Annotated in this window: 51 protein-coding genes (2 of these 51 running past the window's edge); 32 read left to right on the top strand and 19 right to left on the bottom strand. The window is 64.0% G+C overall.

Annotated elements, in window-relative coordinates; genetic code table 11:
• From efp to CRO48_RS05990, 3 genes are all read right to left on the bottom strand, one after another.
• Window positions 1–198 carry the beginning of an elongation factor P gene (gene efp / locus CRO48_RS06000; RefSeq protein ID WP_097137267.1) on the bottom strand. The gene continues 366 nt to the left of window position 1, outside the view, so 198 of the gene's 564 nt are visible here — the first part of the coding sequence; it begins with the start codon at window positions 196–198; its stop codon lies off the left edge, out of view.
• Between the two features lie 155 nt (window positions 199–353).
• Window positions 354–1691, bottom strand: coding sequence for a tetratricopeptide repeat protein (locus tag CRO48_RS05995; protein ID WP_245423438.1), 1338 nt, complete (start codon window positions 1689–1691; stop codon window positions 354–356).
• A gap of 10 nt (window positions 1692–1701) precedes the next feature.
• Window positions 1702–2355 carry a thiamine phosphate synthase gene (locus CRO48_RS05990; protein WP_097137265.1) on the bottom strand — a complete coding sequence of 218 codons (654 nt, stop codon included), beginning with the start codon at window positions 2353–2355 and terminating at the stop codon, window positions 1702–1704.
• Window positions 2356–2458: 103 nt separating this feature from the next.
• Here CRO48_RS05990 and CRO48_RS05985 point away from each other — a divergent pair, with 103 nt between their 5' ends.
• Together CRO48_RS05985 and CRO48_RS05980 are read left to right on the top strand one after the other, a co-directional pair.
• Window positions 2459–3229: a sulfite exporter TauE/SafE family protein gene (locus tag CRO48_RS05985; RefSeq protein WP_097137263.1), complete on the top strand. Its 771-nt coding sequence runs from the start codon at window positions 2459–2461 to the stop codon at window positions 3227–3229.
• 127 nt (window positions 3230–3356) lie between these two features.
• Window positions 3357–3617 carry an ArsR/SmtB family transcription factor gene (locus CRO48_RS05980; protein ID WP_097137262.1) on the top strand — a complete coding sequence of 87 codons (261 nt, stop codon included), beginning with the start codon at window positions 3357–3359 and terminating at the stop codon, window positions 3615–3617.
• A 168-nt stretch (window positions 3618–3785) separates the two neighbouring features.
• On the opposite strand, the gene CRO48_RS05975 is transcribed toward CRO48_RS05980, so the two are convergent.
• A complete protein-coding gene (locus CRO48_RS05975; RefSeq protein WP_097137260.1) occupies window positions 3786–3959 on the bottom strand; it encodes a YdcH family protein in 174 nt (57 codons plus the stop codon).
• A gap of 219 nt (window positions 3960–4178) precedes the next feature.
• Here CRO48_RS05975 and CRO48_RS05970 point away from each other — a divergent pair, with 219 nt between their 5' ends.
• The 5 genes from CRO48_RS05970 (at window position 4179) to CRO48_RS05950 (ending at window position 6940) form a co-directional block, all read left to right on the top strand.
• Entirely contained in the window at window positions 4179–4382 is a 204-nt protein-coding gene (locus CRO48_RS05970) for a YdcH family protein (RefSeq protein ID WP_097137258.1), read from the top strand.
• A 50-nt stretch (window positions 4383–4432) separates the two neighbouring features.
• The gene (gene purE, locus CRO48_RS05965; RefSeq protein WP_097137256.1) at window positions 4433–4900 is read left to right on the top strand and encodes a 5-(carboxyamino)imidazole ribonucleotide mutase; all 468 of its coding nucleotides are present in this window, start codon (window positions 4433–4435) and stop codon (window positions 4898–4900) included.
• Window positions 4897–5952 carry a 5-(carboxyamino)imidazole ribonucleotide synthase gene (locus CRO48_RS05960; protein WP_097137254.1) on the top strand — a complete coding sequence of 352 codons (1056 nt, stop codon included), beginning with the start codon at window positions 4897–4899 and terminating at the stop codon, window positions 5950–5952. Before purE ends, CRO48_RS05960 begins: the two co-directional genes overlap by 4 nt.
• A gap of 183 nt (window positions 5953–6135) precedes the next feature.
• Window positions 6136–6261 carry a type B 50S ribosomal protein L36 gene (gene ykgO / locus CRO48_RS05955; RefSeq protein ID WP_065998194.1) on the top strand — a complete coding sequence of 42 codons (126 nt, stop codon included), beginning with the start codon at window positions 6136–6138 and terminating at the stop codon, window positions 6259–6261.
• A 67-nt stretch (window positions 6262–6328) separates the two neighbouring features.
• The gene (locus tag CRO48_RS05950; RefSeq protein ID WP_097137252.1) at window positions 6329–6940 is read left to right on the top strand and encodes a tetratricopeptide repeat protein; all 612 of its coding nucleotides are present in this window, start codon (window positions 6329–6331) and stop codon (window positions 6938–6940) included.
• 142 nt (window positions 6941–7082) lie between these two features.
• On the opposite strand, the gene pyk is transcribed toward CRO48_RS05950, so the two are convergent.
• Complete coding sequence (gene pyk / locus CRO48_RS05945) at window positions 7083–8522, bottom strand: pyruvate kinase (protein WP_097137250.1); 1440 nt, start codon at window positions 8520–8522, stop codon at window positions 7083–7085.
• Complete coding sequence (locus CRO48_RS05940) at window positions 8522–8908, bottom strand: DUF1036 domain-containing protein (RefSeq protein WP_097137513.1); 387 nt, start codon at window positions 8906–8908, stop codon at window positions 8522–8524. The genes pyk and CRO48_RS05940 overlap by 1 nt, the downstream gene beginning before the upstream one ends.
• 281 nt (window positions 8909–9189) lie before the next feature.
• On the opposite strand from CRO48_RS05940, the gene CRO48_RS05935 reads away from it, so the two are divergent.
• From CRO48_RS05935 to CRO48_RS05925, 3 genes are all read left to right on the top strand, one after another.
• Complete coding sequence (locus CRO48_RS05935) at window positions 9190–9990, top strand: N-formylglutamate amidohydrolase (RefSeq protein ID WP_097137248.1); 801 nt, start codon at window positions 9190–9192, stop codon at window positions 9988–9990.
• Between the two features lie 70 nt (window positions 9991–10060).
• Complete coding sequence (locus tag CRO48_RS05930) at window positions 10061–10366, top strand: DUF1244 domain-containing protein (RefSeq protein ID WP_097137246.1); 306 nt, start codon at window positions 10061–10063, stop codon at window positions 10364–10366.
• Between the two features lie 194 nt (window positions 10367–10560).
• Window positions 10561–10827: a DUF2312 domain-containing protein gene (locus CRO48_RS05925; RefSeq protein WP_097137244.1), complete on the top strand. Its 267-nt coding sequence runs from the start codon at window positions 10561–10563 to the stop codon at window positions 10825–10827.
• Between the two features lie 150 nt (window positions 10828–10977).
• Here CRO48_RS05925 and CRO48_RS05920 read toward each other — a convergent pair whose 3' ends face one another.
• From CRO48_RS05920 to CRO48_RS05910, 3 genes are all read right to left on the bottom strand, one after another.
• Window positions 10978–11391: an NUDIX hydrolase gene (locus CRO48_RS05920; RefSeq protein ID WP_097137243.1), complete on the bottom strand. Its 414-nt coding sequence runs from the start codon at window positions 11389–11391 to the stop codon at window positions 10978–10980.
• Window positions 11392–11666: 275 nt separating this feature from the next.
• Window positions 11667–13535: a DUF882 domain-containing protein gene (locus tag CRO48_RS05915; protein WP_407071892.1), complete on the bottom strand. Its 1869-nt coding sequence runs from the start codon at window positions 13533–13535 to the stop codon at window positions 11667–11669.
• Window positions 13536–13714: 179 nt separating this feature from the next.
• Window positions 13715–15256 (bottom strand): sigma-54-dependent transcriptional regulator, encoded by a 1542-nt coding sequence (locus CRO48_RS05910; RefSeq protein WP_097137239.1) that lies wholly within the window; start codon window positions 15254–15256, stop codon window positions 13715–13717.
• A gap of 164 nt (window positions 15257–15420) precedes the next feature.
• Between CRO48_RS05910 and CRO48_RS05905 the strand changes: the two genes are divergently transcribed.
• The 11 genes from CRO48_RS05905 (at window position 15421) to CRO48_RS05855 (ending at window position 28012) form a co-directional block, all read left to right on the top strand.
• A complete protein-coding gene (locus CRO48_RS05905) occupies window positions 15421–17274 on the top strand; it encodes a M3 family oligoendopeptidase (protein WP_097137237.1) in 1854 nt (617 codons plus the stop codon).
• A 24-nt stretch (window positions 17275–17298) separates the two neighbouring features.
• Entirely contained in the window at window positions 17299–18456 is a 1158-nt protein-coding gene (locus CRO48_RS05900) for an aminodeoxychorismate synthase component I (protein ID WP_097137236.1), read from the top strand.
• A complete protein-coding gene (locus CRO48_RS05895; RefSeq protein ID WP_097137234.1) occupies window positions 18441–19064 on the top strand; it encodes an aminotransferase class IV family protein in 624 nt (207 codons plus the stop codon). The genes CRO48_RS05900 and CRO48_RS05895 overlap by 16 nt, the downstream gene beginning before the upstream one ends.
• Window positions 19061–19957, top strand: coding sequence for a heme-dependent oxidative N-demethylase family protein (locus tag CRO48_RS05890; RefSeq protein ID WP_097137232.1), 897 nt, complete (start codon window positions 19061–19063; stop codon window positions 19955–19957). The genes CRO48_RS05895 and CRO48_RS05890 overlap by 4 nt, the downstream gene beginning before the upstream one ends.
• A gap of 133 nt (window positions 19958–20090) precedes the next feature.
• Window positions 20091–21542 carry a homospermidine synthase gene (locus CRO48_RS05885; protein ID WP_097137230.1) on the top strand — a complete coding sequence of 484 codons (1452 nt, stop codon included), beginning with the start codon at window positions 20091–20093 and terminating at the stop codon, window positions 21540–21542.
• A gap of 427 nt (window positions 21543–21969) precedes the next feature.
• Window positions 21970–22341, top strand: a complete 372-nt coding sequence (locus CRO48_RS05880) for a hypothetical protein (RefSeq protein WP_097137228.1) — start codon at window positions 21970–21972, stop codon at window positions 22339–22341.
• Between the two features lie 58 nt (window positions 22342–22399).
• Entirely contained in the window at window positions 22400–23230 is an 831-nt protein-coding gene (locus CRO48_RS05875) for a PhzF family phenazine biosynthesis protein (RefSeq protein ID WP_097137226.1), read from the top strand.
• 175 nt (window positions 23231–23405) lie between these two features.
• Window positions 23406–25262: a bifunctional metallophosphatase/5'-nucleotidase gene (locus CRO48_RS05870; RefSeq protein WP_097137224.1), complete on the top strand. Its 1857-nt coding sequence runs from the start codon at window positions 23406–23408 to the stop codon at window positions 25260–25262.
• A gap of 124 nt (window positions 25263–25386) precedes the next feature.
• A complete protein-coding gene (hemH, locus tag CRO48_RS05865) occupies window positions 25387–26418 on the top strand; it encodes a ferrochelatase (RefSeq protein WP_097137511.1) in 1032 nt (343 codons plus the stop codon).
• A gap of 124 nt (window positions 26419–26542) precedes the next feature.
• Window positions 26543–27550: an SPFH domain-containing protein gene (locus tag CRO48_RS05860; RefSeq protein WP_097137509.1), complete on the top strand. Its 1008-nt coding sequence runs from the start codon at window positions 26543–26545 to the stop codon at window positions 27548–27550.
• Window positions 27551–27553: 3 nt separating this feature from the next.
• Entirely contained in the window at window positions 27554–28012 is a 459-nt protein-coding gene (locus CRO48_RS05855; RefSeq protein WP_097137222.1) for an NfeD family protein, read from the top strand.
• Between the two features lie 68 nt (window positions 28013–28080).
• Here the strand turns inward: CRO48_RS05855 and CRO48_RS05850 are convergent, their stop codons facing one another.
• The gene (locus CRO48_RS05850; RefSeq protein WP_097137220.1) at window positions 28081–29076 is read right to left on the bottom strand and encodes a KpsF/GutQ family sugar-phosphate isomerase; all 996 of its coding nucleotides are present in this window, start codon (window positions 29074–29076) and stop codon (window positions 28081–28083) included.
• Between the two features lie 139 nt (window positions 29077–29215).
• Here CRO48_RS05850 and CRO48_RS05845 point away from each other — a divergent pair, with 139 nt between their 5' ends.
• Entirely contained in the window at window positions 29216–30691 is a 1476-nt protein-coding gene (locus tag CRO48_RS05845; protein ID WP_097137218.1) for an outer membrane beta-barrel protein, read from the top strand.
• A 79-nt stretch (window positions 30692–30770) separates the two neighbouring features.
• On the opposite strand, the gene galU is transcribed toward CRO48_RS05845, so the two are convergent.
• Window positions 30771–31658, bottom strand: a complete 888-nt coding sequence (gene galU / locus CRO48_RS05840; RefSeq protein ID WP_097137216.1) for a UTP--glucose-1-phosphate uridylyltransferase GalU — start codon at window positions 31656–31658, stop codon at window positions 30771–30773.
• A 202-nt stretch (window positions 31659–31860) separates the two neighbouring features.
• On the opposite strand from galU, the gene CRO48_RS05835 reads away from it, so the two are divergent.
• The 3 genes from CRO48_RS05835 to CRO48_RS05825 all read left to right on the top strand — a co-directional run bounded on the left by CRO48_RS05835 (window position 31861) and on the right by CRO48_RS05825 (window position 34851).
• Window positions 31861–33081, top strand: a complete 1221-nt coding sequence (locus CRO48_RS05835; protein WP_097137215.1) for a lytic murein transglycosylase — start codon at window positions 31861–31863, stop codon at window positions 33079–33081.
• A gap of 149 nt (window positions 33082–33230) precedes the next feature.
• Window positions 33231–34460: an SGNH/GDSL hydrolase family protein gene (locus CRO48_RS05830; protein ID WP_245423437.1), complete on the top strand. Its 1230-nt coding sequence runs from the start codon at window positions 33231–33233 to the stop codon at window positions 34458–34460.
• On the top strand, window positions 34450–34851 hold the full coding sequence (locus CRO48_RS05825; protein WP_097137211.1) for a VOC family protein: 402 nt from the start codon (window positions 34450–34452) through the stop codon (window positions 34849–34851). Before CRO48_RS05830 ends, CRO48_RS05825 begins: the two co-directional genes overlap by 11 nt.
• 339 nt (window positions 34852–35190) lie before the next feature.
• On the opposite strand, the gene CRO48_RS05820 is transcribed toward CRO48_RS05825, so the two are convergent.
• Genes CRO48_RS05820 through gltB form a run of 3 tightly spaced genes read right to left on the bottom strand, consistent with a single transcriptional unit; the run spans window position 35191 to window position 41553 of the window.
• A complete protein-coding gene (locus CRO48_RS05820) occupies window positions 35191–36648 on the bottom strand; it encodes a glutamate synthase subunit beta (RefSeq protein ID WP_097137209.1) in 1458 nt (485 codons plus the stop codon).
• A 16-nt stretch (window positions 36649–36664) separates the two neighbouring features.
• A complete protein-coding gene (locus CRO48_RS32075; protein WP_176526663.1) occupies window positions 36665–36835 on the bottom strand; it encodes a hypothetical protein in 171 nt (56 codons plus the stop codon).
• Window positions 36832–41553 (bottom strand): glutamate synthase large subunit, encoded by a 4722-nt coding sequence (gene gltB / locus CRO48_RS05815; protein WP_097137207.1) that lies wholly within the window; start codon window positions 41551–41553, stop codon window positions 36832–36834. The genes CRO48_RS32075 and gltB overlap by 4 nt, the downstream gene beginning before the upstream one ends.
• Window positions 41554–42092: 539 nt before the next feature.
• Here gltB and CRO48_RS05810 point away from each other — a divergent pair.
• Window positions 42093–43148: a threonine aldolase family protein gene (locus CRO48_RS05810; RefSeq protein WP_097137205.1), complete on the top strand. Its 1056-nt coding sequence runs from the start codon at window positions 42093–42095 to the stop codon at window positions 43146–43148.
• A 3-nt stretch (window positions 43149–43151) separates the two neighbouring features.
• On the opposite strand, the gene CRO48_RS05805 is transcribed toward CRO48_RS05810, so the two are convergent.
• Entirely contained in the window at window positions 43152–44009 is an 858-nt protein-coding gene (locus tag CRO48_RS05805) for a LysR family transcriptional regulator (protein ID WP_097137203.1), read from the bottom strand.
• 89 nt (window positions 44010–44098) lie between these two features.
• On the opposite strand from CRO48_RS05805, the gene CRO48_RS05800 reads away from it, so the two are divergent.
• Window positions 44099–45094, top strand: a complete 996-nt coding sequence (locus CRO48_RS05800; protein WP_097137201.1) for a bile acid:sodium symporter family protein — start codon at window positions 44099–44101, stop codon at window positions 45092–45094.
• A 75-nt stretch (window positions 45095–45169) separates the two neighbouring features.
• Here the strand turns inward: CRO48_RS05800 and CRO48_RS05795 are convergent, their stop codons facing one another.
• Window positions 45170–45631: an Hsp20 family protein gene (locus CRO48_RS05795; RefSeq protein ID WP_097137199.1), complete on the bottom strand. Its 462-nt coding sequence runs from the start codon at window positions 45629–45631 to the stop codon at window positions 45170–45172.
• Window positions 45632–46054: 423 nt separating this feature from the next.
• On the opposite strand from CRO48_RS05795, the gene CRO48_RS05790 reads away from it, so the two are divergent.
• A complete protein-coding gene (locus CRO48_RS05790; RefSeq protein WP_097137197.1) occupies window positions 46055–47017 on the top strand; it encodes an alpha/beta fold hydrolase in 963 nt (320 codons plus the stop codon).
• Between the two features lie 84 nt (window positions 47018–47101).
• On the opposite strand, the gene hisN is transcribed toward CRO48_RS05790, so the two are convergent.
• A complete protein-coding gene (hisN, locus tag CRO48_RS05785) occupies window positions 47102–47875 on the bottom strand; it encodes a histidinol-phosphatase (RefSeq protein ID WP_097137507.1) in 774 nt (257 codons plus the stop codon).
• Window positions 47876–48213: 338 nt separating this feature from the next.
• Window positions 48214–49095, bottom strand: a complete 882-nt coding sequence (locus CRO48_RS05780) for an N-formylglutamate amidohydrolase (RefSeq protein WP_097137195.1) — start codon at window positions 49093–49095, stop codon at window positions 48214–48216.
• Window positions 49096–49281: 186 nt separating this feature from the next.
• Here CRO48_RS05780 and cpdR1 point away from each other — a divergent pair, with 186 nt between their 5' ends.
• Window positions 49282–49644 carry a response regulator CpdR1 gene (gene cpdR1, locus CRO48_RS05775; RefSeq protein WP_097137193.1) on the top strand — a complete coding sequence of 121 codons (363 nt, stop codon included), beginning with the start codon at window positions 49282–49284 and terminating at the stop codon, window positions 49642–49644.
• A 58-nt stretch (window positions 49645–49702) separates the two neighbouring features.
• Here cpdR1 and CRO48_RS05770 read toward each other — a convergent pair whose 3' ends face one another.
• Window positions 49703–50209 carry a Pycsar system effector family protein gene (locus tag CRO48_RS05770; RefSeq protein ID WP_097137190.1) on the bottom strand — a complete coding sequence of 169 codons (507 nt, stop codon included), beginning with the start codon at window positions 50207–50209 and terminating at the stop codon, window positions 49703–49705.
• A 155-nt stretch (window positions 50210–50364) separates the two neighbouring features.
• On the opposite strand from CRO48_RS05770, the gene CRO48_RS05765 reads away from it, so the two are divergent.
• From CRO48_RS05765 to CRO48_RS05755, 3 genes are all read left to right on the top strand, one after another.
• Window positions 50365–54036 carry a FecR domain-containing protein gene (locus CRO48_RS05765; protein WP_245423436.1) on the top strand — a complete coding sequence of 1224 codons (3672 nt, stop codon included), beginning with the start codon at window positions 50365–50367 and terminating at the stop codon, window positions 54034–54036.
• On the top strand, window positions 54036–56015 hold the full coding sequence (locus CRO48_RS05760) for a CHASE2 domain-containing protein (RefSeq protein ID WP_097137188.1): 1980 nt from the start codon (window positions 54036–54038) through the stop codon (window positions 56013–56015). The genes CRO48_RS05765 and CRO48_RS05760 overlap by 1 nt, the downstream gene beginning before the upstream one ends.
• Window positions 56016–56215: 200 nt before the next feature.
• Window positions 56216–56781, top strand: partial view of an alpha-2-macroglobulin family protein gene (locus CRO48_RS05755; RefSeq protein ID WP_097137186.1) — the start only. It continues 4891 nt past the right edge of the window; the window shows 566 of its 5457 coding nt (coding positions 1–566); it begins with the start codon at window positions 56216–56218; the stop codon falls past the right edge of the window.

The following is a 56781-nucleotide window of genomic DNA, read 5'->3' as shown; positions in this document are numbered from 1 at the left end:
CAGTTCGACGCGCTCGACCGTCTCCGAAGAGCGGAAACGCTCGTTGAGCTTGGTGCCGTCCATCAGGTTCTTCAGTTCGACCTGGTTGAACGCCCCACCCTTGCCCGGCTTGACCGTGTTGCACTTCACCGCCGCCCACAGGCCGCCATTGTGCTCGATAAGGTTGCCCGGCTTGATTTCGCTGCCGCTGATTTTCATGAGAATTCCGTAGAGGTTTTGGCGGTTCCGCGCGGCCGGGGCGGCCGGGAACCAAGTTTGCGGCCTCAAGACCACAATTCCCTTCAAAGTTCAAGTGTCCGCCGCAGGAACGCAGCCATTCGCCGGACGCAGGGCTCCACCGCAAGGCGCCGCCGTCAGCGCACGCGGAACTTGTTGGCCGCCGAGATCGCGGCCTTCTGCTGCTCGTCGGTCAGGCCGAGATAGAAATCCTCCAGCCCGGCATCGTTGAGGCCGGCGCGGCGCGAGAGCACGAACCACTTGGCCGCCTCGACCGGATCGGGCCGGGTTCCCAGCGCATTGATATAGAGATAGGCGAGGCGGTTCTGGGCGACGACGTTGCCACCATCGGCCGCACGTTTCAGCCACCGGAAGCCCGCCTCGTAGTCCCTGTCGCCGGCGACCCCGTTGACGAGCCAGATGCCGAGGTCGAGCTGGGCGGTGTCGTAGCCGGCGCGGGCGGCCCGCAGCAGCCATTCGCGCGCCCGGGCTGTCTTCTCTGGCGGCAGACCCTGCAAGTTGCTGTAAAGCTGCGAAAGCGCGTATTGCGCATCCGCGATCCCCTGCTCTGCCGATTTCTCGTAATAGGGCAGGGCCGCGCGCAGCCCGTTTTCGCCGGGCGTGTCGGCGACGAGCATCTGGCCGTAGTTGAACTGGGCGGAAGAATTTCCGGCGTCGGCCGCCCTCTTCATGTACTCGTCGGCCTTCTTGCGGTCGCGTTCAACCTGGCGGCCATCCATCAAAAGCAGGGCGTACTTGAACATGCCGGCGGGATCCCCGCCCTCGGCCGACTGCTTGTACCAGAAGGCGGCCTGCTTGCGGTCGCGCTTGACGCCGAGCCCCTGCTCGAAGAGTTCGGCGACAAGCGTCTGGGCGGCCGCGTCCCCGCTTTGCGCGCGGGGAAGCGCCAGCTCCATCGCCGTCAGGTAGAAGCCGCGCTGGAACGCGCCATAGGCATCGTCCACCTTTCCGGTGAAGGCCTTTTCAGCCGGCAGATCGGGAAGCGGCGCACCCATCCGGTCGAGCACGCCGAGGCCGGACGACGGCGTCAGCAACTCCTTCTGCTGGCCGCCTGCAGCGGCTGCACCGGAAGGCGCGATCTTGCCGAGCGAATCCCCGGCGTCGGCAGGATCGAGCAGTCGTGACGTGCGCTCGGCCTCAGCCGGCCCGTCGAGCCCGGCATTGTGGTCCTCGGCTTCGCCGGGTTGCTGCGCCTGGCTGCCTTCTGCGGAAGACGGATTGGGCTGTCCGGCGACACCGGGCAGGGCCCCTGCTCCGCCCGCGCCACCCTGGCTAGAGCCCTCTGTTTCAGGGATGGCCGCTTCGGGGACGGGCGCTTCAGGGGCGGTGGCATTCGGCTGGACGGCAGCGGGCTTCTGCGTCTCCTGCGCGCGCGCAAGCGGCATCGCTGCGCCGAGCGCGCAAAGCAAAGCCGTGGTCAGTCGCAGCGACCTGTGATCGAAAGCCCTAGTCATGCGCACGCCTTTAATCTTCGAACCGTGGCGCTTTTTCGTCAAGCAACGCGTTGACGGATGCGACCACCTGCGCGGCATTGGCCGGTTCGTCGAAAACCGCACGGCAAAGCGCCACGAATTCCGCGCCGGTTTCGGCAACGGCGAGTGCGGACTGCGGATCCGCCCCACCCATGACGATGCAAGGCACCTCGATCATCGAAGCCCACCATTCGGCGAGCGCAAGGTTCTTCGGATGCGCCTCCGGCTTGATGTCGCCGTCGAACTTGCCGAAGAAGATATAGTCGGGGGCAAGGTCTCCGATCTCGAGTGCCGCATGCCGTTCCTTGGCGCCGCCTGCGCCGACGATCAGCTTCGGCGAGAATTTCTCGATCGCTTCGCCCAAGGCCTCCAGTCCGCCGGCGATGTGAATGCCGTCGGCCCTGGCACGACCGGCGACGCGCGTATCGCCTGCAATCAGGGCTGCGGCACCCGCCTGCTGGATGACAGGCACGATAGCCTCGGCATGCTTCTGGAACTGGCCATCCTCCAGGCCGTACTGCGGCAGGATCACGGACGCGACGTCGCCGCCGCGCAGCGCATCTTCCACCATGGCCTTGCGGACGTCGATGTCCTCTCCCTCGGGCACGATCAGCACGAGGCGGCAGCGGTTGTCGGTTCCAGTCATCGCAATTCCATTTCTTCCCGTTCCGTCGCGATCGGCAGACTGCCCCTCGCAAAATTCAAACAAAGCCGATAGACGGGTTGCATAAAAGGATCAATCGCCCTCCATGCCCATCGACCCCAGCATCTACCTCGCCGCGATCCCCGCCGTCATGCTGGTCGGACTGACGAAGGGTGGAATGGGCGAGGCCCTGGCGCTGATGGGCGTACCCATCCTTGCCATGGTGGTCCCGCCCGTGCAAGCGGCGGCCATCCTGCTGCCGATCCTCGTCGTCAGCGACATCGTATCGCTGTGGATCTGGCGCCATCACAACGACCGCAGAACGCTGCTCTATCTCCTTCCGGGCGGGCTCTTCGGCGTCGCCCTGGGCTGGGCCACCTCCGCCTATGTCCCGCGCGATGCGCTCCGCCTGATCATCGGCGCCATCACCGTGTTCTTCGCACTTCGCTTCTTCTACAACCAGTGGCGCATCCGTCGCGGCCATGTCATTCCGGCCAAACCGCAGCGGGTCGGGCCGGCCGCGTTCTTTGGCACGCTCTCCGGCTATGGCAGCTTCGTCGCGCACGCCGGTGGCGCGCCCTACCAGGTATATGCGCTGCCGTTGAAGCTGTCGCCGCGCGACTATACTGGCGCCGCCGTGCGCTACTTCGCCACGCTGAACGCGGTCAAGCTCGTGCCGTACTTCGCCCTCGGCCAGCTCGATACCAGGAACCTGACGGTATCGGCCTCCCTCATGCCGCTTGCCATGGCGATGACCGCGCTTGGCGGCTTCCTCGTGAAGCGCATGAAGCCCGACGTTTTCTATCCCTTCATGTACGGCATGGCATTCGTCGCCGGACTCAAGCTCCTCCACGACGGCATCGCCGCCTTTCTCTAGCAGCACAAGATCCGTCGGATCGTCATGCGTTTTCCCGCCCCCCCAGCTGTCGGACATGGCTCAACGGGAGCCTGCGGCAGCGCACAAAACACTTGCCGATTTTGCTGCGATGCCATAGCTTTTTCGCATGGTGACGCCGGATCCCTTTGCCGCAATTGCCGACCCGAACCGCCGGTTTCTGCTGGAGGAACTCCGGCGCGCGCCGAAGACGGTCAACGAGCTGTCGCAGGGCCTTCCCATCAGCCGGCCGGCGGTATCCCAGCACCTCAAGGCGCTTCTGGATTGCAATCTGGTGAGCGTCACGGCCAAGGGTACGCACCGCATCTATGCGATCAATTCCGCCGGCTTCAACAGGCTGAACTTCTGGCTCGACCAGTTCTGGAACTGATCCGGCGCAGAATTCCCGGCTGACCGGCAACGCCCCAAAAAAAGCCCGGCCGATCGAGCAGCCGGGACAAAATATGCTATTTCAAGCACTTAGACTTGCATCACCACTTTTGCTTCGTGGCGGGGAGCAATCTCCCAAAGTCAATTCCTCGTGGAAATACCTGTCCGATCAATTCACGGACGATCGAATCCTCTCGATCTCATCCTTGATGCGCAGCTTCCGCCGCTTGATCTCCGCAATGTTCTCGTCCTCGTAGGATGGGCGGGTCATTGCTTCGTGAAGCTCTTCCTCGAGAGCGAAGTGCTTCTTTTCAAGCGTGGCAAGATGAGCCTCAATCGACATGCGACAGTTCCTTCCCTTTTGTTGACCCCCGAACGCTGCCGCGTGCGGCGGCCAAGGTTGCAACATTCAAAGTCTGCCACGCTATTTTTCATTTGTCGAAGGCGAAATCGTGGCCGAGGATAACTTCCCGAGCGCTGGCCTTTTATGATAGGAGCAGCCTTGCTGAACACGAATGGCAGGCACGGACCGCCATCGGCAAGGGACGGGGAATTGAAGAGAATGGCAGACCAGGAACAGGCGGAATTGCGTTTGGCGATCGCCAGGCTTCGGCAGGAACACGAAGACTATGATGCCGCCATCAATGCCATGATCCAGGTCGGCTGCGATGCCCTGCGGGTGCAACGGATGAAGAAGAAGAAGCTCGTGATCAAGGACAAGATCTCCAAGATCGAAGACCAGATCATTCCCGACATCATCGCCTGAAACGGAAAGCGAAGTTGAACACACCTCAGACGCCACCCGTCGCCATCGTCATGGGCAGTCAGTCCGACTGGGAGACGATGAAGAACGCTGCCGACACCCTTGACGCGCTCGAGGTCGACTATGAGGCGCGCATCGTTTCCGCCCATCGCACGCCCGACAGGCTCTACGAATTTGCCAAGACCGCACGCTCCGAAGGCTTCGAGATCATCATCGCCGGCGCAGGCGGCGCAGCACACCTGCCGGGCATGATCGCAGCCCTCACCTCGCTGCCGGTCTTCGGCGTGCCGGTGCAGTCGAAGGCGCTTTCGGGGCAGGACAGCCTGCTTTCCATCGTCCAGATGCCCGCCGGCATTCCCGTCGGCACGCTGGCGATCGGCAAGGCCGGTGCGGTGAACGCCGCGCTGCTCGCCGCCGCCGTGCTTGCATTGTCCGATCCGGAACTGGCACTGCGGCTCGACGAATGGCGCGAGAACCAGAGCGCATCGGTCGCCGACTATCCGGTGGACGGCCCGCTATGAGCGTTTCCACGATCGGCATCGTCGGCGGCGGCCAGCTCGGCCGGATGCTCGCAATGGCGGCCGCACGCCTGGGCATCCGCACCGTCATTCTCGAGCCGCAGGCCGACTGCCCGGCCGCCCAGGTCGCCAACGCCCAGATCGTCGCTGCCTATGACGATCCCGAAGCGCTGGCCGAACTGGCGAAACGCTGCGACGTCGTCACCTACGAGTTCGAAAACGTCCCCGTTGCCGCCGCTGCACAGCTTGCGCAGTCTGTTGCCGTGTTCCCGCCGCCCAGGGCGCTTGAAGTCTCCCAGGACCGCCTCGTCGAGAAGCGCTTCATCAACGAATGCGGCATTGCTACGGCGCCCTTCGAAGCCATCGACAGCCAGGCCGATCTCGATGCCGCCCTGGAGGCGTTCGGCGGAATAGGCGTGCTGAAGACGCGGCGCCTCGGCTATGACGGCAAGGGCCAGCGCGTGTTCCGCTCCCCCGCCGAAAACCGCGCCGGCGCCTTCGAGGCATTGGGCGCGGTGCCGCAGATCCTCGAAGGGCTGATCGCGTTTGAGCGTGAGATCTCCATCATCGCGGCCCGGGCGGCCGATGGCACGATCGCCTGCTACGACCCAGCCGAAAACGTCCACCGCAACGGCATTCTCCACACCTCGACCGTTCCCGCGGCGATCAGCGAGGCGACGGCCGACCAGGCGCGGCGTGCGGCACGCGCCATTCTCGACAGGCTGGGCTATGTCGGCGTCATCGGCGTCGAGTTCTTCGCCCTCGCCGATGGCCAGTTGCTCGCCAACGAGATGGCGCCGCGCGTTCACAATTCCGGTCACTGGACCGAGGCGGCCTGCATTATCTCGCAGTTCGAGCAGCACATCCGCGCCGTCGCCGGCCTGACGCTGGGCGATCCCCGCCGCCATTCCGACTGCCTGATGCAGAACCTGATCGGCGACGATATCGCCGACGTGCCCGCATGGCTCAACACGCCCGACGTGCTCGTCCATCTCTATGGCAAGACCGACGCACGGCCGGGCCGCAAGATGGGCCACATCACGGAATTGCGCTGACCGGTGGATGCGCGATGAGGTGGAAATCACGCTTCGCGCACCGCAAAACTCCTCCAAACGGTTGACAGCAACCGGATGAACGGATACACGAACGCCAACCTGAGAGCGCGCCCGAAACGGCGCGTTTTTAATTGACAAGATTTTAGGGTGGATAGTTCCTCCCCAGCATCGCGGATCAGAAACATGAAGATCAAGAATTCGCTCAAGTCTCTCAAGACCCGCCACCGCGAAAACCGTCTGGTTCGCCGTAAGGGCCGCGTCTACATCATCAACAAGCAGAACCCGCGCTTCAAAGCCCGCCAGGGCTGAGCGCATCGCTTTCGTACTGCGAAAGTTAACGGTTTGCATTCGAGCGCATGCGGAGTAGCATATCCGCATGCGCTCGAATCTTGTTTATGCTGCCCTCATTGCCATTGCCGCCCTGCCCGGCCCCGCCTTTGCGCAAGGCGCCAATCCCCCGGCCGTGACGGAAAATGCAGCCGGAAATCCGGCCCAGGATACCAGCCCCTCCGAGCGCCTGAACACGCTTTTCAGTCAGCTGAAGCATGAAGGCAATGCCGACAAGGCAAAGGCGATCTCCGAGACGATTCGCCTGCAATGGCGCGATTCGGGCAGCCCCACCGTCAATCTCCTCATGCTGCAGGCCGACAAGGCCGTGGCCGACAACAAGGACATGGTCGCCTTCGACTATCTCGACGAGGTCATCCAGCTCGACCCGGCGTATGTCGAGGGGTGGAACCAGCGGGCGACACTGAACTTCAAGCTCGGCAATTTCAAGAAGTCGATGTCGGACATCAATCGCGTGCTCGCGCTTGAACCGCGCCACTTCGGCGCCATCGCCGGCATGGCGACGATTCTCAGCAACTACGGGCGTGACGAACTCGCCATGGAGGCCTGGCAGCGCTTCCTGGATATCTATCCGGCAGAGCGGCGCGCCCAGAAGGCGCTCGGCGATATCGCCGACAAGCTCGCGGGCAGCCGCACCTGATCCATCTGCACGGCCGCGCCTCGGCGTCATCTCCGTTCATCGCGGCCGCTCGCGCAGCGTCGCCCGACGACACCACCCGAAACGCAAGAAGGCGGGCCGAAGCCCGCCTTGCGAAAGCTGGAACCGTCGTTGACGCGCCGGCTCAGATGCCGCTTGCGCCATCCGACCCGATATAGGCGATGCGCAGCATGTTGGTCGCACCGGGCGTGCCAAGCGGCACGCCGGCCGAAATGATGACCCGGTCACCCGGTTTGCCGAAGCCTTCGCTGACGGTGATACGGCAGGCGCGGTTGACCATGTCGTCGAGATCTTCCGCGTCACCGGTGACGACGCAGTGCAGGCCCCAGACGACCGACAGGCGGCGCGCGGTCTCGATGATCGGCGACAGCGCCAGGACCGGCACGGACGGCCGCTCGCGCGCAGCGCGCAGGCCGGTGGTGCCGGAGGAGGTGTAGCAGACGATCGCCGACAGGTTCAGCGTTTCGGCGATCTGCCGCGCAGCCAGCGAGATCGCATCGGCGCCGGTCGCTTCCGGCGGCGTGCGCTGCGCATTGATGATGCCCGGATAGTTTGGATCGCGCTCGACCTGGCTTGCGACCCTGCCCATGGTGGTAACCGCCTCGACCGGATAGTCGCCGGAGGCTGATTCGGCCGAGAGCATGATCGCATCGGCGCCTTCGAAGACGGCGGTCGCGACGTCGGACACTTCGGCGCGTGTCGGAACCGGTGCGGTGATCATCGACTCCAGCATCTGCGTCGCAACGACCACCGGCTTGCCGGCGCGACGGCAGGCGCGGATCAGCTGCTTCTGCAGGCCCGGCACCGTCTCGAGCGGCATCTCGACGCCCAGATCGCCGCGGGCGACCATCAGCGCGTCGGAAAGCTCGATGATCTCGTCGATTCGCTCGATCGCCTGAGGCTTCTCGATCTTCGACATCAGGCCGACGCGGCCGCGCGCGACCTTGCGGACTTCCGCCAGGTCTTCCGGACGCTGGATGAAGGAAAGGGCGACCCAGTCGACGCTGCCGGTGGCCAGCACGGCGTCGAGATCGGCACGGTCCTTCTCGGTCAGCGCGCCGACGCCCAGAAGCGTATCAGGCAGGCTGACGCCCTTGCGGTCGGAAATCTTCGTCCCGGCGACGACCTTGCAGACGATTTTCTTGCCGTCGCACTTCTCGGCGAGCAGGTGCAGCTTGCCGTCGTCGATCAGCAGGCGGTGACCGGGCTTGACGGCTTCGAGGATTTCCGGGTGTGGCAGGAACACGCGCGAGGCGTCGCCCGGCTCGTCATTGTTGTCGAGGGTGAACGTCTGGCCCGGGGAAAGGTCGGCCTTGCCGTCCTTGAACTTTCCGACGCGGAGCTTCGGCCCCTGCAGGTCGGCGAGAATGCCGATCGGCCGGCCACAGCGCGCCTCCACCGAACGGATCCGGCTGATCAGCGTGCGCATCACGTCATGGCTGGCATGGCTCATGTTGATACGAAAGAGATCGGCCCCCGCTTCGTGCAACTTCTGGATCATCTCTTCCTCGGCGGAAGCCGGGCCGAGGGTTGCAAGGATCTTTACTCTTCTGTTCCGCTTCATCAGTTCTGGCTTTCCTGCGTACCGGGAGTATCGGATAGCTGGACCATCCAGCTGCCCTGACGACCGGTGTCATATTCCTTGAAACCCATGCGCTGGAATCCGCGGGCGAAGCAGTCCTGCACACCTTCGATCTTGAACTCGTTTTCCGCCACGCACATGTTGACGTCGCCGGTCCACCGGCCGCCGCGTGCTGCGTCTTCCGCGTAGAGGTAGTAGTAGCGGGACTGCAGCTCGCCTTCGATCAGCGTGGCGCAAGTGGTCGCCGGGATCTGCCACCAGCCTTCCGTCATCCACCCCTCGGTGGCGCGGTAACCGATGGCAACGCCGACCAGGTTCTGCGTGCCGTTGCAGACACGGAAATCGGCGCGTGCCGAGCCTGGGGACATCAGGGTGAAAAAGGCCGCGGCGGCGCACAATCCCAGAAAGGAAAGGCCGGACGCCGAGCGGAACGGGCGGGAGCGTGAAGGAATTGACACGGTTTCCAATGGAACTCCGTTGATTTGGTCACGCGCTTTCTTGCGACGGCAGACGTCGAATGTCAACGCAACTCTAATCGATTACAGGACGAACTGCCGCGCGGATACACCGAGAAAGCGAAGACATGATGGCGGCTTGCGGTCGGCGCCGCGTCGTGCGATCTAGCGGAGATCGAGCAGCAAGAGTTGGCATGCAAACGGACGTCACCGACGACAGCCCCTTCGAGATCATCGACGGCGATGCGAGCATCGGGCTCGTGCTGCTGGCCGATCACGCCACCAACCGCGTTCCCGCCCGATATGACCGCCTGGGCCTGCCCGCGAGCGCCTTCGAACGACATATCGCCTACGACATCGGCATCGAGGGATTGACGCGGGCGCTGGCGGCGCGTCTTGGCGTTCCCGCCGTCATGAGCCGGTTCTCCCGCCTGCTGATCGACCCCAACCGCGGCGAGGACGACCCGACACTGGTCATGCGCATCTCCGACGGGGCGATCGTGCCCGGCAACCACCCGATCACCGCTAAGGAGTGGCAGCATCGGCTGGTCACCTACCATCGCCCCTATCACGACGCCGTCTCCGAAACCATCGGCAGGGTCGCCAGGACAGGTGGGCGGGCGCCTCTGGTCATTTCGCTGCATTCCTTTACGCCATACTGGAAGGGTGTGCCGCGCCCCTGGCACATCACCGTGCTCTGGGACAGCGACGACCGCGCCGTCCTTCCGCTGCTTTCGGCCCTCGGCGCGCTGCCTGGCGTCACAACCGCCAGCAACGAGCCCTATGACGGGGCACTGCGCGGCGACACGATGTTCCGGCACTGCATGACGGCCGGCATACCGCATGCACTCATCGAGGTGCGACAGGACGAGATCGGCAACGCCGACGGCATCGAGCATTGGGCGAGCAGGCTTGCCCCGATCCTTGAAGACTTGAACGCCATCGATGGCCTTCACACCTATCAGACATTCGCCTCGCGCACGGGGCCTTACTGAGCGGCGGCAGGGCAATCGGGCCGCAGGGATGTCCCCTGCCCCCGCCCCCGCCCTCGACGGAGAACCGAAGATGGACAACCTGACCGACGAACAGCGCATCGCGTTTGAGGCCGCAGCCTTCCGGCGGCTCGTCTCGCATCTGCGGGAACGCAGCGACGTGCAGAACATCGACCTGATGAACCTCGCCGGCTTTTGCCGAAACTGCCTGTCGAACTGGTATCGGGAAGCCGCCAACGAAGCGGGCGTCGCGCTCGACAAGGACCAGTCGCGCGAGATCGTCTACGGCATGCCCTATGAAACCTGGCGCGATCTGCACCAGAAGGAGGCGTCGGCCGAACAGAAGGCCGCCTTCGAGACCAGCCGCCCGCACGAGTGACCCGGCACGGCACGGCGTCTCGTCCGGCCTACGGGTTCGTTGCAATCCGTGAAACCTCCATTCGCGGCGGCGGGCGCCACGGGCACAGGAAGGCGAAAAACGCAGCCTCTCGCCGGATAGGTCTTGATCTCGTCCAAACTTCACGGCAGACCACGCCATCACATTCTTTCATTTCCCCAAACGAGGAGAAGACCATGTCCGATGCTCACGGCGTCGCCCGCGACCAGCTTCGTGCTTTCATCGAGCGGATCGAACGCCTGGAAGAAGAAAAGAAGACCATCGCCGACGACATCAAGGACGTCTATGGCGAGGCCAAGGGCGTCGGCTTCGACACCAAGATCCTGCGCAAGGTCATCCAGATCCGCAAGCAGGATAAGGACGAGCGCATGGAGCAGGAAGCGATCCTCGACACCTATCTCCAGGCGCTCGGCATGATCGAGTTGCCGCCGGATGCCGAGTAGGCACCGCCGACTTGAACGCCTGCCGTTTCTCCCTGTGCCGGTAAGGCAGCCCCGAGAACGGCATCCCGGCCTGGAGCGCCTCCGAACGATCTCAAGCGGCAGTTCGGGCGCGCCTTTCGGCGGAGCGGCAGGCATGCCGCACCGCCGGCCTCATGATCCTCCAGACAACGCCCGATAGAATGGCAAGATGTGGTCCGCGGTCAGCGAGGCCATCGCCACCGGTCCGGGCTCAAACGGCGAGATCCATCTCACCTCGTCGATTTCAGCCGATGGCCGGAAGTCCGTTCGCTGTGTCCTCACAAGGAACACATGTGCATGAACGAGGCGGCCGGACTCGTTCAACGCCTCGGCGGTGAATTCCCCTAGCGCCTCAGAGATCCCGTGTTCGGGGTCGAAGCCGATCTCTTCCTGCAATTCGCGCAACAAGGCGCCGTGCGGCGTTTCGCCCGGATCGATCTTCCCGCCAGGCTGCATAAGGGGATGACCGCCGCGCTTGCGCACCAGCAGCGTCTGCCCGTCCGGCCGCACCAGAAGCGCGGCGGCTATGCGAATGGTATCGGACATTTCCAAACCCGCGTCATGACAAGGCACCGGTCATAAAGCATGCCCCGCAAAAGCGCAGCGGCATGGCTGCACAAAAGCAGAGATCCACAGAGCGACGACAGTGGCAAGAACCCTGTCTGGCACCCGGATGGACCTCCGCCTTGCGTGAGCGCGCCTGGATCTTTTGCGAACCCCGTCGCGAACACACCGGCCACGTGGTCGTTCGATCACGCGAAACGACAAGGCCCGCCGAACGCGTCCAGCGGGCCTTGTCGCACATAGAGATGTGTCGAATGTCAGTTGGTTTCGGAGAACTTCCGCACTTCCATGAAATTCACGGCGCTGCCGCTGAACCGGCCCGGATCGACACCGGCCGTCTGCGGCTGGAACCCGACCTTGTAGACCGTGGTCGGCGCCTCCCGCATCGAACGGCTGACGAAGCGGGGCGCCTTGACCGGCTTGTTCAGCGTTTCGACCCGGCCCTGTGTCAGCGCCCACTGCGAAATGATCTTCTGGTTCAGCTTGGGCTCGGTGCGGATGGCACCGCGCGCGGCCGCATCCGCATCCTGCTTCTTCGGCCGGCTGCCCTTCAGCGGAATTTCGCTCGGAGCGACGTCGAAGGCGGTCAAAGCCTCACGCGAAGCGCTGGAGGGGTGCGGCACGAGCGCTGCGAGTTGCACCGGCTCGTCGCTGGCAAAGTCGTCGCTCGGCGCCGCGAGCGCCACGCGGGTCGCAGCCTCGGCCGACAGTCCGTCTTCACGCGCAGCCTCGGCGACCGCCGCGACCTTCGCCCTGCCATTCTGGTCGGGGATGCCGACATCGGCTTCCGCAACGGCCAGAAGGGCGGCGTCGTCGCCCGGACGCGAGCCGGGAATCGGAACCAGACCAGGATTTTCACCGACAGAGGCCGTCATCAGGCCTTCCTGCGCATCGCCCGCCAGCGGACGCTTGCCAAGCAGTTCGGGCACGGGAACCTTGTAGCCGGCGAGATCGGCGAAGTCGCCCTCCGGCACCGCCGGAACCGGCGTCGTCGGCAAGGCCGCATTGAGAGCGGCAGCGGCATTGTTCGTGGAAGGCGAGACAAGCGCCAGTTCGGAGGCAGCCGGGGCGTTGTCCGCCTCGCGGAAGGCCGGGCGCACCAGCGGCACCGGCGCGTTCAGCTCGGCGACCTCGGTCTCCGTCACGACCGGCTTCGCATCCGGGGCGGCGGTTTGTGTCTGCGGAGCCCCGACGCCCGGAAGCGCCTCGCGCTCGGCGGGAACTGCGGACGCGGCTGCCGGCCTCGTCTGTTCGATCGGCTCGGCGCTGGCGATTGCAGTAGGCTCTTCGTCTTCATCCCCGCCGGCACCGAAGAGGGCTGCGAAGAAGTTCTTGCGCTTTGCCCCGTCCTTCTGATCTGCGGAGCCACCACCGGCGACCTGAACGGCATTGGCGCCCATGCGGCGCTTGTAGTCGGCCACCGCCTGCTCGAAGCCCGGCAGCGGCTTGCCGTCGGACGGCAGGTGCATGGTCTTGCCGTTGGGGAAGAGCGACACCAGTTCCTGGCGGCTCATGCGCGGCCAGGCGCGAACACTGCCGACGTCCATATGGACGAACGGCGAGCCGGACGTCGGATAATAGCCGACGCCGCCCACCTCGAATTTCATCCCGATCTCGCGGAGCTTCTTCAGCTTCACGTCCGGTATATAGAAGTCCATCGCCTTGCCGAGCATGTGCTGGCTCTTTTTGGCGACGCCCTTCGAGCGCGACCGCAGCATCGAGTTGGTGGCCGGCGAACGGTAGGCGGAAACGACGTGGATATAGGCGCGCGAACCGCTCTTCTGGTAGACTTCCCAGACGAGGTCGAAGAGACGCGGGTCCATCTTCGTCGGTTCGTTGCGACGCCAGTCGCGGAGGAATCGGTTGAGCTGCTGAAGGCCCTTTTGATCGTAGCGGCCGTTGCGCTTGAAGACGATCTCGGCCTTCTCATTGGTATGGACGTAATACAGCTTGAGCGAGCGGGTGCCGGAAGCGGCGTCGGTCGCCGATGGAACCAGGGCCGGAACGACGAGCGAAACGGCCATGGCTGCGATGGTCAGAACCTTGGGCGCCTTTTCGAGCGCTGCTTTGCATAAAGCAAGCGCGCTGGCTCCCCGGAGCGTCATCGATCCAATAATGTTTGCCAACTCTATCCCCGTCCTACGGACAAAAGGTGTCCCTGATCAGTTCAGATGACGACCAATTGCGGTAACAGCATGGCAAATCCGCCACAGTCGCCAATACAATCCCCTTATAGTGAACGATCCACTAACAAGCGGTGAACGGCAACCGGAAAATCACGAGGAGCCTGAAAAATCAACTGGAATCAGGCGACTTCCTTCTGCGGATTGTCTGGATCGATGCCATAATCCTTCAGTTTCCTGTAGAGGGTCGAGCGTCCGATGCCTAATTTTCTGGCAACCTGGCTCATCTGGCCATGATAGAATTTCAGGGCAAAACGGATCAATTCCTCTTCCACATCCGCAAGGCGACGCACCTGGCCACCCCGGTCCAGGCTGGAAATGGCGTTGTCGGGCTGGCCGGCATCGGCTGATTCGGCGGCCTCATGCCTGCGGAAATTGGGATATACGGCAGGCAGACCCGTCTCGGACGACGTCGAAGGGACCACCGGCGCGCTGTCCACGTCCCAGGAAACCCGTCCCTCCGGCGAAATGGCGTGTCCCGGCACCTGTGTCGCGATCTGCGGGAAGTCCGACGTGTGCAATTCCGATCCCTGCGCGAGCACAACCGCCCGGAAGATCGCATTTTCGAGCTGGCGGATGTTGCCCGGCCAGTCGAAGGCGGTCAGAAGCGCCATCGCCGCGGAAGACACCGACAGCGGCGTCGCCAGCTTCTGCTCGCCGGCGAAGCGCTCGACGAACGAGCGCACCAGGACGGGAATGTCCTCCTTGCGCCTGCGCAGCGCCGGGATGGTGATCGGAAAGACGTTGAGGCGATAGTAGAGGTCCTCGCGGAACCGGCCTTCCTTGACCTCAGTGATCAGATCCTTGTTGGTCGCCGAGATCAGCCGGACATTGACCTTCTGCGGCGAGCGCGCACCGACCGTCTCGATCTCGCCCTGCTGGACGGCGCGCAGGAGCTTCACCTGCACCTCCAGCGGCAGGTCGCCGATCTCGTCAAGGAAGATCGTGCCGCCGTCGGCCTCGGCGAACTTGCCGATATGGCGTTCGGTCGCACCGGTAAACGCACCCTTTTCGTGACCGAACAGGATGCTTTCGACGAGGTTGTGCGGGATCGCGCCACAGTTGACGGTCACGAACGGCTTGTTTGCCCGGTCGCTTGCCGACTGGATGGCGCGGGCGATCATCTCCTTGCCCACGCCGGATTCGCCTTCGATCACGACGGGGATGTTGGATTGCGCCGCCCGGCGCCCGAGTTCGATCACCCGCAGCATTTCCGGGCTTGCCGAAACGATGTCATCGAACTGGACGGATTCGCCGCGGCCGCGACGCGTGCTGCGACCGCGAGGGTCGCGCTGCTCTAGCTTAAGCGCATTGTCGATCGCGACGCCGAGGCGCTCCGGCGAGACCGGCTTGACGACGAAATCGAATGCGCCGGCGCGCATGGCGTTGACGACCGTTTCCAGCCCGCCCTGCCCGGTCTGGACGACCACCGGAATGGTGATCTCACGCTCCGACAGCGCATCGAGAAAGGCGGTGCCGTTCATTTCCGGCATCATCAGGTCGAGCAGGATGACGCTGATGAGACCACCCTTGCGGTCGAGAACCTCAAGGCCTTGACGGCCGTTTTCGGCCATGTGCGAGACATGGCCGTTGCGTTCGATCATGTTCTTCAGAAGCCTGCGCTGGACAGGATCGTCATCGATGACAAGAATGTGGGCCGTCATTGGTACATCTCCTTGCCCTCTACGCATCATGCGCAGAGTTGGCACAACAATACCGTTCGACCTTGGCACGAAGGGTTGAACATGCCGTTTTGAGAAAGGCTTGCATTTTAACCAATGACGTCGCAAGCAAAGCCGCCCCACAGCATCACGCACGAGGTTACCCGATGTCGCCTTTCAGAACTTCGCCCGCCATCCACCATGCGACGGCTGCAGCCGGCGCAATCACCGGCGATCTCGGCGAGCTGCCGCAATGGAACCTTGCCGATCTCTACCCCTCGCCGTCCGCGCCGGAATTCGCAGCCGACCTCAAGCGCGGTAGCGACGATGCGCTGGCGTTCGAGGCGAAGTGGAAGGGCAAGCTCGATGACGCCGCGGGCAAAACCGGCGCCGAAGGGATCGGCGCAGCCGTCAAGGAATTCGAGGCGCTGGACGACCTTCTCGGCCGCATCTCCTCCTTCGCAGGCCTGACCTATTTCTCCAACACGACCGACCCGGCCAACGGCAAGCTCTATGGCGACGTCCAGGCAAAGATCACCGACATCTCCTCGCATCTTCTGTTTTTCCCCTTGGAACTGAACAGGATAGATGACGCGCGCCTGGCCGGGTGCCTGGAGAACGATGCGCTCGCTGCCCACTACCGCCCGTGGATCGAGGACCTGCGCAAGGAGAAGCCGCACCAGCTCGACGACCGCACCGAACAGCTCTTCCTCGAGAAGTCGATGACCGGTGCCGCCGCCTGGAACCGGCTTTTCGACGAGACAATGGCCTCGCTGCGCTACACGATCGATGGCGAGGAAGTGCCGCTGGAAGTCGCGCTGAACCTGCTGCAGGACGCCGACGGCGAAACCCGCCACAAGGCAGCCATGGCGCTGGCCAAGACCTTCGGCGACAACATCCGCACCTTCACCCTCATCACAAACACGCTGGCCAAGGACAAGGAAATCTCCGACCGCTGGCGCGGCTTCGACGATATCGCCGACAGCCGGCATCTGGCGAACCGGGTGGAGCGGGAGGTGGTCGATGCGCTGGCTGCCGCCGTGCGCGAGGCCTATCCGCGCCTGTCACACCGCTACTATGCGATGAAGGCGAAATGGCTCGGAATGGAACAGCTTGAGTTCTGGGACCGCAATGCGCCGCTGCCGGAGACTCCGAACACGCTGATCCCCTGGAGCGACGCGAAGCAGACGGTGCTTTCGGCCTACGGCGCGTTTGCCCCGGAAATGGCGGCGATCGCCGGCCGCTTCTTCGACGAGGAATGGATCGATGCGCCGGTTCGCCCCGGCAAGGCACCCGGCGCCTTCGCTCATCCCACCGTCCCTTCGGCCCATCCCTATGTGCTCGTCAACTACATGGGCAAGCCGCGCGACGTGATGACGCTCGCCCATGAGCTGGGCCACGGCGTGCATCAGGTGCTCGCCGGCAGCCAGGGCGCGCTGATGGCCTCGACGCCGCTGACGCTCGCCGAGACCGCGTCCGTCTTCGGCGAGATGCTGACCTTCCGATCGCTCCTCGACCAGACGAAGGACAAGCGCGAGCGCAAGGCGATGCTCGCCCAGAAGGTCGAGGACATGATCAACACGGTCGTGCGCCAGATCGCCTTCTACGAATTCGAGCGCAAGGTGCACACCGCCCGCAGGGAGGGTGAGCTGACCGCGGAGCAGATCGGCGAGCTGTGGCTGTCGGTACAGACAGACAGCCTCGGCCCGGCGATCCGGATTTCCGAGGGTTACGAGACCTTCTGGGCCTACATTCCCCATTTCATCCATTCGCCGTTTTACGTTTACGCCTATGCCTTCGGCGACTGCCTGGTGAACTCCCTCTACGCCGTCTACCAGCAGGCGGAAAGCGGCTTCCAGGAGAAGTATTTCGAGATGCTGAAAGCCGGCGGGACGAAGCACCACTCCGACCTGCTGCGCCCGTTCGGGCTCGACGCCGCCGATCCGTCGTTCTGGAGCAAGGGCCTGTCGATGATCGAGGGGCTCATCGACGAACTGGAGGCGCTTGATAAGGGCGCCTGAAACACTGCTTCGAAAGCCAGAGACATGACCGATCCACAGCGCTACGTGCTTCTGCGGGACGACCGCGAGGACCGGACCACGGTCTTCGCCGATCCGCAGCGCATGGTGACTGTGCGCAAGCGGGCGGACTTCGAACAAGCCTTCCGGACGCTGCAGGCCGCCCACGATGACGGCAAATGGATCGCCGGCTTCATGAGCTACGAGGCCGGGCACCTTTTCGAAGCCAAACTCGCCCCCTTCGCAGAGGACGATCGCCCGACGCCGCTGATGAGCTTCGGCATCTTCGACGCGCCGGCATCGGATCACCCGCTTGCAAGCCCGCGGCAGCGCGTTGAGAACGAGCCCTTCCTCACCGAAGCTGCGGCCGGATGGGACCTCGAGGCCTACCGCCGGCGCTTCGACCGGCTGCACCGCCACCTGCGGGAGGGCGATTGCTATCAGGCCAATCTGACGATGCCGATCCGGGCGCGCTGGAACGGAGATCCCGTTGCCGCCTTCTGGTCGCTGATCGAGCGCCAGCCGGTGAAATACGGCGCCCTTGTTTCGCTTGACGGGCCGATCCTGCTGTCACGGTCGCCCGAACTCTTCTTCCGCGTCGACGCCGACGGCTGGATCGAGACGCACCCGATGAAAGGCACGGCGCCGCGCGGCGCGGACGCGGCCGAGGACGCCGAAATCATCGCCGCCATGCTTGCCGATCCAAAGTCGCAGGCGGAAAACCGCATGATCGTCGACCTGCTGCGCAACGACATCTCGCGCGTGACGGAGGTGGGGACGCTGGAGGTCCCGAAGCTCTTTGCGATCGAGACCTATCCGACGGTGCACCAGATGGTCAGCCACGTCCGCGCGAAGCTCGTCCCCGGCACGCCGCTTCGCGATATCTTCGCCGCCCTCTTCCCCTGCGGCTCCGTCACCGGCGCTCCGAAGATGCGGGCGATGGAGATCCTGCACGATCTCGAAGCCGGTCCGCGCGATGCCTATTGCGGCGCGATCGGCGTCATCGCCCCGGATGGGACGATGCAGTTCAACGTGGCCATCCGCACGGTGTCGCTGTTTGCCGATGGCGAGGCCGTCTTCAATGTCGGCGGCGGCATCGTCTTCGATTCGACCGCAGAGGCCGAATACGAGGAGTGTCTGCTCAAGGCGCGCTTTGCGGTGGGGGACCAATGGATATCTCGCTGATCGAGACCTTGCGCTGGGAGCCCGAATCCGGCTTCGTACGGCTCGAGCGGCATCTGGAAAGGCTTGCAGCCTCGGCGAAGGCACTGAACCTCACAAACGCCGATCGCGCGGCGTCCGCGCTCCGCAATGCCGTCTCCCACAATCCGGAGACGCCGCTGCGCGTCCGGCTCGAACTGTTTGTTGATGGACGCATCGAGGTGAAGACCGCCCCGTTCGCACCGCTTCCGACGGGCGCGGTCTGGACGGTGAAGATCAGCCGCACCACGCTCGCCTCCGACGATCCGCTGCTTCGCCACAAGACGTCCCACCGCACCGCCTACGAGGCCGCGCGGGCCGAGTTTGCGGCAGGCGAAGCCGACGAAGTCATCCTTCTGAACGAGCATGGCGAGATCTGCGAGGGCACCATCACCTCGATCTTCCTGGACGATGGTTCCGGCATCCTCCGTACGCCTCCCCTGTCTTGCGGCCTCCTGGCCGGCGTGCTGCGCGCGGAACTGCTGGAGAGCGATCGCGCGCGCGAGGCGCGCATGCGTCCCCAAGACCTGGACGGCCACACCTTCTTCATGGGCAATTCTCTCCGTGGGCTGATACCGGCGGTTCTGGCATGACCCGTCCCGCCTATACGCCGTATGACGGCTCCGCCCGCCTCTTCACCATCGGCCTCGGCCAGCTCGATCCGGAACGCTGGATAGAGCCGGACGACGAACTCGATCGCTATCTCGCCGAGAAGGATCGCGTGCTTGCCGCCCATCGGGACCACGTCTTCGTCGAGGAGCAGGATACGCGGGCAGCGCAGGCGGAGGTGTTGCAGCTCGTCTGCGAATTCGTTACCCGCAGGCACCCCGAGCGTTACCGCAGGCAGGGCGATGCCATCGAGGTGGAGACGCGGCGGATTGCGCTCGGCGGTGCGGGCACGGCGCCGCTTCTGACGGCCGGGGCGCTGGTGCAGGACGATCTCGTGATCATGCGCCGGCGCGAAAGCGGCTGGCATCTCGTCGCCGGCTACGTCTCCTTCCCCTCGTCGTGGTCGCTGCAGGAGAAGTTCGGCCGACGGATGGAAGATATCCACGCCCCTGTCCCGGGCTTCGGCGAGGGAAGCCGCAATGCCGCGCTAATCAACCGCATGTTCGACAACCTGCAGCCCGATCGCCCCGTCCTGCGCTTCAACTGGTCGATCAATCCCGACGCCGACCTTTACTATCCCGCGTCCAAGGCCCACGGGGCGCTTCCCGAGGGGCATCAGTTGTCCCTGGACAGGACCTTCGCCCGCGTTGAGCGGCAGACCGTGCGGCGATTGCCGGTGTCGGGCGACATTCTCTTCACGATCCGCATCTACAACGATCCGCTCGTCGCCGTCCGCAGCCTTCCAAATGCAGCCGTGGTCGCCACGACGTTTGCCGACCAGCTGGAGGAGCTGACGGACCCGCAGGCCGCCTACAAGGGCCTGGTTGACAAGCGCGCCGAGCTTGCCTGTCAATTGCGGGCGATTGCCGCCGGTTGACAATATCGGCGTGGTGATTTTGCCCACTTTATTGTGACGGCATTCTATGCTCTAGGCTTTTGCCAACTAACGAAGGGCCGATTGGCCCTCTTTTTGCGAAACCGGGACGCTTTCCCGTAAGGAGTACGAGAGAATGGCAGAGACGAACTACCCGGTTTACGGCGAAATCACAGGCCCGGTCATCATGATCGGCTTCGGTTCGATCGGCCGCGGCACCCTGCCGCTCATCGAGCGTCACTTCAAGTATGACAAGAACCGCCTGATCGTCATCGAGCCGCGCAAGGACGGCGCCGACGACGAGATCTTCGCCCGCCACGGCGTTCGCCATGTCACCGAGTTCGTCACCAAGGAAAACTACAAGGACATCCTCAAGCCGCTGCTGAAGGAAGGCGGCGGCCAGCCCTTCGTCGTCAACCTCTCCGTGGACACGTCCTCGCTCGACCTCATCAAGTTCTGCCGCAAGCACGAAGCACTCTACATCGACACCGTCGTCGAGCCGTGGCTCGGATTCTACTTCGACAAGGGCATGAAGAACGAGGAGCGCACGAACTACGCGCTGCGCGAGACCATGCGCAAGGAGAAGGCCAAGAACCCTGGCGGCACCACCGCGGTTTCCACCTGCGGTGCCAATCCCGGCATGGTCTCCTGGTTTGTCAAGGAAGCCCTGGTCAACCTCGCAACCGACCTGGGCATCAAGCATGACGTGCCCGATCAGCACGACCGCGAAGGCTGGGCGAAGCTGATGAAGAAGGTCGGCGTGAAGGGTGTCCACATCGCCGAACGCGACACGCAACGCACCAAGCACCCGAAGCCGTTCAACACCTTCTGGAACACTTGGTCCGTCGAGGGCTTCATCTCCGAAGGCCTGCAGCCGGCCGAACTCGGCTGGGGCACCCACGAGAACTGGATGCCGAAGAACGCCAAGAAGCACAAGAAGGGCTGTAAGGCGGCGATCTACCTCGAGCAGCCCGGCGCCAACACCCGCGTGCGCACCTGGTGCCCTACGCCCGGCCCGCAATACGGCTTCCTCGTCACCCATAACGAATCGATCTCGATCGCCGACTTCTTCACGGTCCGCGACAAGGACGGCGAAGTCACCTACCGTCCGACCTGCCACTACGCCTACCATCCGGCCAACGATGCGGTGCTGTCGCTGCACGAGATGTTCGGCAACGGCGGCAACCAGCAGCCCGTTCTGCACGTTCTCGATGAGAACGAGCTGGTCGATGGCGTCGACGAGCTCGGCGTGCTGCTCTACGGCCACGACAAGAACGCCTACTGGTACGGCTCGCGCCTCTCGCTCGATGAGACCCGCCGCCTCGCCCCCTATCAGAACGCGACCGGCCTGCAGGTGACCTCCGCCGTTCTCGCCGGCATGGTCTGGGCGCTGGAAAACCCGAACGCCGGCATCGTCGAGGCAGACGAGATGGACTACCGCCGCTGCCTCGAAGTGCAGCGCCCCTATCTCGGTCCCGTCGAAGGCCACTACACCGACTGGACCCCGCTCGAGGGCCGCCCTGGCCTCTTCCCGGAGGACCTGGACACGAAGGACCCGTGGCAGTTCCGGAACATCCTGGTCCGCTGAACCGGACCTCGATCAGCGAAGATCGACGAGCGCCCGCCCTTTGGCGGGCGCTTCGCTTTGCGACGGACAATACCAAGTCTCGATGATAGGAGCCCATAGGACCGGCTCGATCGGGTTTTCTGGCCAGGAGAGATCCGCGGAGCGACGCTGTCGCATCGGTCCAGGACCTCGACGACGCCAGAAAGCCCTAAAGGCCGTCCGCAGGTGGCTTATGGCTGGTCTCCGGGGTCGTTGCGACGCTTGGCCGATGCGACAGCGTCGCCCTGCGCGCCGCGCCTAGCCGGCGACCAGCCATAAGCCATCCTATAGGTCCCTATCATCGAGACTTGGTATAACCGTGGCCAAGCCTTGCTTTCGCCGAGCGTTCGCGGCATGGTCGAACCACATTTTTTAGCCCGTATCGTTCGGCAAGGTTACGGAGAACCATATGAAACCCTTGATGTTTGCTACCCTGCTGGCCGCCGCGGCGACACTTGCCGCCTGCCAGACGTCTGAGCGCGCGAACACCTATGCACCAGTCGCGCAGCAGGCCCCGCAGGGTGTCGAAGGATCATGGGTCGACGCAAACGGCCTCGTCTCAACGTTCTCCGCCGGCAAGTTTGCGACGCGGACCACCGACACCAACACGACGATGGCGACCGGCACCTACCTGACCCAGCCGGGCGGCCTGATCGAGATCAGCCTGTTCTCCAACATCTCCAAGTCGGCCTCCAAGGCGAACTGCTCGCTCGTGACGACGCGCCAGCTGAACTGCACCTCCAGTTCCGGTGCCCAGTTCACGCTGAACCGTCAGGGCTGAGGCAGGCGGGCTCATCCCCGTCGTCACCCCGCACCGACCGACGCAAGGAAAGCCGCCGATGACCATCCTGCGCATTGCAGCCTTCTCCGAAGGCGACAGCGGCGGCAATCCAGCCGGCGTCTCGATCACGGATGCACTGCCGTCCCCCGACGAGATGCAGCGGGTCGCCGCCGAAATAGGGTTTTCCGAGACCGCCTTTGCCGCTCCCCTCGGCGCGGGCTGGCGCGTGCGTTATTTCGCGCCCAACATCGAGGTGCCGTTCTGCGGACACGCCACCATCGCGCTCGGCGCGGCACTTGCGATGAAATTCGGTGACGGCGTCTTTCCGCTGACGCTCAACGACACCGAAATCACGGTCAAGGCGGCGCATTCCAACGGCATCGTCACCGCTGCGCTGCAGTCGCCGCCGACCCGCAGCAGGCCAGCCCCGCCGGAGCTTGTCGCAGAGGTCATGGCGCACTTCGGCTATCGCGACGAAGATCTCGATCCGTCGATCCCGCCCGCTCTCATTCATGGCGGTGCGGACCATCTCGTTCTGGCGCTGAAGTCGCGCAAGCGCCTCGCCGAAATGGCCTACGACTTCGATGCGACACGGACGGTGATGCTGCGGGAAGGCTGGGCGACGATCCTGCTCGTCCATGCGCGGACGTCTCAGCTGTTCGATACCCGCAATCCCTTCGCCGCGGGCGGCGTCTACGAGGATCCGGCGACGGGCGCTGCGACCGCAGCGTTTGCCGGCTACCTGCGCGATCTCGGCTGGCCGCATGGCGGCGCGATCGATATCGTCCAGGGCGAGGACATGGGCATGCGCTCGCTCCTGCATGCCGACATCCCGGACGAACCCGGCAGCTCCATCCGCGTCAGCGGCACCGCGCGCGTAATGGCCTGACACATCACGCCACACGGCTGCGCATCTTAACCCTCTTGAGCGACGCCGCGGAGACCGGATCGGTTTTCCTCTTGATGTTGGCTGCGCGGAATGGAAGCATCGCGCCTGCCTTGGAACGGGTCGCCGGCGGCACTTGCCTGAGCGGCCGCATCGCATGGAACAGGAGAACTTGCCCATGACGTCCATCCGTATCGGCCTTCTGGCCTCCTCCTTCCTGGCTTTGACCGGCGGCTCCGCCTTTGCGGATTACGAGCTGGATATCCTGCACATCAACGACCTGCATTCGCGCATCGAGCCGATCAACAAGTACGATTCAACCTGCTCTGCGGAAGAGGAAGGCAAGAACGAGTGCTTCGGCGGCGTCGCGCGGCTGAAGACGGCAATCGACCAGCAGCGCCAGGCGTTGAACGGCAAGAACGTGCTGCTACTGAATGCCGGCGACAACTTCCAGGGTTCGCTCTTCTACACCACCTACAAAGGGGCTGCGGAAGCCGAGTTCCTGAACCTGATGAAATTCGATGCCATGACCGTGGGTAATCACGAGTTCGACGACAGCGAGGACGGGCTCGCCACCTTCCTCGACAAGGTTCAGTTCCCCGTCGTCACCGCAAACGTCGCTGCCGGCGCAAGTTCCAGGCTCGGCGACAGGATCAAGCCCTACATCGTCCTCGACGTGGGCGGTCAGAAGATCGGTATCGTCGGCGCGGTCGCCAACGATACGGACGAGATCTCCTCGCCGGGGCCGAACGTTCTGATCGGCAACGACGTGGCAGACATCACCCATGCCGTCGCGGAGGTGAAGAAGCAGGGCGTGGACAAGATCATCGCCCTAACCCATGTCGGCTACCCGCGCGACCTTGCGGCGATCGCCAAGATCCCCGACGTGGACGTGGTCGTCGGCGGCCACTCGCACAGCCTTCTGTCAAACACCGACGAGAAGGCCGAAGGGCCCTATCCGACCATGGTCGACAACCCCGGCGGCTACAAGGTGCCCGTCGTCCAGGCCGGCGCCTACACGAAATACCTTGGCAACCTGAAAGTGATCTTCGACGACAACGGCGTCGTCAAGGAAGCCAAGGGCGACCCGATCCTGCTCGATTCCAGTTTCAAGCCGGACGAGGCGGTCGTCACCCGCATCAAGGAGCTGGCCGGGCCGATCGAGGAACTGAAAGCCAGGATCGTCGCCGAAACCGCAGGCCCGATCGACGGATCGCGCGAGACATGCCGCGCCGGCGAATGCCAGATGGGCAACCTCGTCGCCGACGCCCTGCTGGACCGCACCAAAGGTCAGGGGGTAACGGCCGCGATTACCAATGGCGGCGGTCTGCGCGCCTCCATCGATGGCGGCCCGGTCTCGATGGGCGAAGTCGTCACCGTGCTGCCGTTCCAGAATACCGTCTCCACCTTCCAGCTGAAGGGCGCCGATCTCCTTGCCGCACTGGAAAACGGGCTCGGCCAGATCGAGGAGGGTGCGGGCCGCTTCCCGCAGGTTTCGGGCATGAAGTTCTCCTTCGACAAGTCGAAACCTGCCGGCAGCCGCGTCGTCTCGGTGGAGATGAAGGATGGCGAGGCCTATGCGCCGCTGGACCCGGCGAAGGTCTACACGCTGGCGTCGAACAACTACATGCGCGCCGGCGGCGACGGCTACAGGATCTTCGCGACGGCGGCGACCAACGCCTACGACTACGGCCCGACGCTCGATCAGGTCGTCGCCGACTATCTGTCCGCAAACCGCCCCTACAAGCCCTACACCGACGGCCGGATTTCGGCCACAGCGGCAACGGCGACGGCTGCAGCGCCGGCGGCCAGCACTTCCGACGTATCGCCCGCCCCTGCCGCAGGGTCGGCTGCGGCTCCCGGAAGTTCGGCGGGCGCCACCAGACATGTGATCGTCCGTGGCGACACCCTGTGGGGCATCGCCAAGGCGGCATATGGCGAGGGCCATCTGTGGCGGAAGATCTCGGAGGCGAACGGCAACCCGAAGCCGCGTGCATTGGTCATCGGATCGGAGCTCGACGTTCCCGCCAATTGAATCGAGACAATTTGTCTCCAGATTCACGCCGGTCCGGGCTTCCCCGGACTGGCGTTTCTTTTTAGAACGCTTTTAGAGTAGCGCGGCCGTCAAGGCCATTGCGAAGAAACAGACAGGGATGCTCATGCAAGCCGCAGATGCCAAGCCGAAAAATCATCCGCCCGTCAAGCACGGCAAGGTGGGCGTGCTGCTCGTCAATCTCGGCACGCCCGATGGGACCGACTACACCTCGATGCGACGCTACCTGAAGGAGTTCCTGACCGACAAGCGCGTCATCGAATGGCCGAAGATCGCCTGGTATCCGATCCTGTTCGGCATCGTCCTGAACACGCGCCCGGGCAAGGTCGGCAAGGCCTACGAACTGATCTGGAACAAGGAGAAGAACGAGAGCTATCTTCGCACCTATACGCGCAACCAGGCGGAACTGATGGCGAACTCCTTTGCCGACAGGCCAGAGGTCGTCGTCGACTGGGCGATGCGCTACGGCCAGCCTTCGATCGGCTCGCGCATGGAATACCTGCAGAAAGAGGGCTGCGACCGCATCCTCGTCTTCCCGCTCTACCCGCAATATGCCGCCGCCACGACCGCGACCGTCAACGACAAGGCCTTCGAGGCGCTTTTGAAAATGCGCTGGCAGCCGGCGCTGCGCACCGTTCCGCCCTATCACGACGACCCCGCCTATATCGATGCGCTGGCCAATTCGATCACCAGCCATCTCGCCGGCCTCGATTGGGAGCCGGAAGTCGTGCTCGCATCCTTCCACGGGATACCTAAATCCTATTTCGACAAGGGCGACCCCTACTACTGCCAGTGCCAGAAGACGGCGCGCTTGCTGCGCGAAAGGCTCGGCTGGACGGCGCAGAAGCTGCAAGTGACCTTCCAGTCCCGCTTCGGCCCCGAGGAATGGCTCCAGCCCTACACGGACAAGACGGTGGAGAAGCTGGCACAGGAAGGCGTCAAGCGCATCGCGGTCCTCAACCCCGGCTTCGTTTCCGATTGCCTGGAAACGCTGGAGGAGATCGCGGGCCAGGCAGCGGAAAGCTTCCACCACAATGGCGGCGAGAAGTTTGCCCATATCCCCTGTTTGAACGACACACCGCAAGGCATGGCGGTTCTGGAGAAGGTCGTCCGGCGCGAGCTCGCAGGCTGGATCTGACCTCCACGCTCCTTCGGCCATCGCCGGACGACTGCCGCCACAGCCTGCCCGAAAAATCAGGCTGGCCTTGCCGCGCGTATCGCGTAGAGTGACGCGAAAGCAAGCGGAAGGGCATGTCATGTCGTTGGATGGATTGGATATTTTTGTCGTTGCACTGGTCGTTCTGGTCCTGTGGCTTCTGTTTGCCGGGATCAAGACGGTGCCGCAGGGCTATCAATATACGGTAGAGCGTTTCGGCCGCTACACGCGCACCCTTCAGCCCGGTCTCAATCTCATCATTCCCTTCTTCGACCGTATCGGCGCGCGGATGAACGTCATGGAGCAGGTGCTCGACGTCCCGACCCAGGAAGTGATCACCCGGGACAATGCCAGCGTCGCGGCCGACGCCGTCGCCTTCTACCAGGTGCTGAATGCCGCCCAGGCCGCCTATCAGGTCGCCAACCTGGAAAACGCCATCCTCAACATGACCATGACGAACATCCGCTCGGTCATGGGCTCGATGGACCTGGACGAACTGCTTTCCAACCGCGACGCGATCAACGACCGCCTCCTGCACGTGGTTGACGATGCCGCCAAGCCTTGGGGCGTGAAGATCACCCGCGTCGAGATCAAGGACATCGCGCCGCCGAAGGACCTGGTCGACGCCATGGCCCGCCAGATGAAGGCCGAGCGCGAAAAGCGCGCGCAGGTCCTGGAAGCCGAAGGCGCGCGCAACGCGCAGATCCTGCGGGCCGAAGGCGCCAAGCAGTCGGCGATCCTGCAGGCGGAGGGCCAGCGCGAAGCCGCCTTCCGCGATGCCGAGGCCCGTGAGCGGCTGGCCGAGGCCGAAGCCAAGGCGACGAAGATGGTCTCCGAGGCAATCGCCGCCGGCGACGTTCAGGCGATCAACTACTTCGTCGCGCAGAAATATACAGAGGCGCTCGCAAGCCTCGGCACGTCGCCCAATTCCAAGGTGGTGCTGATGCCGATGGAAGCCTCGTCGCTGATCGGCTCGCTCGGCGGCATCGGCGCCATCGCGCGGGAAGTCTTCGGCGACGGTTCGCCGCCCTCCGCCCCCCGTCCGCGCGCATCCACGCCGCTCACCGGCGCCGCGCCGCGCAATCCGTTCGACACGACGCAAAGGGAAAGCTGAACCATGGTCGCCCGTATCGCAGCCGAACTCGGCCCCTGGGCATGGTGGGTTCTGGGGGTGTTGCTGCTCATCCTCGAAGTATTGATGCCCGGCGTCTTCCTCGTCTGGATCGGCATCGCCGCCATCATCACCGGTGCGCTGTCGCTGCTTTTGTGGGAAAGCGCATGGTGGGCGTGGCAGCTGCAATGGCTGATCTTCGCGGCCCTCTCGATCGTCGCCGTCCTCGTCGGCCGCCGGCTGGTTGCGAAAAATGCGCAGAAGACCGACGAGCCGTTCCTCAACCTGCGCGGCCAGAGTCTCGTCGGCCGGACCGCCACGCTGCAGGAGCCGATCACCGAGGGGCGCGGCCGCATCCGCCTGGACGACACGTTCTGGACGGTCCAGGGACCGGATCTTCCGGTCGGTGCGCGCGTGCGCGTCGTATCGGTCACCGGCCGCGACCTGCAGGTCGAGCCGGTCTGAACCCAGAAACGAAAATCCCGCCGCAGCTTGCGCAGACGGCGGGATCGATCATGTCGAAGGGAGACGGGTCAGGCGACCCCGATCCGCAGCAGATCGTGGAAATGCACGATGCCAACGGGCGCGGACGTCTCGTCGGTCACGATCAGGGCCGAGATGTTGTGCTGGTTCAGGAGACCGAGCGCAGCCGTCGCAAGCGTCGTCGGGCGAACCGTCTTTGGCGCACGCGTCATGATGTCATCGACATTCAGCTCGGCGAGATTGCGCGACAGGTTGCGGGCGATGTCACCATCGGTGACGATACCGACCAGCTTGCCGCTATCGTTGACGACGCCGACGCAGCCGTAGTGCTTTTGCGAAAGCAGCAGCACGGCCGCCGGCATGGAGGTGCCGAGCGGCACGAGCGGCATGTTCTCGCCGCTATGCATGATGTCGCCGACATGGGTCAGGCTCGCACCCAGCTTGCCACCCGGGTGGAACGTCTTGAAGTCGGTGGCCGTGAAGCCCCGCGCCTCGAGCAGGGCAACGACCAGCGCATCGCCGAGCGCAAGCTGCATCAGCGTCGAGGTGGTCGGCGCCAGCCCATGCGGGCAGGCTTCCTGCACCTTCGGTAGCAACAGCACGATGTCGGACTCCCGCGAGAGCGCCGAGCGCTCGCCGGAGGTGATGGCGATCAGCGGGATCGAAAAGCGCCGGGAATAGGAAACGATCCCCTGCAGCTCGGAGGTCTCTCCACTCCAGGACATGGCCAGGATCACGTCGTCGGGCCCGATCATCCCGAGGTCGCCGTGATTGGCCTCGACCGGATGCACGAAGAAGGCGGGCGTCCCGGTGGAAGCAAGCGATGCGGCGATCTTGGTGCCGATATGGCCTGACTTGCCGATGCCGGTGACGATCACCCGGCCCCGGGCCTCGGCGATGGTCCGCACCGCCTCGCAAAACGCATCATAGAGCGAGCCGGAAAGGGCGCGCGAAAGCGCGTCGAGGCCGGCGCGCTCGGTTTCCACGGTTCGGATTGCAGAAGCGATCGCGCCGCTGCTTTCCACGAGAGCTTGTCTTTTGATCATGGCTGCCTGTTAGCGCTTTTGCCTTCCCGTGTCCATTCACGGACAACCGACAGCCGTCACACAGTGTGTGCGCCCGGAAACCGAACGTTAACCAGATCGGTTTACCTTCGATTAGGAATTCAAAATCATTGCGATCGCCATGGCATATCAGCACGACAAGAAAATCCGGGTGCGACCAGACGCGCCGCCGCGGCGAGCGGTCGGCGCGCTTCTGGCTGCGACCCTGCTTGTCGCTTCGCAGGCGCTCGCGCAGGAGGCTGCGCCCGGCGCGCCGGGCGTGGAATCGGTGCCGAGCGACGCAAGCCTGCAGGCGCTCGATGTCGCGGCCAGTACTGCGCCGCAAGGCGCCTCGGACGGCCAGCCCGCGCCATCCGCCCCCGTGGCACCGGAGGCCGGCATCGCTTCGAGCGAGGCGATCGCCGATGCCGGTCGCCAGAACCTGCCGAATTCATCGGTCGATGGTTTTCGCAACGGATCCCTGCCCTACTCGGAGGAACCCTCCGGGATCATGCTCGGCACGTTCCTGCTGCGGCCTGCGATCGAGCAGGGCATCGGATACGAACGCACCAAGAGCGGTGACGAGACCGACACGCGCAGCTTTTCGACCACGACGCTCAGGGGATCGCTGACGTCGGACTGGTCGCGCCACCAGCTGACCATCGACGGCGCGGGCACCTATGAACGCAACTTCTCCGGCAACGAAAACACCGAGCCGGAAGTCAACATCGGTGCCGACCTGCGGCTTGACCTCTCCGGCGAGACGACGGCCAACCTGACCGCTGGCTACAGCCTCGAACGCGAGGACATGGCCGATCCGAACGCGGTCTCCGGCGCGCAGGTGCAATCGGCCGTGCAGAACTACGCCGCCGGCGCGCGCATCCAGCGCAATTTCGGCCTCATCCGCGGCACGCTCGGCGCAACGGTGGACCGTGAGACCTATGGCGACGTCAAGCTCTCAGACGGATCGGAGCTGTCGCAGAGCGACCGCAACACCTGGACCGGCATCCTGACGGCGAGGATCGGCTACAAACTTTCGCCGGCTCTCATCCCCTTCGTGGAGGGCTCCGGTGGACGCGTCCGCTACGACGACGAACGCGATTCGTCCGGCTATGCGCGCTCCGGCGATCTCTATGGCGGACGCACCGGGCTGGAATTCGATCTCGGCGAGAAGCTTCGCGGCGAAATCGGAATCGGTTTCGACCGTCAGACCTTCGACGACGAACGGCTGAAGGCGATCAACGCCTTTGCCGCCGATGGTGCGGTCGACTGGTCGCCGCAACGCGGCACCAACGTCAATCTCGGCCTGCGCACGGCGATCGAGCCTTCCACAACGCCGGGCGAGAGTGGCTATATTTCCTATCTCGCCAGCACGGAAATCACCCAGGAAGTGCGCAGCAGTCTCGTGGCCCGCCTGACGGGTTCCTACGAATGGCGCGATTTCCCGACGTCCTCGTCGTCGAACCAGAATGTCTATATCGTCGGAACGGGGCTGGCCTGGAACTTCAATCGCTATCTGGCACTCAGCGGCGACGTTTCCTACGAGCTGACGACGCAGAAGAATACGGCGGACACGAGCGTGACCCGCGCCGGCCTGGGACTGGTGCTGCGTCGCTGATGCCGCCGCGACCGGAAGTGGCAAAACGATTGCCGGGCAAGGTTCCGCGCCCCAGGGAGCGCGGAACCGGATCGTAACCTCAGCCGAGGTTCTTCAGCATCGCCTGCATCGGGCCATCCACCAGCGGGCGAATATCGGCACGCGCCAGCGCGAAGGCGACGTTGGCGAGGATGAAGCCATCCTTGGCGCCACAGTCGTAGGTCTCGCCGCGGAACTGATAGGCGGCGAACGGCTGATCCTTCAGAAGCTTCACCATAGCGTCGGTCAACTGGATCTCGTTGCCGGCCCCACGCTCCTGCGTCTCGAGGATCTTAAAGATCTCCGGCTGCAGGATGTAGCGGCCGTTGATGAAGAAGTTCGACGGCGCAGTGCCCGGAGCGGGCTTCTCAACCATCTGCGTGATCCGGTGACCGTCGCCGACCTTTTCGCCGACACCGACGATGCCGTACTTGTGCGCCTGGTCCGGCGCGCACTCTTCTACAGCGATGACGTTGCCGCCGTCGTGCTCATAGAGCTCCACCATGCCCGAAAGGCAGCCCTTCGGCGCCTTCATGATCATGTCGGGGAGAAGCAGCGCGAAGGGCTCGTTGCCGACGAGATCGCGTGCACACCAGACGGCATGGCCAAGCCCGAGGGGCTCCTGCTGACGGGTGAAGCTGGTGGAGCCGGCGACCGGAAGAATGCTTTCCAGAAGCGTCAGCTCGGCAGTCTTGTTGCGCTGGCGCAGCGTCTGCTCCAGCTCGACCTGGATATCGAAATAGTCCTCGATCACAGCCTTGCTGCGGCCGGTCACGAAGATCAGGTGCTCGATGCCGGCCTCGAGTGCCTCATCGACTACGTACTGGATGACAGGTCGGTCGACGACGGTCAGCATTTCCTTCGGAACCGCCTTGGTGGCGGGAAGGAAACGGGTCCCAAGTCCCGCAACCGGGAACACTGCTTTTCTAACCTTGCGTTTTTCGGCCATCATAAACCTCGTTGTGGGCCCACATTCATCGCGGGCATGTCATGTCCTGCATTAGTTTCAATTTGCTATCAATTTGCAAAGAGAGACGCGCAGCGAATTCCATGGTAAAGAATTTGTTGACTTCATGTCTGTAAGCTTGGCTTTCCACCGGAAGCTTACCGCTCCGCCCTGTCGAAAATTCGAAAGACGGAACCAACGACCGATGTTTCAGCTTAGCAAGTCCAGGCTCCTCCGCTCCGCTCTCGCCCTCTTTGTCTCCGCCACGCTGCTCGCTCCGACGGCTGCACGTGCAGATGCCGGCTTTCAGCAATGGATCGCCAATTTTTATGCGACGGCAGCAAAGAGCGGCATTTCGAAATCGACCTACCAACAGGCCTTCAAGGGCGTCAAGACTCCTGATCGCGACGTTCTGGAAAAGGCGGCCTACCAGCCGGAATTCAAGCACAAGATCTGGGATTATCTTGATTCCCGCGTAAACCCCTACACCGTCCGCATCGGTCAGGACATGGCCCATAAATACGGGCGCACGCTTGCCGCCGTCGAGAAGCGCTACGGCGTCGATCGCAACGTGCTGCTCGCCATCTGGTCGATGGAATCGAACTATGGCGCCGTCCTGGCCAAGGAAGACAGGCTGCACTACGTGCCGCGCGCGCTTGCGACGCTTGCCTACGGCGACCCGAAACGGGCCAAGTTTGCCCGCACCCAGTTGATCGCCGCACTGAAAATCATCCAGAATGGCGATATCTCTGCCGCTCAGATGACCGGTTCCTGGGCCGGCGCCATGGGCCACACCCAGTTCATCCCCTCCAGCTACCTGCTCTATGCCGTCGATGCCGATGGTAACGGCCACCGCGATATCTGGAATTCTGTGCCGGACGCGCTGGCGACCGCGGCGAATCTCCTGAGCAAGAACGGCTGGCAGCCGGGCAAGACCTGGGGCTACGAGGTCATGGTCCCGTCCGGCGGCAGCGCCTACGAGGGCCAGACCAAGACCTTGGCCCAGTGGCAGAAGCTCGGCTTCAAGCGCCCGAGCGGCAGCGGCTTCAAGGCCGGCGGCGACCGCGCCGAACTGCTGATGCCGGCCGGCGCCAGCGGCCCCGCCTTCCTGATGACGCGCAACTTCTTCGTCATCAAGCGCTACAACGCCTCCAACTCCTACGCTATGGGCGTCGGCATGCTGGCAGATCAGCTCGCCGGCTATGGCGGGGTCAAGCAGCGCTGGCCGCGCCCGGAGGGTACGCTCGATATCACGGAGAAGTTCGAGCTGCAGTCGCGCCTGAAGGAACTCGGCTATTATGACGGCGAGGTCGACGGCAACCTGGGCTCCGGCTCCAAGGCTGCCATCCAGGCCGTGCAAAGCCGCCTTGGCCTGGCAGCGGACGGCCAGCCGAGCACGCAGCTCCTGCAGGCATTGCGGAAGTAATCCACCAAAAACCGACAATGCTGACCGCGGGCGCCAAACGGCGCCCGTCGTTTTTTGCCTCCGCGCTTTCCTGATCGGGTGCAATTTGCCATGATCGCGCCATGACAACGTCGGATCGTGCCCCGACCGCCAGAGGAGCCCCATCGCGCATGGGACGTATTCGCCATCTGCTTCTGCTTCTGACCTGCCTGGCCATGGCCGTGCCTCCGGCGGCAGTCTATTCGGATGCGGTGGCGCAGGAACGCGTGCAGCGACGCTCCGTCCTCGACTTCCTCTTCGGCGGCTTCCGCCGCAGGCCACAGGCACAGCAACAGCCGCAACTGCAGCAGCGCCCGCAGCCGAGGCGTTCCCAGGCCAGGAACGAAAAGCCGAAACCAAAAGCCAGGGCACCCCAGGTGGCAGCGCCCGTGGTCCCTCTTGCGGTGGAAAAGCTCGCAGACGCCCGCAAAGTTCTCGTCGTCGGCGATTTCGTCGCGAGCGGCATCGGTGACGGCCTGACCGAGGCTTTCGCACAGATGCCGGGCGTGACGATCGACGCACGCGCCAACGGATCGTCAGGCCTTGTCCGGCAGGACTACTTCAACTGGGAGCGGGAATTGCCGGCCATGATCGATGAGGTCAAGCCGGCCGTCGTCGTCTTCAGCGTCGGGGCGAACGACCGCCAGATGATGACCACCGGCGGCGTGAAGGAAAAGTTCCGCAGCGATGCCTGGACGGAGGAATACGAAAGACGCGTCTCGAAGCTTGCAGCCGACGTCCGCGCGAAGGACGTGCCGCTTCTGTGGGTCGGCATGCCAGCCTTCCAGACGGCCTCGATGACGGCCGACATGTCCGCCTTCAACACGGTCTATCGCGCCTCGGTGGAAAAGGCCGGCGGCACGTTCGTGGACATCTGGGACGGCTTCGTCGACGAGGACGGCAAATACGTCGTGACCGGCTCCGACATCAACGGTCAGCAGGTTCGCCTGCGCGGTTCCGACGGCGTCTCGATGACCAAGGCCGGCAAGCGCAAGCTCGCCTTCTATGTCGAAAAGGACATTCGCCGGATTCTCGGCGATGCGATGACGATCGACGGACAGCCGCAGGGCGGCGAAGCGGTCTCCGACCAGCTGGTGACCGCCCCCGCAGATCCGGCCGATATCCTGAAGACCCAGCCGATCAGCCTGACCGACCCAACGCTCGACGGCGGCCTCGTCCTGCTCGGCGGGGCGGAACCGGATAGGGCAAGCGGCCGCAGCCCCCGCGACCGCATGGTAGAAAAGGGCGAATTCGCCGAGGCACCGGCCGGCCGCGTGGACGATTTCAGATTGAACAAGCTGCGCCCGGCGATTGCGCCAACAGGGGCTTCCGCAAAAACAGGACTGACAAATGGCAGATGACAATGCAGCCCCCGGCCGCTCGACATTCCTGGCAATCGAACCGCAACTGTATGTCAGCGACATCGAGGCGGCCTGCGAATATTATGGCGAAAGGCTCGGCTTCACCGTCGCCTTCGTTTATGGCGACCCGCCTTATTATGCGCAGGTCTTCCGCGACGGGGTGCAGATGAACCTGCGGCATGTGGAGCGCCTGCCGTTTGATTCCGAATTCCGCGCCCGCGAGGAGGACGCGCTGAGCGCCACGATCATCGTCGAGGACGCCCAACAGCTTGCCGCGGAGTTCGAGGCCTCAGGCGCCCTGTTCCACCAGCCATTGCGCACCGAGGAATGGGGCACAAAGACGATCATCGTCGCCGATCCGGACGGCAATCTCGTTGCCTTTGCCAGCTGAACGCTGCCGCCTTTGCAGGCGCGCGCCGCTCAGGCAACACGATCATCATCGCCATATGCACTGAACACTCCCCTCTCCGTTATGCCCGACTTGATCCAGCATGCCGTCGCGCAAGACCTTGCGCGATGAAGCATTTTCCGCACCGCCAACGCGGCGCGGCTGAAACCCCGGATCAAGTCAGGGATGACGGAATGCGGAGGGCTGCGCGTCGACACGGACTATCGTCATCGTCCCTGCACATTCCCGTCGATGGAGGGAGAGCGACGGCCACAAAAGCATGACCCCGCAGGCCTAGGCGCTGCGGGGTCGGTTCTTTCGATGGCTTGCCGGTCCGCTCGCTCAGCGCGGCAGGGTGGTCGAGCCCATCAACTCTTCGTCGATCGCACGCGCCGCCTGACGGCCTTCCCGGATCGCCCAGACGACCAGCGACTGACCGCGGCGGATGTCGCCTGCCGTCCACAGCTTGTCGACCGAGGTCTTGTAGTCGCGCTCGTTCGCGACGACGTTGGAGGAGCCGCGCTTGTCGGTATGGATCGTCAGCCGGTCACCGAGGTCCCTCAGGACGCTGTCGGTGAAGGGGCCGCGGAAGCCGATGGCGATGAAGGCGAGGTCGGCCTTGATGATGAACTCCGTGCCGGCGATCGGCTTGCGGCGCTCGTCCACCTGGCAGCACTTGACGCCCGTCAGAACGCCGTCCTCGTCGCTGACGAACTCGAGCGTGCCCACCTGGAATTCGCGCACTGCACCCTCGGCCTGCGAGGACGAGGTGCGCATCTTCGTCGCCCAGAAAGGCCAGACGGCGAGCTTGTCTTCCTTTTCCGGCGGCTGGGGACGAATGTCGAGCTGGGTGACCTTCACGGCCCCCTGACGGAAGGCAGTGCCGACGCAGTCCGACGCCGTGTCGCCGCCACCGACGACGACGACATGCTTGCCGCCGGCAAGGATCGGGTCCGAAGGCCAGCCGACGCTGTCGACGTTCTCACGGCCAACGCGGCGGTTCTGCTGGACGAGGTAGGGCATCGCGTCGTGAACGCCCACGAATTCCACGCCCGGAATACCTGCGTCACGCGGCGTTTCCGAACCGCCGCAATAGAGCACGGCGTCGAACTCGCTCAGAAGCTCGTCCATCTTCTTGTCCACGCCGACATTGACGCCGCAATGGAAGTTGACGCCTTCGCCACGCATCTGCTCGACGCGGCGGTCGATGAAGTTCTTCTCCATCTTGAAGTCGGGAATGCCGTAGCGCAGCAGGCCGCCGGGCTTGGATTCACGCTCGAACACGTGCACCTCGTGGCCGGCACGCGCCAGTTGCTGCGCTGCCGCCATGCCGGCCGGGCCGGAGCCGATGACGGCAACCTTCTTGCTGGTCTTCACCGTCGCCGGCTGCGGCACGATGTAGCCCATCTCGTAGGCCTTGTCGGCGATCGCCTGCTCGACGGTCTTGATGGCGACCGGCATGTCCTCCAGGTTCAGCGTGCAGGCCTCCTCGCAAGGAGCGGGGCAGACGCGGCCGGTAAACTCCGGGAAGTTGTTGGTCGAATGCAGGTTGCGGATCGCCAGTTCCCAGTTGCCGCTGTAGACGAGGTCGTTCCAGTCCGGGATCTGGTTGTGCACCGGACATCCCGTCGGGCCATGGCAGTAGGGAATGCCGCAATCCATGCAGCGCGCCGCCTGCTTCTGGACTTCCTGGTCCGACATGGGGATCGTGAATTCGCGGAAGTGGCGAATGCGATCCGACGCCGGCTGGTACTTTGCGACCTGCCGATCGATTTCCATAAACCCTGTAACCTTACCCACGAGCTTAATCCTCACTTCATAGCGGGGGGACCGAGGGCCCCCAGTACCAGTAGGCAAATCCGATTGCCGCGCCCAGTACGATGAATTCCAAACCGATTTCGCCGTTCACCCAGAGGACGGCCGCCGGGACGGCGGCCGCGATGCCGACGGAAATCACCCGATGAACGATGGCCGTGCGGCCATTCATTCCGCCGCTTCGGCCATGTTCATGCGCTCCATCTCCTCGAGCGCGCGCCGGTACTCGACCGGCATGACCTTGCGGAACTTCGGACGGTAGTCCGCCCAGTTGTCCAGAATGTCCTTGGCGCGTTTCGAGCCGGTGTAGTGCAGGTGGTTCGAAATGAGCTGGTAAAGGCGCTCCTCGTCGTGTCGCGTCATGTCGCCGGAGACGTCGACGCGTCCCTTGTGCATCAGGTCGCCGCCGTGATGGTGCAGCTTCTCCAGCATGTCGTCTTCTTCGGGAACGGGCTGCAGCTCGACCATCGCCATGTTGCAGCGGCGGGCGAAATCGCCTTCCTCGTCCAGCACGTAGGCGACGCCGCCCGACATGCCGGCCGCAAAGTTGCGGCCCGTCTGGCCGATGACGACGACGACACCGCCGGTCATGTATTCGCAGCCGTGGTCGCCCACGCCCTCGACGACCGCCACGGCACCGGAGTTGCGCACGGCGAAGCGCTCGCCGGCCACGCCGTTGAAGTAGCATTCGCCCGAGATCGCGCCGTAGAGCACGGTGTTGCCGACGATGATGGACTCCGCCGCAACCGTCTTCGAGGTTTCCGGCGGACGGACGACGATCCTTCCGCCAGACAGGCCCTTGGCGACATAGTCATTGCCGGCGCCCACGAGGTCGAAGGTGATGCCGCGCGCCAGGAAGGCGGCGAACGACTGTCCGGCCGTGCCGTTCAGGCGCACCGTGATGGTGTCGTCCTTGAGACCCTTGTGGCCGTAACGCTTGGCGACCTCACCGGACAGCATCGCGCCAACCGAACGATCGACGTTCTTGATGTCCACCTCGAAGGCGGTCGGCGTCTTGCTTTCGAGCGCCGGCCTCGCCTTTTCGATCAGCGTGCGGTCGAGAATATCGTGGATCGGATGATTCTGACGTTCCGTCCAGTAGGTCGCTTCCTTCGGTGCATCGACCTTGTGGAAGATGCGGCTGAAGTCGAGACCCTGCGACTTCCAGTGGGTGATCAGCCGTTCCTTCTCCAGAAGTTCGGACTGGCCGATGATCTCGTCGAGCTTGCGCACGCCGAGCGAGGCCAGGATCTCGCGCACTTCCTCGGCAACGAAGAAGAAGTAGTTGACCACGTGCTCCGGCGTTCCCTTGAAGCGCTTGCGCAGAACCGGATCCTGCGTGGCGACGCCGACGGGACAGGTGTTGAGGTGGCACTTGCGCATCATGATGCAGCCGGCCGCGATCAAAGGCGCGGTCGCAAAGCCGAACTCGTCGGCCCCCAGCAGCGCGCCGACAATCACGTCGCGGCCGGTCTTCAGGCCGCCGTCGACCTGCAGGGCGACGCGCGAACGCAGGCCGTTCAGCACCAGCGTCTGATGGGTCTCGGCAAGGCCGATCTCCCAGGGCGAGCCCGCATGCTTCAGCGAGGTCAGCGGCGAGGCGCCGGTGCCACCGTCGAAGCCGGATACGGTGATGTGGTCGGCGCGCGCCTTGGCGACGCCGGCAGCCACGGTGCCGACACCCACTTCCGAGACGAGCTTGACCGAGACGTCGGCTTGCGGGTTGACGTTCTTCAGGTCGTAGATCAGCTGCGCCAGGTCTTCGATCGAATAGATGTCATGGTGCGGCGGCGGCGAGATCAGGCCGACGCCCGGCGTCGAGTGCCGGGTCTTGGCGATCGTCGCATCGACCTTGTGGCCGGGCAGCTGGCCGCCCTCGCCGGGCTTGGCGCCCTGCGCCACCTTGATTTGCAGCATGTCGGCATTGACCAGGTACTCGGTGGTCACGCCGAAGCGGCCGGAAGCAACCTGCTTGATCGCCGAACGCTCCGGGTTCATCGAACCGTCGGCAAGCGGGGTGTAACGGTCGGCTTCCTCACCGCCTTCGCCGGTGTTCGACTTGCCGCCGATCCGGTTCATGGCAATCGCAAGCGTCGTATGCGCCTCTCTCGAAATCGAGCCGAAGGACATCGCGCCCGTTGAGAAGCGCTTGACGATGTCGGCTGCGGATTCGACCTCCTCGACCGGGATCGGCTTGCGACCCCAGGCGGACGCATCCTTGAGCGAGAACAGGCCACGGATGGTGTTCATGCGCAGGGCCGAGGCGTTCACCATTTCGGCGAACTCCTTGTAACGATCCTGTGCGTTGCCGCGCACCGCATGCTGCAGCGAGGCAACGACGTCGGGCGTCCAGGCATGGTCCTCGCCGCGCATACGGAAGGCATACTCCCCGCCGATCTCGAGCGTGTTGGCAAGGATCGGATCGCGACCGAAGGCGGCCTTGTGGCGGGCAACCGTTTCCTTGGCGATCTCTTCCAGCCCGATGCCCTCGATGGTCGTCGCGGTGCCGAAGAAGTACTTGTCGACCAGCGCCGAGGACAGGCCGATGGCGTCGAAAATCTGCGCGCCGCAATAGGACTGGTAGGTCGAGATGCCCATCTTGGACATGACCTTCAGGATGCCCTTTCCGACCGCCTTGATATAGCGATAGACGACTTCGCCCTCATCGACCTCCTTCGGGAACTCGCCCTTCTTGTGCATGTCGGTGAGCGTGTCGAAGGCGAGATAGGGATTGATTGCTTCCGCGCCGTAGCCGGCGAGCAGGCAGAAATGGTGCACCTCGCGCGGCTCGCCCGATTCCACCACCAGACCGACCGAGGTGCGCAACCCCTTGCGGATCAGGTGATGGTGGACGGCAGCCGTTGCCAGCAGCGCCGGGATCGCGACGCGGTCCGGGCCGATCTGGCGGTCGGAGAGCACGATGATGTTGTAGCCGCCCTTCACAGCCGCCTCGGCGCGCTCGCACAGTCGGTCGAGCATCTCCGGCATGGCTTCCGCCCCGCGCGAGATGTCGTAGGTGAAGTCGAGCGTCTTGGTGTCGAAGCGATCTTCCGTATGACCGATCGAGCGGATCTTCTCCAGATCCCCGTTGGTCAGGATCGGCTGACGCACTTCCATGCGCTTGGCATGGGCCGCACCCTCATGGTCGAGGATGTTCGGCCGTGGACCGATGAAGGAAACAAGGCTCATCACCAGTTCCTCGCGGATCGGGTCGATCGGCGGGTTGGTGACCTGGGCGAAGTTCTGCTTGAAATAGGTGTAGAGCAGCTTGGTCTTGTCCGACATCGCCGAGATCGGCGTGTCGGTCCCCATCGAACCGATAGCCTCCTGCCCCGTCGTCGCCATCGGCGACATCAAGAGCTTGGTGTCCTCGAGCGTGTAGCCGAAGGCCTGCTGGCGGTCGAGCAGCGAGACGTCGCGGCGCAGCGCGCGCGGCTCGACCGGCCGCAGCTCCTCGAGGATCAGCTGGGTGTTGTCCAGCCATTCGCGGTAGGGATGCTTGGCGGCCAGCTCGTGCTTCACTTCCTCGTCGGAAATGATGCGGCCCTTCTCCATGTCGATCAGCAGCATCTTGCCCGGCTGCAGGCGCCACTTGCGGACGATGTTCTCTTCCTTGACGGGCAGCGTGCCCGCTTCGGAGGCGAGAATGACGCGGTCGTCGTCGGTAACGATGTAGCGGGCCGGACGCAGGCCGTTGCGGTCGAGCGTCGCGCCGATCTGCTTGCCGTCGGTAAACGCCACGGCGGCAGGACCGTCCCACGGCTCCATCAGCGCGGCATGATACTCGTAGAACGCCTTGCGCTCGGACGACATCAACTGGTTGCCGGCCCAGGCTTCCGGGATCAGCATCATCACCGCATGCGCCATGGAATAGCCACCGCGGATCAGAAACTCGAGCGCGTTATCGAAACAGGCCGTGTCCGATTGCCCCTCGTAGGAGATCGGCCAGAGCTTGGTGATGTCGTCGCCGAACAGGGGCGAGGAGACCGAAGCCTGGCGGGCGGCCATCCAGTTGACGTTGCCGCGCAGCGTGTTGATCTCGCCGTTGTGGGCGACCATGCGGTAGGGATGGGCCAGCTTCCACGACGGGAAGGTGTTGGTCGAGAAACGCTGGTGCACCAGTGCGACGGCACTTTCGAAGCGCGGATCGGCAAGGTCCTTGTAGTAGGCGCCGACCTGGTAGGCCAGGAACATGCCCTTGTAGACGATCGTCGAAGACGACAGCGAAACCGGGTAGAATCCGCTCTCCTCGCCCTCGTACTCGTCATAGATGCGGTTGGAGATCACCTTGCGCAGCGTGAAGAGGCGGCGCTCGAACTCGGCCGTGGTCGCGGCGTCGCGGCCGGCACCGACGAAGATCTGCACATGGCGCGGCTCGGTCGCGGCAATGTCAGGCGCCTTGGACAGGGATGCATTGTCGACCGGCACGTCACGGTAGCCGAGCAGGACCTGGCCCTCTTCGGCGACGACATCGGCGATCACCTTCTTGAAATGGGCGATCAGCGTCTCGTCCTGCGGCATGAAGATGTGCCCGACCGCGTATTCGCCGGCCTTCGGCAGGGTGATCCCCTGCTTGGCCATTTCCTCGCGGAAGAAGCGATCCGGAATCTGGACGAGAATGCCCGCGCCATCGCCCATCAGCGGATCAGCGCCGACCGCGCCGCGATGGGTGAGGTTTTCGAGCATGAAGAGGCCGTCGCGGACGATCTGGTGCGACTTCTGCCCCTTGAGATGCGCGACGAAGCCCACGCCGCAGGCGTCATGCTCGTTGCGAGGATCATAGAGACCCTGCCTTTTGGGAAGACCGGCTCGTCGCGCCGTCGCTTTGGCGTCCGTCGCAGCCTTTTGCGCGCGGTCAGGACCAAAACTCTTCGATGCGAAATCCGACATCGTCTTCCCTCCTGTGGCCCGGATACTGCGGGCAGGCTTTTGCCCGCGTGCCGACCAGCTGCATCCTTGCAATCCGGCCCCGCGGGCATGTTCGTTGCATGAACCCTATCAGCGGCAAATGACGTCCGGCCGACAGGGCTTCGACATCAGTGACCGTCCCGTCCGCCCTGCCGCCGATCGAAATCCGATCCGCACCGCAGGCGCATTCGCCGGCATCGCGCTTGCGCGAAAAACCGGCTTTCGTCGGCCCCCTGACCGAAATAGGACAGCAAGACTGTCCTATTTCATTGGCTCTATGCCAGAAAGACAGAACCGTCGCAAGGGCGTTCAGACAAATAAATAGCATTGCGGGACGAAAGATTGCCAGCCTTTCACGGGTTTTGAAATTTTATTACGCCCAGCAATTCCGTGGAGTCATATAATTTCAAAATCTTCCACAACCGCTCCCGCCCCGCCAAACCGGTTGAACGCGCGGGCCGCTGGGCTATGGTCGCCTGACATCGACGAGAAGCGGAGCCGGCGCGACCGGGATCTTTTACATGCATTTTGCCTCAGACAACTGGGCCGGCGCCCATCCGAACATCGTGCGCGGCCTTGCCGAAGCCGCTGAGGGCCACGCACCGGCCTATGGCGCAAGCGAACTCGACAAGAAGGTGGAGCACCGCTTCAGCGAAATCTTCGAGCGCGATGTCGCCGTCTTCTTCGTCGGCACCGGTACCGCGGCCAATTCGCTGGCGCTTGCAAGCTGCAACCGACCCGGCGGCCAGATCTTCTGTCATGCCGAAGCCCATGTGAACATGGACGAGTGCAACGCCCCCGAATTTTTCACAAGCGGCGCGAAGCTCGTGCCCGTGACAGGCCCGCAGGGCAGGATGGCGCCCGACGCCCTGGCGACGGCCATCGCCCGCTTCCCGCCAGGCGTCGTTCATGGCGGCCAGCCCGTCGCCGTCACGATCACCCAGGCAACGGAAGCCGGAACCGTCTATTCGCTCGACCAGATCGGCGCCATCGGCGAGGTCGCACGCAAGGCGGGCTTGCCGCTGCATATGGATGGCGCCCGTTTTGCCAATGCGCTCGTCACGCTCGGCGCCACACCGGCCGAAATGACCTGGAAGCGCGGCGTCGACATCCTGTCCTTCGGCGGCACCAAGAACGGCTGCTGGTGCGCCGAGGCTCTGGTCCTGTTCGATCCTGGCCGCGCCCGCGAGATGCACTACCTGCGCAAGCGTTCCGCGCAGCTGTTTTCGAAATCGCGTTTCATAGCCGCGCAGTTCGACGCCTATCTGCGCGACGGGCTGTGGCTGGAGCTTGCCCGGCATGCCAATGCCATGGCGTCCCGGCTGGCCGCGGGGCTCGTCTCGACGCACGACGCGCGCCTCGCCTGGCCGACAGGCTCCAACGAAGTGTTCGCGATCCTCAAGAACGCAAGGCTTCGGGCGCTGCGAGATCAGGGGGCCGTCTTCTACGACTGGCCCGCAACCGCTGCGATCAAGGACGAACTCGCAACCGACGAGACGATGATCCGGCTTGTCACGAGCTATGCGACGACGGCCCGGGAAGTGGACGCCTTCCTGTCGATCTGCACGGGGGAATGACGCCTACTGATGAGCGGACGGCGCGATGCGGGCAACGATCAGGCGCGAAAGCGCCGCCGTCAGCGCAGCATCCGCGTTGCGGCTCGGCACCAGCACGAACTCCACGTCGTCGAGCCGGGGCAACCGTCCCGCGGTGAATTCCTTCAAGCCCGGCGGCGCCATGCTGCGCGGCTGGACCAGAATGCCCATGCCGGCGCGCGCGGCAGCCGTCAGCCCGCTCAGGCTGCCGCATGTGCACACGATCCGCCAGGGGACCTGTCCCCGATCCAACGCCTCCTGTGCGGCCCTGCGGGTGATGCTTGGAGCGGGAAAGGTCAGGAGCGGCACCGCGCCGCCCCGTGACAGGATCAGCTCCGGGTCGCGCGCCAGCCAGACGAGCGGTTCCCGATAAAGCAGCTGGCCACGGCTTTCGCCGAGATGCCGCTTGGCCAGCACCAGATCGAGTTCGCCCACGTCCTGCATCTGGTAGAGCACAGCGCTCAGCGCCACCGTCAGCTCCAGATCGACAAGCGGATGCAGGCGGGCGAAATCCTCGAGAATGGCCGTCAGGCGGTTGGCTACCAGATCTTCGGAAACCCCGAGCCGCAAGCGCCCGCGAAGCCGCCCCTCACCGAAAAGGGCTGTGACCTTGCCGTCCAGCTCCAGCATGCCCTGCGCATAGCCGAGCAGCGCCTCCCCTTCGCCCGTCAGCCGCACCTGGTGCGTGTCGCGCAGGACGAGCTGGCACCCCAGGGACTTTTCCAGCCGCTGGATATGCTGCGTCACCGTCGACTGGCCGACGCCGAGGCGGGCGGCCGCTGCGGTGAAGCTTCCGGTCTGGCGCAGCATGACGAAGCTGTTGAGGTGGGTCAGGTTCAGCATGGTTATCCAGATTCGTGATAACTGTTAGTGTTTGCATTCTGTTTCATGATGGGCGAGGAGTAAACCGCGATTTTCCAAGGATCCTGACCATGAAGCGCTTTCTGCCCGACCAGTTCACCATCATGCTGGTCTGCACCGTCATCCTGGCAACGTTGCTGCCGGTACACGGCGTCGCCGCCGACTATTTCGGCATCGCCACCAACGCTGCGATCGCCCTGCTGTTCTTCCTGCATGGTGCGCGCCTGTCGCGCGGCGTGGTGGTGGCCGGCATCCTGCACTGGCGCCTGCATCTGGTGATCCTGCTGACGACCTTCGCGATCTTCCCGCTGCTCGGGCTTGCGATCGGCTTCATCCCCGACAGCTACCTGCCCCAGCCGCTCTACCTCGGCATCCTGTTTTTGTGTGTGCTGCCCTCGACCGTGCAGTCCTCCATCGCCTTCACTTCCATGGCAGGCGGCAACGTGCCGGCGGCGATCTGCTCGGCGTCCGCGTCAAACATCTTCGGCATGTTCCTGACGCCCCTGCTGGTCGGGCTGTTGCTCTCTGTCGGCGGCCATGGCGGCTTCTCCTGGGCAGCGCTGCAGCAGATCCTTTTGCAGCTGCTGGCGCCCTTCCTGCTCGGCCAGCTTCTGGAGCCCTGGATCGGCAACTGGATACGCGCGAAGAAGAAGCTGCTTTCACCGGTGGATCGCGGCTCGATCCTGATGGTCGTCTACCTGGCCTTCTCCGAGGCCGTCGTCGAGGGGATCTGGCAGGCCTTTTCGGCGACAGACATCGCGACGGTCGTCGTCGTCGACATCGCCCTTCTCGTCACCGTGCTGCTGATAACGTTCTTCGGCAGCCGGCTGCTGGGCTTTTCCAAGGAGGACGAGATTGCCATCGTGTTCTGCGGATCGAAAAAGTCGCTTGCCAGCGGCGTACCCATGGCCAACGCCATCTTTGCGGGCCAGTCGATCGGCGCGATCGTGCTTCCGCTGATGCTGTTCCACCAGATCCAGCTCATGGCCTGCGCCGTCATCGCCCAGAAATACGCTGAACGTCGGCGGCAAAAGGAAGCTCTTTCGGCCGCGGCTGCCACGGCCTGAAGGCGAAACGGAAAGCCAAAACAAAACGGCGCCCTCTCGGGCGCCGTCGCAATTTCAGTCATCCGCGACCGAAGGTCAGGCGGTCTGGGCCTCGATCTGCTTGGTCTCGCGGGCGACAGGCGTGATCTCGATCTTGCGCGGCTTGGCGGCTTCCGGGATCTCGCGGACGAAATCGATGTGGAGCAGGCCGTTCTTCAGCTGCGCGCCACGGATCTCGACGTGATCGGCAAGCTGGAAACGGCGCTCGAAGGCCCGCTTTGCAATGCCGCGGTAGAGATACTGGGCCTGGTCTGCGGCCTCGTCGGCCTTTTCGCCCTTGACCGTGAGCACGTGCTCGCGCGCCTCGATCGAAAGCTCGCTTTCGTCGAAGCCGGCAACGGCCATGGTGATGCGGTAGGCGTTATCGCCGGTCCGCTCGATGTTGTAGGGCGGATAGCTCTGGCCCTGGTCCGGCTGACCGAGGCTGTCCAGCATCGTGAACAGGCGATCGAAGCCGACCGTGGAACGATAGAGGGGGGAGAAATCGAAATGACGCATGGTGTCCTCCTGTGAGCGACGAGTTGCTGTCGAATAAGCCGCAACCGATTTCTGAAGGCGGCGGCCCGTTTGCTGCAGGCAGCACCCCGTTTGGCGGTGCTTGCCTCTTGCGGACCCTTCCGGCGCCCGCATTATCCAGATGGTGACGCAATTTTGCGGCTTCAAGACCCCGCGCGTACATTTGCCTTTCGGCTGAATGCGCCATGAACGCGCCCTTCCGTTTGCGTTCAGGCAGCGCCCTCTAGAACAGGATCATCGAAAGCGAACCTTTCGTGGCTGGGGTGAAACGTCCCTTCCGCCCCAGCCAAATTCGCCGGCATGCGCAGACGTTACCCGCGTCCCGCGCAGCCGGCTTTTTTCTTTGACGGCGCAAACCCGAGCCCCTACCCTTTGCAGACAATCGTATGCCGAACCAGGCCGGATATGGACGAACCGCTCTACGCCACTCCCGACAATCCCGTTCCCGACAACCACTTCTCCGGCTTTTTCGAAGGCAAGGGCGGCGTGAAGATCCGCTATGCGGTATTCCGCTCGGCCGCGCGCGAGGCCAAGGGCACGATCGTCCTTCTGCAGGGACGCAGCGAAACCATCGAGAAGTATTTCGAGACGATCCGGGATTTCACCGCCCGTGGCCTTTGGGTGGCCACCTTCGATTGGCGCGGCCAGGGCGGCTCCGGGCGCATGCTCAGCGACCAAAGACGCGGACACGTGGCCCGTTTCTCGGACTACGAGGCCGACCTCAAGCAGTTTCTCGAGCAGGTTGTCCTTCCCGATACCCGCCTGCCTTTCTATATCGTCGCCCATTCGATGGGCGCGCTCGTGGCGCTGTCGCAGGCGCCGGAGCTGGAAAGCCGCATCGATCGCATGGCGCTTGCGGCACCGTTCGTGGCGCTGGCCGGGCAGGTCATGAGCCAGCGCTCGATCACCCTGATCGCCAATACCGCAAGCCTCTTCCTGCTCGGCGGCCGCACCTTCCGCAAGCACCCCTCAGCCCAGCCTTTCGAAGGCAACGTCCTGACCGCCGACCGCCGCCGCTATGAGCGCAACCAGGCGATCTGCGACGCCTTTCCCGATCTCTCCCTCGGCCAGCCGACGGCGCGATGGCTGAAGGAAACGCTGGGCGCCATCGCGCGCGTCTCCCGCCAGGAACACCTGACGCGGATCCGCATCCCGACGCTGCTTCTGTGCCCGACCGCAGATCCGATCGTACCGCGCGCCGCAATCAATGATCTGGCCCGGAAATTTCGCGCAGGCCGCCTGATCGAGATCGACGGCGCCCGCCACGAGCTCTTCAGCGAGGCCGACCGATATCGCGCGCAGGCCATGGCTGCGATCGAGGCCTTCATCCCTGGAAGCCTGGCCGAACATGGAGCGCTCGAAGCCTGAGGCGGCATCTCGCAGCGACGGGGCAATTGCCGCAGGCGAGGCCGAGGTTGATGGATGGGCGGGCATCCAGCCTCAGCGGCGGCATCAGCCGCGCAGCAGCGCCATCGCCTCGTCGTACACGGCGCGGCTGCCCGCGGCGATGACGCGTCCCCCCATCTCGGCACGGCCGCCGTCCCAGTCAGTGATGATGCCGCCCGCCTGTTCGATGACGGGGATGAGCCCGCCGACGTCATAGGCCTTCAGCGCGGACTCGACCACCAGGTCGACATGGCCGGCTGCCAAAAGCGCGTAGGCGTAGCAATCCACGCCATAACGGAACAGCCGGACCTTCTCTTGCACCACATCATAGCGCTGGCGGTCGGCCGCGTCGAAGATATGCGGCGAGGTCGTGAACATGATGGCGTCCGAGAGGCGTTCGCAGGCCCGGGTCGACAACACCCGCCTGCCCTCCGGTCCGCTGTAGAGGGATTGCGTGCCGTCGGCGAAATAACGCTCGCCCGTAAACGGCTGGTCGATCAGTCCCATCACCGCCCGGCCGTTGCGGTAGAGCCCGATCAGCGTGCCCCAGACGGGAACGCCTGAAATGAAGGCACGCGTGCCGTCGATAGGATCGATGACCCAGACATATTCGCGGTCGAGCCCGACGGACCCGTGCTCTTCGCCCAGAATGCCGTGCTCGGGAAATTGCTTCTCAATCAGCGCGCGGATCGCAGCCTCGGCCGCGCGGTCGCCCTCGGTGACCGGGTCGAAGCCCTTCGCCTCCTTGTTGACCACATCGGCGCCGACGCGAAACCGCGGCAGCGTCTCGGCCTTGGCGGCATCGGCAAGTAGATCGAAGAAGGCGCGATCGGGAAGCATGGCACTCTCGTTGTTCGGGTGGAAGTCGGCACGTCCATAGAGCATGAAGCGGCAAAACGGAACCGCAGGCGCGTTTCACGCTGAATACGGATCGAAGCCCGGCTGCATTTTCAGGGCCTTTTCGGCGAATTGCCTATTTTATGGCACGCGATCGGAAGTGCTTGACATTTGTGCAGCGCAATATTAACGTCTAGCTACAGTCACTCGTGACTGTAATACCCTCCTTGGGTGTTTCCTCCCTAGACTTAACCGCGCGTCGAGCGCGGTTTTTTTTGACCGCAGGGGAACGGTCGCAGCGTCCGGCTTTCAAGATCAGCGTTTAGACCCGGCTGGGAAAGTCATTCCGCCGCGAGCGCGCTGTCGGAGGCATATTTCTCGACGTAGCCCGCAAACTGGGAAAGGGCCCAGCTGATGCCCGCCTGCACCGCGTCGAATTCCGGCTTCTTCTGAAGCGTCGTCTCGTCAACGTAGAGCGCGCGATTGACCTCGATCTGCAAGGCATGCAGCCCCTTGGCGGGCCGGCCGTAGTGCTCGGTGATGAAGCCGCCCGCATAGGGCTTGTTGCGCGCCACGACGAAGCCCATGTCCTCGAACAGTCGCACCACCGCGCGCGACAGGTCGCCGGCAGCACTCGTGCCGTAGCGGTCGCCGATGATGAAATCCGGCCGCTGCCCGCCTGCGATGCGGATGTTGCCGGGCATCGAATGGCAATCGACGAGCACGGCGAAGCCGAACCGGAGATGCGTGCGCACGATCAGGCTGCGCAGGCAGGTATGGTACGGCTTGTAGATGGTCTCGATCCGGTCGAGCGCCTCGCTGACCGGCATGCGGCGCTGGTAGATCTCCATGTTTTCCGCAACCACTCGCGGCACCGTGCCGAGACCGCCGGCCACCCGCATCGAGCTGACATTGGCATAGGGCGGCAGCGTACCTTCGAACATGCGCGGATCGAGTTCGTAGGGTTCGCGGTTGACGTCGAGGAATGCGCGCGGGAAGTGCGCCAGCAGCATCGGCGCGCCCAGCGCCGGCGCCGCCTGGAACAGTTCATCGACGAAATGATCCTCCGAGCGGCGGATGGAAAGTGCGTCCAGCCGCGAGTCGCTGACAAATCCCTGTGGATAGGCACGCCCGCTATGAGGGGAGTTGAATACCAGCGGAAGGGTCTGCGAAGCCGGCTCCAGAACCTCGAAGAGGCCTTTCTCGCTGAATTCCGGGGCCATTTCGGTCCTTTACCATGTGACAAAATCGCGACGTGCTGTATGTTGCCAGCGGCGCGCGCCCGTGTCCATAGTCGCGACGACGCAGCGATTCAGGTGCCATCCCGTTCACCGGATTTTTACCCGAATCGTTTTTCGTGACAGAACCGCCGAAAAGGCACGACAACCAGCAGTAACGGCCCCCACCACATGAGTTCCAAGATCCTCCTCGCCGAAGACGACAACGACATGCGCCGCTTCCTCGTGAAGGCGCTCGAGCGCGCCGGCTACAAGGTCACCTCCTACGACAATGGTGCGAGCGCCTACGACCGGCTGCGCGAGGAGCCGTTCTCCCTGCTTCTGACGGACATCGTCATGCCGGAGATGGACGGCATCGAGCTGGCGCGCCGGGCGACCGAGCTCGACCCGGACCTGAAGGTGATGTTCATCACCGGCTTCGCTGCCGTGGCTCTGAACCCGGACTCGAAGGCTCCCAAGGACGCCAAGGTCCTTTCCAAGCCCTTCCACCTGCGCGACCTCGTCGACGAGGTCAACAAGATGCTGGCCGCCTGAGGCGGCCCGCCTGCCGAACCAATTTGCCTGACCAGGCCGGGACGCGCGGGTCGCGCGGCTACTGGCGCAGCAGCAGCAGCACGACGTAGGTCAGGACGGTGATCAAGAGGCCGCGGAAGGCGAAGCGGACCATCCGGTACTTGTCCTGCGCGATCTGGGCCAGCACGTCGGCATTGTCCAGATACTCCTTGAAAAGATAGGCCATGTCGGCCGCATCGCTGGCCTCCACCAGCCTCTTGCGCTGCTCCTTCCACGCGCCCCAGAACAGCGACGTGCCGCGCTCGGCCCTGCGGGGCAGGACGACGAGAATCGCGCTGACGATCGTGAACACGATCGACGCGGCGAGCACCGCCGACACGATCCCCCAGAGAAGGTTGCTCTCCGTATAGCGGGCCCAGCGAAACACGCCCTGCCCCTCGGCCGACCACATCAGGAATGCAAGCATGAATGTAAAGATGTAGGCCGCCTTCTGGTCTGCGGACTTCACTTGGTCGTAGAAGACGTCGTTGATTTTCTTTACATGATTGAAGTGCTCGATCGAGAGCGAGTTCTCCGGATTACTCATGGCCAAATACTGACTGCCCCCGCCAACATGTGTTTCCGTGTTAATACAGTCGCGGACAAAAGCAAGCAGCCCCGCCGGGCCGGCTTGACAATTTCGCCGTGCCTGTCAGTTCTTGGCGCATGAAGATGGGGACTGGCTGGAGGACAATAGCGGCATTGCCGTTTCTTGTCGCCCTGGGGCATACGGCTGCTCTCGGCGATCCGATTCCGCGCGCCACCCCCACTGCCGGCTCCGTCATCGCGCGCAAGACGGGCGAGGAGGTCCGCTTCTTCGACGTCAGCAACTGGCGCCACGTCGACCTCAACCAGGATCTTCTGATCGGCGACGAATTGCGCACCAACGCGGTCGGCCAGCTCGCCGTCCTGTTTGCCGACCACACCCAGATCCGCCTCGGCCGCAACTCCTCGCTGCTGGTGCGGCAGATGGGGGCTGCGGGCGATACCGTGCTCGACCTGCAGAGTGGAACTATCTGGGCCCGCGCCCAGCGCGGCGGCCAGGGGCTGAAGATCGACACGCCGGCGGCCGCCGCCGCCATCCGCGGCACCGACTGGTCGCTCACCGTCGACGGCGACAAGACCTCACTGGTGGTGATGGAAGGCACGGTGGAACTGGTGAACGCCCAGGGCAGCGTGCAGGTCCGCCAGGGCGAGGCCGCCGTCGCCAGAATCGGCCAGGCGCCGCAGAAGGTCATCGTCGTCAACTCCGACGACCGCGAGCAGATGCTCTTCTATCTGCCGCTGCGCGACGCATTCGTCTACATGCAGCCCTCCCCGCTGACGGCGCAGGAAATGCGCCGGACGATCGACGGCCTTGAACAAAAGCCGGAAGAAAGCCGCAGCGCCGAGGACTGGCTGACGCTTGCCGAAGCGCAGTTCACGCTGGAGGGCCGCCAGAGGGCGATGGCTTCGCTGGACCGGGCGCGCGCCATGACGCTTTCCGCCACCCAGCGCGCCCGCCTCGACCTGATGGATGCCATGGTCGCCGGCGCCGAACGCCGCTTTTCCGATGCCGCGCGCCTGTTCGCCCGTGCCCGGCCGGGACTTGATCCGAAACGCGGCAGCGTCGCCGACTTCGGCGGCTACTTCGCCCGTGCCCTGGCAAACCCCGACCGCCTCGAAAAGCAGCCAAGCCCGGTCACCGGCCCCAACGGCGCCTTCGCCGAGGCCTATGCGGCGGGCTTCCTCGAAAACATCCGCGCGAGCCTCGATGTTCTGAAGGAGGCCGAACAGCGGTATCCGGACGACCCGTCGCTGCCGGCATACCGCTCCGCCTTCGCCTTCATCATCAACGATCGCGAACAGGTGAAGGAGGCGATGGGCCGTGCGCTGGCGCTCGATCCGAACCAGCCGATCGCGCTGTGGAGCCTTTCACGCTATCAAAGCGGCATAGAAGGCGACACCGATGCCGCCATCGCCACCCTCGAAACGGCACTGAAGGTGGCGCCCGGCTGGGGCACGCTGTGGAACGATCTCGGCAACGCCCAGGATGCACGCGGCGACTGGCAGTCCGCCGAGAAGGCGCTCAAACGCGCGATCGAACTCGATCCCGAGGATCCCATCCCTCGCGCCAATCTGGCATATGTCTACCTCAATCAGGACCGGGTGCGGCTGGCGAAAAACGAAATCGATCGTGCCATGGCAGTCGATCCAGGTTTTGATCTCGCCCTGATCGCACGCGGACGTTATCACCTTGCGACAGGCGAACTTGAGAAGGCGACCGAGGATCTGCTGGCGGGCACGGTCGCAAACCCCGCCTATGCGCAGGGGCAACTCCTGCTGGCGGTCGCGCATCAGGAGCAACGCAATCGCATCGCCGCGCAGCAGGCGCTCGACAATGCCGACCGGCTCGATCCGAACGATCCCGTCGTCCCCTCGCTGCGGGCGAGCATCGCGATGGACGAGTACGATTCCGACGGCGCCATCGCCGCCGCCCAGGAATACATGCGACGGCTGCGCGCTATCGGATCGGACCACGCCGCGATCAGCTTCAACCATGACGCCGGCTCGACGCTCAACAACGCCTTCCGCCTGCAGGGCCTGAACGCCTGGGGCCAGTACTACGGCGACATCACCTTCGATCCCTTTTCCGGCATGTCGTACGTCGATCAGACGCTGCGCGGCAGCGTCAATCCGTTCCTGAACAACTACCTTTACGGCAGCGACGGCATCGAGCCGACCCAGAACAAGTATACTTTCTCATCCTTCATGCAGGGCCTGCTGTACGACCCGCACATGCTGGCAGGGCCTTCCGCCCGGCCATACTACATCCGTTACCCCTTCTCGGAAGTCGAACTCGGCTATGGCATCTCGACCTATAACGGCGACTCCCGGCCGATCTACGAGGGCAGCTGGAGCAGCTTTGCCAACTGGCCGTTCCCGGTCAGCAGTTACGTCGATCTTGAATGGATAAAGACACCAGTTGCAGGGGACAGCCGTCTCTTTGACACCGAGTATGAAGGCGCGACGGAGCTGGTCAACGGCTACGGCTACCTTACTGCAACACCCACACCAGCCGACCGGATCGTCCTCTACGGACAACATTTCGATAACCAGTTCGATCTGAATTCACGGTATAATTTTGGTCTTCCGCTATGGTTCGGTTCAATCCCGTTCACGCTTGGCAGAGACGAGCAGCTTAAATCGACTGCTGCCGGCATCGGCTGGAGCCATACGATCAGCTTTGAGAACGTCGTCAACACGGCGTTTTTCTACAAGGACACCAGCGCCAGCGATGTTCAGACCTCCACCTTTGATCTGCCAATTACAGCGCGCAGCTCGTTCGACGCCACCGAGACGAGTTACATAGGCGCGATCAACCATACGATCGCGATTGAAAACCTTACCTTGCGCTATGGCATCGAAGGCGGGGTGGTCAAGGCAACGGCTGAGGCAACGGACGACGGTACGGGCAGCGAGAAAGCCGAGTCGTCTATCGACTACGGCCGCCTTTATGTGGATGTGCTTCACGACATCAACGCGTCGCTCCGTGCCGAGTACGGCCTGTTCGGCAGCTATGCACATGGCGACGACACGGACAGACGGCGTGTCGATCCCCGCGCAGGTATTGCGTATTCCCCGGCGGATGGGCAGTGGCTCAGACTGGCCTACATCGGACAAAGCTACGACTACGACCTGAACACGCTTGCGCCGGTAACCACAGTCGGCTTGCAGCCGAACCAGAATGGCTTGGCAGTCGATGGCTCGACCGACACGATCGCTGCCCGCTGGGATGCTGAATGGAACGACTGGCTGTTTACGGCCGTCGATTTCCAGCATCAGGATCTGGGGAACTTCGGCATATCCTATCCGACCACCTGGCAATATTTTCTGGATCCCGGCCCGGTAACGCTAGCGGACGGTCGTATCGACCGCGCCAGCGTTACCTCCAATGTGCATATCGGCAACGGCTTCGGCCTATCGACAACGCTCGCTTACATCGATTCCGAAAACCAGGATCGAAACAGTCTGGATGACGGTAGCTCCCTTCCCTTCCTGCCGGAATGGGCAGGACAGGTCGCGCTCACCTGGGTGAACGAGGCGAACGTCAAGGCAACGCTGGCTGCGAACTATATCGGCACACGCCTCGGCAACGAAACATTTCTCGTCTCCAATCGCGGCACTGAAGACGAGACCGACGACCTCTACCTCTTCCCACAGAAACTCGACGCCTTCTGGACGCTCGACGCCAGCGTGACGTGGGAACCGTTCGACAAGCGCTTCGAACTGAGCCTTGCCGCCTTCAACCTGTTGGACGAGGATTTCGACGTCGCGACGGGCATTCCCGGCTGGGGACGGAGCTTTAAGGGCACCGTCAAAGTTCGCTTCTGATGAGCGGCAGCGCCACAAAGCACGAGGTGACTGGCGTGAACGGAACGCAGCGGATCGGCCGCACGCTGCGGCTCGTCCTCCTGACCGTCATGACCATCGCCATGGTCTCGACGCTCACGCGCTTCCCGTTCTGGTCGTTGCAGGAGCTCAGAAGCTTCGACTATCTGTCCACCTTCGACGATCCCGCTCCGCCCGCCGACAGCCCGATCGTCGTTGCGATCGACGAGCCTTCGCTGGCCGAGATCAACGTGCAATGGCCCTGGCCGCGCGACATTCACGCACGCCTGGTCGAGGCGCTGCGCGCAGCCGGCGCCAAGGCGATCGGGCTCGACATCATCTTTGCCGAACCGTCCGCGCCCGAACGCGACGCGGCTCTTGCCGCAGCGCTTGGTGCCGACGTGGTTCTCGCCGGCGACGAAAGCCTGATCGTCACACCGCAGGCCGAACAGCTGGTGCGCACCACGCCGCTTCCCGCCTTTTCCGCCGCGGGTGCGGTCACCGGCCTCGCCTCGATCTCGCTTGGTGGCGACGGCACCTTCCGCGAGCTGCCGCGCTACGAGGACGGCTTCGCCCGTGAACTCGCCCGTATCGCTGGCCGCCCCCATGCGCTGCCCCAAGGCGACTGGCTGGTGCAGTCCTTCGGCCCCGCCCGCAGCTATCCCACGGTCTCCTATTACCAGGCGCTCGACCCGGACAATTTCCTGCCGAAGGACTTCTTCCGCGACCGCGTCGTCATCGTCGGCCTCAGCCTGCAGAACGCCCCGGAGATCAACCACGGCGGCGCGGACGCCTTTGCGACCTCCTATACGGTGCACACCGGGCGGCTGGTCGCAGGCGTTGAGATCCAGGCGACGATCTTCGACAACATCGTGGGCGCCCGCGCCATCTTGAAGGCGGGCACGCCGGTCGTTTTTGCCGGCATCGCGCTTGCCGCCATCCTTTCCGCCCTCACCGTCTGGCGATCGACGCGCTGGCAGACGGCGGCCGTGAGCCTGGGTGCCGTGGTCGCGCTTGCGGTGGCGAGCTTCCTGCTGATCCGCTACGCCCAGCTCTTCGTCTCGCCGCTCGGCCCGGCGCTCGCCTTCGTCAGCGTCGCGATCGGCCAGGCCGCCTTCGACTATGCCGACGAGCGCCGCAACCGCAAGCAGATCACCCGCGCCTTCTCGCAGTACCTCTCGCCAGCCCTCGTCGAGCGGCTCGCCCGCGACCCCTCGCAGCTGCGCCTCGGCGGCGAGCGGCGCACGCTCTCCATCCTCTTCTGCGACGTGCGCGGCTTCACCACCATCGCGGAGACGATGAAGGACGATCCCGAACAGCTGACCACCCTGATCAACCGGCTGCTGACGCCCCTGTCAGACATCGTGCTCGGCCATAGCGGGACGATCGACAAATATATCGGCGACTGCCTGATGGCGTTCTGGAACGCGCCGCTGGACGACGAGGACCACGCCAACCACGCGGTCGCAGCCGCCATCGACATGCTGGCGCGGATGGAGAGCCTGAACGAAGAGCTGAAACGCGAGGCGACCGAGCGCGGCGGCGTCCACCATCAGCTACGGATCGGCATCGGCATCAACACCGGCGAATGCGTCGTCGGCAACATGGGATCCTCGCAGCGGTTCGACTACTCGGTGCTGGGCGACGCGGTGAACCTCGCCTCCCGCCTCGAGGGCGCCTCCAAGAACTACGGCGTGCCGCTTCTGATCGGGGAGGGCACCGCCCTTCTCGCCGACCGTTTCTGTGCGCTGGAACTCGACCGCATTACCGTGAAGGGACGCACCACGGCCTCTCCCGTCTTCACCGCGCTTGCCGGCGTGGCCGACGATGTTGCCGAGAAGCATCGCCGCCTCGTCACCGCCCGCTACGCCGGCACGCTTGCGCCCGACGATCCGCTCTTCGACGAGATGTCCGCAGCCCTGCCGCCCCTCTCCCCCTACTACCGGATCGTGCGCAACGAACGCGCCGAGAACATTCGTTAGATCCGCCTCGAAATCCTTGCCGCATCAGCGATGAAACGCGCGGGCTGGACCGTTTTACTGAGGGGACGGTTCTGCCCGGGGACAGCCGATCGACGGTTTCGAACCTGCCGGGAAACTTTACGACCTTCGGTTGACATCCGCCGCTCAGCTATCAAGAGTGGCCGGCGCTGGGACCGGTGGCATTTGGAGGACATGGGGTTATGCGTTCTTTCTTCGGCGTCTCCGCCTTTCTCTTCACGCTTGCGACAGTCGCCCTTTCCGGCGCCTTCCCGGGCCACGCCGCCGAAGCCAAACGAACGATCGTCACCACCGAGAACGCCGACTACTTCGGGTTCGACCTGCGCACGGTGCAGAACGTGACGCTGGACCAATGCAAGAGCCAGTGCATCGGCGACCATTCGTGCCGCGCCTTCACCTACAATCCGAAGGTGAAGTGGTGCTTCCTCAAATCCGACTTCAACCAGCTCAACGGCTTCAACGGCACGATCGCCGGCAAGATCACGCTGACGGACGGCGAGGCGGATATCGGTGCGGCACCCGCGCTCGGCTTCCTCTCGGACGGCATGCAACAGGAGGCGCGCGCGCTCAAGTCCAGCCTCACGCTGCTCAGCAATCAGGAAGGACAAGGCGTGGAGAGCCTTGCGGCCCTCGGCCGGATCGAGGCTGAGTCCGGCCGCATTTCAGAGGCGCTGGACGCCTTCAAGGGCGCACTGTCGCTGGCGCCTGACGACCGCTTCCTCTGGATCGAAATGGCGCAGACCGCCGC

Origin of the sequence: Rhizobium subbaraonis, assembly GCF_900220975.1 — a bacterium.
Classification (GTDB): Bacteria; Pseudomonadota; Alphaproteobacteria; order Rhizobiales; family Rhizobiaceae; genus Mycoplana; species Mycoplana subbaraonis.
This window is presented reverse-complemented; position numbering and strand designations above follow the sequence as displayed.

Excerpts from the sequence above, each read along its gene's own strand:
- CRO48_RS05995 (WP_245423438.1), bottom strand. The coding sequence starts at position 1,691 with ATGACTAGGGCTTTCGATCACAGGTCGCTGCGACTGACCACGGCTTTG.
- CRO48_RS05990 (WP_097137265.1), bottom strand. The coding sequence starts at position 2,355 with ATGACTGGAACCGACAACCGCTGCCGCCTCGTGCTGATCGTGCCCGAG.
- CRO48_RS05985 (WP_097137263.1), top strand. The coding sequence starts at position 2,459 with ATGCCCATCGACCCCAGCATCTACCTCGCCGCGATCCCCGCCGTCATG.
- CRO48_RS05980 (WP_097137262.1), top strand. The coding sequence starts at position 3,357 with ATGGTGACGCCGGATCCCTTTGCCGCAATTGCCGACCCGAACCGCCGG.
- CRO48_RS05975 (WP_097137260.1), bottom strand. The coding sequence starts at position 3,959 with ATGTCGATTGAGGCTCATCTTGCCACGCTTGAAAAGAAGCACTTCGCT.
- CRO48_RS05970 (WP_097137258.1), top strand. The coding sequence starts at position 4,179 with ATGGCAGACCAGGAACAGGCGGAATTGCGTTTGGCGATCGCCAGGCTT.
- purE (WP_097137256.1), top strand. The coding sequence starts at position 4,433 with ATGGGCAGTCAGTCCGACTGGGAGACGATGAAGAACGCTGCCGACACC.
- CRO48_RS05960 (WP_097137254.1), top strand. The coding sequence starts at position 4,897 with ATGAGCGTTTCCACGATCGGCATCGTCGGCGGCGGCCAGCTCGGCCGG.
- ykgO (WP_065998194.1), top strand. The coding sequence starts at position 6,136 with ATGAAGATCAAGAATTCGCTCAAGTCTCTCAAGACCCGCCACCGCGAA.
- CRO48_RS05950 (WP_097137252.1), top strand. The coding sequence starts at position 6,329 with ATGCGCTCGAATCTTGTTTATGCTGCCCTCATTGCCATTGCCGCCCTG.
- pyk (WP_097137250.1), bottom strand. The coding sequence starts at position 8,522 with ATGAAGCGGAACAGAAGAGTAAAGATCCTTGCAACCCTCGGCCCGGCT.
- CRO48_RS05940 (WP_097137513.1), bottom strand. The coding sequence starts at position 8,908 with ATGTCCCCAGGCTCGGCACGCGCCGATTTCCGTGTCTGCAACGGCACG.
- CRO48_RS05935 (WP_097137248.1), top strand. The coding sequence starts at position 9,190 with ATGCAAACGGACGTCACCGACGACAGCCCCTTCGAGATCATCGACGGC.
- CRO48_RS05930 (WP_097137246.1), top strand. The coding sequence starts at position 10,061 with ATGGACAACCTGACCGACGAACAGCGCATCGCGTTTGAGGCCGCAGCC.
- CRO48_RS05925 (WP_097137244.1), top strand. The coding sequence starts at position 10,561 with ATGTCCGATGCTCACGGCGTCGCCCGCGACCAGCTTCGTGCTTTCATC.
- CRO48_RS05920 (WP_097137243.1), bottom strand. The coding sequence starts at position 11,391 with ATGTCCGATACCATTCGCATAGCCGCCGCGCTTCTGGTGCGGCCGGAC.
- CRO48_RS05910 (WP_097137239.1), bottom strand. The coding sequence starts at position 15,256 with ATGACGGCCCACATTCTTGTCATCGATGACGATCCTGTCCAGCGCAGG.
- CRO48_RS05905 (WP_097137237.1), top strand. The coding sequence starts at position 15,421 with ATGTCGCCTTTCAGAACTTCGCCCGCCATCCACCATGCGACGGCTGCA.
- CRO48_RS05900 (WP_097137236.1), top strand. The coding sequence starts at position 17,299 with ATGACCGATCCACAGCGCTACGTGCTTCTGCGGGACGACCGCGAGGAC.
- CRO48_RS05895 (WP_097137234.1), top strand. The coding sequence starts at position 18,441 with ATGGATATCTCGCTGATCGAGACCTTGCGCTGGGAGCCCGAATCCGGC.
- CRO48_RS05890 (WP_097137232.1), top strand. The coding sequence starts at position 19,061 with ATGACCCGTCCCGCCTATACGCCGTATGACGGCTCCGCCCGCCTCTTC.
- CRO48_RS05885 (WP_097137230.1), top strand. The coding sequence starts at position 20,091 with ATGGCAGAGACGAACTACCCGGTTTACGGCGAAATCACAGGCCCGGTC.
- CRO48_RS05880 (WP_097137228.1), top strand. The coding sequence starts at position 21,970 with ATGAAACCCTTGATGTTTGCTACCCTGCTGGCCGCCGCGGCGACACTT.
- CRO48_RS05875 (WP_097137226.1), top strand. The coding sequence starts at position 22,400 with ATGACCATCCTGCGCATTGCAGCCTTCTCCGAAGGCGACAGCGGCGGC.
- CRO48_RS05870 (WP_097137224.1), top strand. The coding sequence starts at position 23,406 with ATGACGTCCATCCGTATCGGCCTTCTGGCCTCCTCCTTCCTGGCTTTG.
- hemH (WP_097137511.1), top strand. The coding sequence starts at position 25,387 with ATGCAAGCCGCAGATGCCAAGCCGAAAAATCATCCGCCCGTCAAGCAC.
- CRO48_RS05855 (WP_097137222.1), top strand. The coding sequence starts at position 27,554 with ATGGTCGCCCGTATCGCAGCCGAACTCGGCCCCTGGGCATGGTGGGTT.
- CRO48_RS05850 (WP_097137220.1), bottom strand. The coding sequence starts at position 29,076 with ATGATCAAAAGACAAGCTCTCGTGGAAAGCAGCGGCGCGATCGCTTCT.
- CRO48_RS05845 (WP_097137218.1), top strand. The coding sequence starts at position 29,216 with ATGGCATATCAGCACGACAAGAAAATCCGGGTGCGACCAGACGCGCCG.
- galU (WP_097137216.1), bottom strand. The coding sequence starts at position 31,658 with ATGGCCGAAAAACGCAAGGTTAGAAAAGCAGTGTTCCCGGTTGCGGGA.
- CRO48_RS05835 (WP_097137215.1), top strand. The coding sequence starts at position 31,861 with ATGTTTCAGCTTAGCAAGTCCAGGCTCCTCCGCTCCGCTCTCGCCCTC.
- CRO48_RS05830 (WP_245423437.1), top strand. The coding sequence starts at position 33,231 with ATGGGACGTATTCGCCATCTGCTTCTGCTTCTGACCTGCCTGGCCATG.
- CRO48_RS05825 (WP_097137211.1), top strand. The coding sequence starts at position 34,450 with ATGGCAGATGACAATGCAGCCCCCGGCCGCTCGACATTCCTGGCAATC.
- CRO48_RS32075 (WP_176526663.1), bottom strand. The coding sequence starts at position 36,835 with ATGAATGGCCGCACGGCCATCGTTCATCGGGTGATTTCCGTCGGCATC.
- gltB (WP_097137207.1), bottom strand. The coding sequence starts at position 41,553 with ATGTCGGATTTCGCATCGAAGAGTTTTGGTCCTGACCGCGCGCAAAAG.
- CRO48_RS05810 (WP_097137205.1), top strand. The coding sequence starts at position 42,093 with ATGCATTTTGCCTCAGACAACTGGGCCGGCGCCCATCCGAACATCGTG.
- CRO48_RS05805 (WP_097137203.1), bottom strand. The coding sequence starts at position 44,009 with ATGCTGAACCTGACCCACCTCAACAGCTTCGTCATGCTGCGCCAGACC.
- CRO48_RS05800 (WP_097137201.1), top strand. The coding sequence starts at position 44,099 with ATGAAGCGCTTTCTGCCCGACCAGTTCACCATCATGCTGGTCTGCACC.
- CRO48_RS05795 (WP_097137199.1), bottom strand. The coding sequence starts at position 45,631 with ATGCGTCATTTCGATTTCTCCCCCCTCTATCGTTCCACGGTCGGCTTC.
- CRO48_RS05790 (WP_097137197.1), top strand. The coding sequence starts at position 46,055 with ATGGACGAACCGCTCTACGCCACTCCCGACAATCCCGTTCCCGACAAC.
- hisN (WP_097137507.1), bottom strand. The coding sequence starts at position 47,875 with ATGCTTCCCGATCGCGCCTTCTTCGATCTACTTGCCGATGCCGCCAAG.
- CRO48_RS05780 (WP_097137195.1), bottom strand. The coding sequence starts at position 49,095 with ATGGCCCCGGAATTCAGCGAGAAAGGCCTCTTCGAGGTTCTGGAGCCG.
- cpdR1 (WP_097137193.1), top strand. The coding sequence starts at position 49,282 with ATGAGTTCCAAGATCCTCCTCGCCGAAGACGACAACGACATGCGCCGC.
- CRO48_RS05770 (WP_097137190.1), bottom strand. The coding sequence starts at position 50,209 with ATGAGTAATCCGGAGAACTCGCTCTCGATCGAGCACTTCAATCATGTA.
- CRO48_RS05760 (WP_097137188.1), top strand. The coding sequence starts at position 54,036 with ATGAGCGGCAGCGCCACAAAGCACGAGGTGACTGGCGTGAACGGAACG.